Source organism: Ruficoccus amylovorans, assembly GCF_014230085.1.
Classification (GTDB): domain Bacteria; phylum Verrucomicrobiota; class Verrucomicrobiia; order Opitutales; family Cerasicoccaceae; genus Ruficoccus; species Ruficoccus amylovorans.
The window spans coordinates 57,672-112,089 of the sequence record NZ_JACHVB010000063.1 but is presented as its reverse complement, the minus strand read 5'-3'; the positions used below and the strand labels follow the sequence as shown (position 1 = coordinate 112,089).

Sequence of the window (54,418 nt, the reverse complement as noted above, 5' to 3'; positions counted from 1 at the left end):
AAGACACGGGAGGATGCGCTCGACCTCGTGACGCGCCGCTACGACCGTGGCCTGAGCCCGCTGCTTGATGTGCACCGGGCGCAGGCTCAGGTGGATGCCGCGCAGGTTTCGTTGGTGACGTTTGTTCAGTTGATCGCGGTGGATAAAAACGCGCTCAACCTGCTGGCCGGTACGACTGTGCCCGCCGATCTCCTGCCCGGCGACCTCGACTCGATCGAGCCGCCCGCGCCGATCTCCGCCGGGGTTTCCTCGCTCGTGCTGCTCAACCGCCCCGATATCATCGAAGCCGAGCACAAGCTCATGGCCGCCAACGCCAACATCGGCGCGGCCCGTGCCGCCTTTTTTCCGCGCATCTCATTGACCGCTGCCGCCGGTACCGCCAGCAGTGACCTTTCCGGTTTGTTCAAGTCTGGTCAGGGCATGTGGGCCTACGGCGCTCAGATCACGATGCCGATTTTCGATCCGCGCACCTGGGCCGCCGTCCGCGTGAGCGAGGCGGATAAGAAGATAGCCATCGCCCAGTACGAGCAGGTTATTCAGTCAAGCTTCCGCGAGGTAGCCGACGCGCTGGCCGTGCGGGGGACCATCCTCCAGCAGTTGGAGGCACAGCGGGAGTTCGTACAGTCCGAGTCGGAGGTCAACCGCCTCTCGAACGTGCGCTACGTGCGTGGACTCGACAGCTACCTGAGCGTGCTCGACTCCGAGCGTGAGCTCTATGCCGCCCAGCTTGAGCTGGTCTCGCTTGAATTGGTCCGCCTGAGCAACCAGGTAAAGCTCTACGCCGTGCTCGGTGGCGGTTGGCAGCCACTGGATGAGCCCGGCGGCGGCGAATCCGACGCCGTTGTGAACTGATCTGTAGTTATTCTTGAATACATAATTTCTGGCCGCGCAGGGAGCGGGGGTTCGTAAAGGCTGACCCACATACCGCGCTACGCCCGTAGCAACGGGCCCCCGTTCCCTGCGCGGCCAGAAACGTCCTTTTGGGGAGGAGAGTAAACTGACGGCATGGAAACATAGCCGAGGAACCGTCGGATGAGTTAGCCCACCTAACGACCTTGCAGCCCTTCCTGCTAAAACCCTTGTTTGTCAAGCCAGGTGCGGGAAGCTTGTCAGCCCTGGTTGAGTGAGTGGGCCAGCTCGTCGTTTTCGACCAGTTCCTGTCGACCTTCGGCCGTCTTGGCAAAGAGCCGGATGTGCCGGAAGCGGATGCCGACTTCCTGCCCTGCGCTCAGTTGAAGCTCGTCCAGCTCGGCGCGGGAAATTTCGGCCTCGATCAGCTCGCGGTTGGTCAGGCGCTCCAGGGTAAGGCGCCCGGCACTCCCGGCTGAGAAAATGTGCAGCACGCGTGCCGGAAGGGTGCCGTGCTCGCCCTGTGGGCGGATCTCGACATCATGCGGGCGTACGTAGAGCTGGTCATGAGGGCGGCTACCGTTAGCTGCCATCCCGGCTTCCAGCCGGTTGACGTTGCCCATGAACTCGATCACGAACGGCGACTCGGGCCGGTCGAAAACCGCCTGCGGCGGGCCGACCTGGGCGATACGCGCACGGTTCATGACGACGACCTCGTCGGCCAGTTCGAGGGCTTCCTCCTGGTCATGGGTGACAAAGACCGTGGTCAGTTTAATCGACTCATGGAAGTGTCGTAACCAGCGGCGCAGGTCCTTCCGGACCTTGGCGTCGAGCGCACCAAAGGGCTCGTCCAGCAGCAGGATGCGCGGCTCGATGGCGAGGGCGCGGGCCAGGGCGACACGTTGGCGCTGCCCGCCGGAAAGCTGCGAGGGCAGCCGCTTGCCCAGGCCGTCAAGCTGGACGAGGTGGAGCAGCTCATCGACCTTGGCGCGGATGGCCGTGCGGGTGGGGCGCTCGACGCGTTTTTTTACCGTCAGGCCGAAGGCGATGTTTTGCTCAACACTGAGGTGGCGGAAAAGAGCGTAGTGTTGGAAGACCATACCAACCTGGCGCTTTTGTACGGGCAGGCCACTGACATTCTCTCCGTGGAAGCGGATTTCGCCGCTGCCGGGGTCGGGGGTTTCGAGTCCGGCGAGAATGCGCAGGAGCGTGGTTTTGCCCGAGCCGGAGGGGCCGACGAGCGCGACGAGTTGGCCGCTTTCGACTTCGAGCGTCACGTCGTCGAGCGCTGCGGTCGGGCCGAAGTGCTTGGAAATGTTAGTGGCGAGGATGCTCATGAGTGCTGAAGTTTGTGGACGGGCGTATTGTCCGGCAGGCGCTCGCCAGTGCGGGCGCGGTCGGCCCGCTGGACACGCCATTCGATGAAGGACTTGGCGGCGAGCGTGACCAGCGCCAGCAGCGCCAGCAGCGAAGCCATGGCAAAGGCCGCCACGAAGTTGTACTCGTTATAGAGAATCTCTACGTAGAGAGGGACTGTGTTGGTCTCGCCCCGGATGTGGCCGGAGACGACGGAGACCGCGCCGAACTCTCCCATGGCCCGCGCGTTGCACAGAACCACACCGTAAAACAGCGGCCAGCGAATGTTCGGCAAGGTTACGCGTCGGAAGGTCTGCCAGCCGGAGGCGCCGAGGGTGAGCGCGGCCAACTCCTCGTCGTTGCCCTGCGCCTGCATAGCCGGGATCAACTCGCGGGCGACGAAGGGGAAGGTGACGAAGACCGTGGCCAGCACGATGCCCGGTACGGCGAAGATGATCTGAATGTTATGCTCCGCCAGCCACGGGCCGAGCCAGCCCTGCGCCCCGAACAGGAGTACGTAGATCAGGCCCGCAATGACGGGTGAGACCGCGAAGGGCAGGTCGATCAACGTAAGCAGGACGCTCTTGCCGGGGAAGTCATACTTGGCGATGGCCCACGATGCGCACAGGCCGAACAGCGTGTTAAACGGGATCGCGATGCCTGCAACCAACAGGGTTAGCTTGATCGCGTGCTGCGCGTCCTCGTCGGCGAAGCTGTCCATAAACGCTTCCAGCCCGCGCCGAAGCGCTTCGAAGAACACCGCAGCCAGCGGGAGTAGAAGCATCACGGCGAGAAAGAGCAGTGCTCCTCCGATCAAGAGTGCTCGCAGCGGCCAGGAGGGTTCGAGGCCGCCCTGTATCGATTTTTGGATACGCCCGAGCCTGGATTGTGTGGTGCCAGCCATAGTAGTTTAATGGTCGCCGAGCCGCTTGCGGCTCCAGCGGTGCAGGAGGTTTATGCCCAGGAGCAGGGCGAAGGAAATCGCGAGCATGACCACGGCGATGGCGGTGGCTCCGGGCGTGTCGTATTGTTCGAGTTTGGTCACGATGAGCAGCGGAGCGATTTCGGTGCGCAAGGGCATGTTGCCCGAGATGAAGACGACCGAACCGTACTCACCGATGCCACGCGCGAAGGCCAGGGCGAACCCGGTCAGCAGCGGCGGCAGCAGCAGCGGAAATATCACCCGGCGAAAAGTCGTGAAGCGCCCCGCCCCGAGCGTGCTGGAGGCTTCCTCCAGTTCGCGGTCAAGCTCCTCAATGACGGGCTGGAGTGTGCGCACGACGAAGGGCAAACCGATGAAGACAAGGGCGACAGCGATACCCAGCGGGGTGAAGGCGACCTTGATGCCGAGTTCTTCCAACCACAAACCCATCCACCCGTTGCGCGAGTAGATGGCCGTGAGTGAAATCCCCGCTACGGCAGTCGGGAGCGCGAAGGGAAGATCCACCAGAGCGTCAATCAACTTGTGCCCCGGGAAGCGGTAACGCGTGAGCACCCACGCCACAAGCAGTCCGAAGACCGCATTGACTGCTGCCGCCGCGAAGGCTACACCAAAGGTCAACCGGTACGAGGCCATGACGCGGGGGGAGAAGGCAGCCTCCGAAAACCCCGCCCAACTCATGCCCCCGGCCATGACAAAAGCGGCGGCCAGCGGCAGCAGCACGACGAGCGAGAGCGTCGTCACGGTGATACCCATGGTGAGCGCGAAGCCGGGCAAGACCCGGTGCGGTCGCGCCCAAGCGGAGAGCTTGCCTTCCCGCAGTTGCTTACGCCGCCTGCGGTCGAAGAAGAGCGAATTGATGACGAGGCTCATCGCTGTGTGCTTTCTGAAGGCGGTGTTGGCAAGGTTGCCTCAGGCCAACCGTTCGAGTATGGCATGGACGATGGTGGCGGCGGCTTTACCTTGAAGCTGACGGCTGGCGCGTCCGGGCAACTCAAGTAATATCTCGCCGGGTTGCTTCAATATGTTCGCCGGGAGCTTCGGGCTGCCGGGAAAGGCTTCGGACGGGTTAATGGGAGATTGGTGGAATCCGTCGAAAGTTAATCCGGGAGGCAGGGAAAAATCTAGTCGGGCGCTTTCTATCGCCTGTATCAGAAAATCATGACAAAATGCTTTTTCACTTGTGTATGCGTAAAGGCCGTGCGAGGCGACATCCGTAAAGAGTGTAATCAAGGTGTCGAATTGTTCGCGGACGAAATCTTCCTCAAGTGCGCGGGTTTCGGGCTCTTGTGAACCCTGGCCAAAGTCACCGGCCAGGTCGTGCCCGGCTGCATTGCCCCGGTGGCTGAAGAGCAGGCCCCACGGGTTGCTGGCTGGGTAGAGATGGAGCTCAAGTCCGGCGAAGCGGGTGGCATCGCGGAGGAAGTCAGTGTAAAGGCGTCCGCAGGCCAGGGGGCCGCCGGGTTCATTGCCGTGGAACCCCGTGACGAGGGCAATGCGCCGGTGCGGGGCGCCCTCTTTGGACGGGCCGCGGAGGACAGTTTTCTCCAGTGCGAAGGTGAGCCCGTCGGCCTCGACCGTGCCGATCCGGTGGCGGCTAAGGCCGGGGTGTGCGTCCTCGGCCCGCCCGAGCCGGGCGGTGAAGACGCCTTCCTGCATAGTGAAGGTCAGGTTCGGGCCTGCCGCGCCCAGCCTGCCGTCGTCACCGGTGGCGGGCTGGGCATCTGGCAGTGAGGATGATGAGTGCTGGCGGGAGGGGACTGTGGTCGTGCTCGCCGGACGCGGCTTCGTGAGAAGCGGTGCCAGCGGGTCGGCAAGAGACCGGACCTTGCGGTCGGATTTAAACAGCGTGAATGGCATGGCGTTGAAGTGTCTTTAAAAGGGGAATGTGAAAATGCTTTCGCGGGGCAGGTCAGTGCCGGCCCGACGCGCGGCTCTGCTCGGTCAGCGAAAGCTCGCGCCAGCGCCGGAAGAAGCACAGCAGGTACTGGCTGGCGAGGTGGGTGGCCTGGTTGGAGCTCCAGGTCTCCGGGAAGCCGAGGTACAGATGCCACGGGCTGCGGGCGTTGTACGGAAGTTGGGTGGGAGGGATTTCCTCACGCTCAATGCCGCCGAGTTCCGCGCTAAGACGGTTCATGTCGTCGGCGGCGGCGAGCGCGCCGCCGCGCCCGCTCCAGTCGCTGCGCATGCCGATGACGAGGCGTTTGCGCCGGGTGGAGGAGACTTCGATCACACCGTCGGGGCATTCCAGGTTAAGCCGAAGGACTGCCGGTTCATAGGCGGGAGCGAGTGACTCGGGGTCTTCCAGTCCGACCGGATTTATGATCGGCAGCGTGCGCAGCCACAGCCCGGCGGCGAAGCCCGGCTGGAGCAGCAGCCGCTCCATGAGCTGGAGGGTGACCTCGGCGCTGAGCCCGTCACCGGCCCTCCGCCCGGCCATGAGGCCGACGAACCGGGTCTCCACGTCGTTCTCCTGCGGGCCGAAAAAGGTGAAGGCCGGGATGCCGTATTTGACGCCGTCATGGGTAAAGGTCTGCGCGATACTCCCGATGAGGTGGCGGGAGATCTCGCAGTGCTCGACGGCTCCGAGCACAAGGCGGCGCATGGCCGCGCGGTGTTTGGGATCGAGGGTTCTGTTCATGGTAGGTGGCTTTAGTGTAGTTGAAAATGGATACGCTTATCGGATGTAGATCTGATCAAAGATACCGCCGTCGGCGAAGAAGCGCTTTTGCGCGGCCTGCCAGCCGCCGAAGGCCTCGTCCACGGTGACGAGCTTGACCTCGGGGAAGCGGGCCAGGTCGGAGGGGTCGGCGTACTGCGGCTCGCTGGGGCGGTAGAAGTGTTTGGCCGCGAGCTTCTGGCCGGTGGGCGAGTAGAGCTGCTCCAGGTAGGCAGTGGCCAGTTCGAGGTTGCCGTTCTTTTCGGCGTTGCCGTTGACGACGGTCACGGGCGGCTGGGCCAGGATGCTGACCGAGGGCACGACGATGTCGAAGTTGCCGGGACCGAGTTCCTCCAGGGCGAGGAAGGCCTCGTTTTCCCAGGCCAGCAGGACATCGCCGATGCCGCGCTGGACGAAGGTTGTGGTCGCTCCGCGCGCTCCGCTGTCGAGCACGGGCACGTGCCGGATGAGCTGGGTGGCAAATTTCCGAGCCTTGTCCTCGTCGCCGTCGTAGTGATCGAGCGCCCAGGCCCAGGCGGCGAGGAAGTTCCAGCGCGCGCCGCCGGAGGTCTTCGGGTTGGGGGTGATGACCTCGACGCCCTCGCGGGTGAGATCGCCCCAGTCCTTTATCTGCTTCGGGTTGCCCTTGCGGACGAGGAAGACGATAGTCGAGGTGTAGGGCGAGCTGGCGTTGGGCAGGCGGGTCTGCCAGTCGGCCGGGATCTTGCCCGTGCGCTCGGCGATGGCGTCGATGTCGTAGGCCAGCGCGAGGGTTACGACATCGGCGTTGAGCCCGTCGATGACGGAGCGAGCCTGCTTGCCCGCGCCGCCGTGAGACTGGCGGATGGTGACCTTTTCACCGGTCTTGTCCTGCCAGTACTTTTCAAAGTATTTGTTGTAGTCGCTGTAAAACTCACGCGTCGGGTCGTAGGACACGTTGAGGAGTTTTTTGGCGGCCAGGGCGGTGGCCGGGCTGAGGGCAAAGATGCTGGCCAGCATCAGGGCGAGTGCCCGCCTGAGCTGTTTGATGCGGTGCATGGTGGGTTCTTTCCTTTCGGGAACGAAACCTCCGGTTGACCGGTCAGCCGCGTGGATGCGTGGTGTGGTGAAAAGGGTGGCGTCCGCTTGTGCGGATGGCCTTGAGCTATAAATTTACCGGGATACCCGGCGGGTGTCGGCGGAGTCGTCGAAGCGCGTTTTTTCCGTGCATTCGACCTGGGTGACTTTGCCGTTGTGGACGACGATCTGGACGACTCCGAAGCGCAGGCTGGCGACTTTCTCGATCACGAGGTGCTGCCAGGACTGAGTGTCGGAGGGAGAGGTGGCGGTGCGGTTCATGGCTTGCCTCCGTGTTTGCTGGCCAGTTCGGCCATGAGGCCGTCGCGGGGATCGACCGGGTTGAAGTCTTCCGGCAGCTCCACGGCGGGGGCAGTGCCGTCGCCCGGTTCAAAGGGCAGCGCCACGCCGTCGCGGCGGAGTTTGCGCATGGTGACCTCGACGACATCGGCCAGGCTGTAGCGGTCGAGGATGTTGGCGATGGCATTGCGCACGTCGATCATGAGCATGCGCAGGCCACAGTGGGTTTCGTCCGGGCACGAGCATTTCTCGTACGCGGTGAGGCTGGCGCAGGCGATGGGGGCGAGCTTGCCGTCGATCAGGCGGACGATGTCGCCGATGCGGATCTCGTTCATGGGCAGTGCCAGGAAGTAACCGCCGAACTTGCCCCGCTTGGTCTCGATGTAGCCCGCGCCGCGCAGATGGAAGAGCACCTGTTCCAGGAACTTCAGCGGGAGCTTTTCGCTCTGCGCCAGTTCGGAGACAGACAGGTGCGTCTTTCCCATCTCGTGGGCAATGCCGAGCTTGATGAGAGAGCGCAGCGCGTATTCGCCTTTACGGGTTAAGTTCATCAGTGGTTATTTTTCTAATGTTTATAAAAATCGTATAGATTGCAAGTGCGATTTTGCACAACTGCCGAAAAAAGCCAGGGCGGAATTGCCGTCGGATAAGCTGATCGGGATGAGACGATCTCAGGAGAGCGGTGACTCGGCGGAAGGAACCTGCGGACGGGATATCTCGTACAACACATACCCGGCGAAGAGGCCGGGGAGGAATTTGCAGGGCGTGTGCCAATCGCCGCGCAGGTAGGCCCGGCGGGTGATGGTCAGCCCTTCGCGGGCGCAGAAGTCCTCGAAATCGCCGACCGCGATGGGGTTCAGGCGGCGGCTTTCGCCCCAACCCTCGGGGAAGACCTCGTTGATGATGCGGCGGCCGTGCCAGAGCAGGTGCAGACGGTTGCGCCAGTAGCCGTGGTTGGCGAAGCCGACCGCGAAGCGCTTGCCCACGCGCAGGGACGCGTGGATGATGTCCTGCGGGCGGCTCAGCTCTTGAATTGTGCGCGAGCACAGCACCCAGTCGAAGAACCCGTCCGGAAACTGCCGCAGGGCCTGCTCGATGTCGCCCTGATAGACGCTGACTCCGCGCTTGATGCAGCCGTTGACCTTGTCGATCTGGTTGTCGACGCCGACGCCCCAGGTGTGCTTGGTCTGGCGCAGGTATTCGAGGAAGATCCCCCGCCCGCAGCCAAGGTCGAGCACGCGCGCGCCTTCGCTGACCCAGTCGCCGAGGATCTGCAAATCGACTTCGCGCTTGATGGCCGAACGTTTCATTAAAGTTTGAGAGTTTGAGAGTTTGAAGGTTTGAGAGTGGGGGGCGAAGCGATAGGAGTTTAGCGGGCCGACGGTTGAAAACAACTTTCAAACTCTGAAACCTTCAAACTCTCAAACTTATATTTTTAATGGTGGTAGCCGGTGCCGGCGAGAATTGTGAAGGCGCGGTAAATCTGCTCCAGCAGGACAACGCGGGCCATTTCGTGGGTAAAAGTCATGGGGGAAAGCGAGAGGAGGGCATCGGCGCGGGCCTTGACCGCGTCGCTCAGTCCGTAGGCACCCCCGATGATAAAGGTGGCATCCTGCCCGCCGTCGCGAAGTTCCCCGAGGGTCTGGGCGAGGGCGGCGGAGGGGCGGCATTTGCCCTCTTCGGCCAGCGCGAAGACCTGCCCGTGGCCTTTTTCCAGCGCCTTGAGGATGCGCTCGCCCTCGCGCGTGGCGTCGGCGTCGCGAAGCTCGGTGATGTCGAGCGTCACGTAGGGGCGCAGGCGCTTGGCGTACTCTTCGGCTCGTTCCCGCCAGGAGGGTTCCTTGAGCTTGCCGACGACGAGGAGGTTGACGCGCATCGGCCTAGTGGCGGTGAGGGTGGTGGTGGCCCTCGTCGGCGGAAAGGAAGCCGCTGACCAGCTCGTATAGTTCGGGGGCCTTGATGAGAAAGGAGTCGTGCCCGAGGTCCATGTTGACTTCGGCGTAGCTGGCGTTTTTGCCGCAGCGGAGCATGGCGTGGACGATGTCGCGGTTCTGCTCGGGCGGGAAGAGCCAGTCCGAGGTAAACCCGACCACGAGCGCACGGGCCTGCATCTTTTGCAGCACATCCTCCAGCGGGCCGCCCTGGCCCAGATCGAAGCGGTCGAGCGCCTTGGTGAAGTACAGGTAGGTGTTCGCGTCGAAGCGGTTGACGAAGCTCTTGCCCTGATAGCGCAGGTAGCTCTCGACCTCGAACTCCACGTCGAAAAACCCGCCCGTGGCGGGGGCGGCCTCGCGGACGCGCTTGCGCTCGCGCCCGAACTTGCGCTCCAGTCCCTCGTCGGAAAGGTAGGTGATGTGGGCCATCATGCGGGCGACGGCCAGGCCGACATTCGGGCCCTTGCCCGGCTCGTAGTCGCCCTCGTGCCAGCCGGGGTCCTGCACGATGGCGCTGCGGCCCACCTCGTTGAACGCGATGGACTGCGCCCGCTGGCGCGAAGTGGTGGCCATGGCGATGACGGAGTTGACCCGCTCGGGGTACTCGATGGCCCACTGGAGAGCCTGCATGCCGCCCATGGAGCCGCCGATGACGCAGTGGAGCTTCTCGATGCCGAGATGGTCGAGCAGGCGGCGCTGGGCGCGCACCATGTCGCGAATGCTGACTTGGGGGAAGGAGAGGCCGTAGCGTTTGCCCGTCTCGGGGTTGAGCGAGGAGGGGCCGGTCGAGCCTTGGCAGCCGCCGAGGCAGTTGCTGCCCACGACGAAGTACTTGCTGGTGTCGATGGGCTTGCCGGGGCCGATCATGTTGTTCCACCAGCCGGGCTTGGGGTCCTGGAGGGAGTAAACCCCGGCGCAGTGGTGGTCGCCGCTGAGGGCGTGAAAGATGAAAATAGCGTTGTCGCGGGCGGCGTTGAGCTTGCCGTAGGTCTCGTAGCGCAGGGTAAAGCCCGGGAGCTGCCCGCCCTCCTCGAAGGTGAACGGCTCCTGGCACACAAAGTCGTGGTGGTCAACCAGCCCGACTTCGCCCTCGTCAAGCGCGGGCGCTGCTTCGGCATCATTCATGGAGAGCTAGTTAACCACGGATTACGCGGATGGCACGGATATTTTTACTCGGGCGGCGGATACAGCGGGGGCGGAGGGCTTCCCAGCCCGGCGAACAAAGTCCCATCCCACCGGAGCGGTAATGCCTGTGCGACGGCGGGAGGGGGGCGATGCCCTCTGGCCTCAACCCAGCAGAGACTCGTCGATATCGAAGTTGCTGTGGACGGCTTTGACGTCTTCGAGGTCTTCGAGCATGTCCACCAGTCGCAGGATCTGTTTGGCGATGTCCTTGTCGGTGACGGTGACCTCGTTATTGGGCAGGTAGGCGATTTCGGAGGATTCGCAGGCGATGCCCTTTTCCTCCAGTGCCTTGGAAATGGTGTGGTACTCGCCGATCTCACAGGTGACTTCGAAGTGGTCGCCGGCGTTTTCGACATCCTCGGCCCCGGCCTCAAGGACGACTTCCATCAGGGTGTCCTCGTCGGTGGCATCGCCCGCGATGATGAACTGCCCTTTTTTCTGGAAATTGAAGGCGAGCGCCCCGGCCCCGGCGAGGTTGCCGTTGCACTTGGTGAAGGTGCTGCGGACTTCGGAGGCGCTGCGGTTTTTGTTGTCGGTGGTGACTTCGACGATGATGCCGACTCCGCCCGGGGCGTAGCCTTCGTAAACGAGTTCCTCGTAGCTGATGCCGGGCAGTTCGCCGGTGCCCTTTTTGATGGCCTTGTCGATGTTGTCGGCGGGCATGTTGGCCGCCTTGGCCTTGAGCATGCAGGTGCGCAGCCGGGGGTTGAAGTTCGGGTCACCACCGCCTTCGCGGGCGGCGATGGTCAGTTCCTTGGAAAGGACGCTGAAAATTTTGCCGCGCTTGGCGTCAACCGCCGCTTTAGCGCGCTTGATGGTGGCCCATTTGCTGTGTCCGGACATGCGAAAATCTCAATGAAGGGGTTTGCGCGTCGTCAAGTGTGAACAACGCGGGTAAAAGGAGATTTTTGGGCCTCCGGGTCCCATGTCGATAGAAAAACGGGCCGGTTTGGCTCCAAAGCGCCCGCTGGGGGCATTTTTTGCCGCATGGGGCGATAAAAAAAGCCGGGGAGCGTCTGGCACTCCCCGGCTGTGGTGTTAAAGGCTGATTGGGCGCTCGCTTAGCGTTTTTTCTTTTTCTGCTGGGGCAGGCCCTTGCCGGTGAGACGGCGCTTGGCGGCCTGCTGCTCTTCGCGGGCGGCCTTCACCCGGTCGGTGAAGGTCGGCTTTTTCGGGCCGCTGGCGGGCTTGTCGGTACCGGTCTCTTCCTCGTCGTCCTTGCGGCGGTTGGTGATCCACTGCTGGCCGATGGTGAAGAGGTTTTGGCAGGTCCAGTACAGGACGAGGCCGGCCGGGAAGTTATAGCAGAAGAACAGGAAGACCAACGGCATGAACTTGAACAGCGTGCGCTGCATGTTGTCCGTGGTCGGCGTCGGGGTCATCTGCATCTGGAAGAACATCGTGATGCCCATGAGCAGCGGCAGCGGATTGATCGGGAAGCCCGCGATGTAGCCCACCGTGTCCGGGATCGAAAGGTCCGGAATCCACAGGAACGGCGCGAAACGCAGCTCCGAGGCCGTGCGCAGCATGAAGTAGAACGAGAAGAAGATCGGGATCTGAAGCAGCAGCGGCAGGCAGCCGGCGGCCGGATTCACGCGGTGCTCCTTGAACAGCTCCATCGTGCGCTTCTGGAGCTCCTGCGGCTGGTCCTTGTACTTTTCGCGGATCTCCTGCATCAGCGGCTGGATCTTCGACATACGCTTGGCCGAGCGCACCTGCACCTGCGTGAGCGGGTAGAGCAGGGTCTTGATGATGACCGTGACGATGATGATGGTGAAGCCCCAGCCCCAGGTCGGCGCGACGTGCACGATGACGCCGTGGATCCAGATCATGGCGTAGAGCAGGACCTTGCTGATCGCGCCGAAGAAGCCGAACTGCATGACCAGGTCCTGGCGGTCCCCGAGGTCGGCCAGGCGGGTGTACTCCTTGGGGCCGACATAATACTGCATGTGGAAGAGCTGCTGCTCGCCCTGCGGGAGCGCGTCGAGGCGGAAACGGATGGCCCCGGTCATGCCTTCCTCGGCTTCGGGGTCGTCAATGGCCTGGCCCAGCGGAGCGGGCTTGGCGTAGATGCCGATGCCGGGCTCGGTGGGGGTGAGTACGCCGGTGAAGAACTGGTTCTTGATCGCGCCCCACTGCACGTCGGCGACGCTTTCCTCGACGACGGAAACAGGGGACTTCTTGCCGATGCCCAGGAAGCCCTTGCTGCCCTTGAACTTCTTCATCTTGATGAACTCGGCGCTGTCTCCGTTGTAGTAGCCGAAGTTCAGGTATTCGCCCCACACGTCGCCCTCGGTGGGAGGAGCGGTGCCGACGTTGACGAAAATGTCGTTCTGGTTGAAGCTGGAGCCGGACTCGTTGACAAAGGCGATGGTGTGCTGGATGACGTAGGGGTCCTTGTCGGTGCCCGAGCCCTGAAGCTGGTAGCCGCGCTTGATGCGCAGGCCGTAGTCGGTCACCAGCTCGAAGTTGACGCGGCCTTCATCGTTGGAGTGGTAGCTGACCTTGTACTGGGGCGCAAACTCGTCGGGCACGCCGTCGCCGTCCATGTCAAAGCTGATGGCCAGCGCCGGAAGGATGCCTCCGGCATTGAAGACGTAGGGCTGCTCGGAGTCGATGGTGGCCGGGAACTTCAGCTCGCCGTCATGGCCGATGGCCACGAACTCGACGTGCTTGATGGCCCCGCCCCGGGTGGTGAAAGTGACGCGGATGGCCTCGTTCTCCAGCGTGATCAGCTCCTCCGGTGCCTCGGCATGGACCGGTTCGATGTCCTGGGCGTTGTTCTCGGACTGGAGGAAAAAGTCGCGCGTGGTGTCGCCGGGAGCGGGCTTGCCCGCGGGTGTCGCGGGTTTGGCCGCGGTGGCGGGAGCTTCCTCCGTTGCGCCGGCTTCGGCGGTTTGGACCTTCTGGGCGGCGGGCTGGTTAAGCTGCTGCTGGAGGGCGCGTTCCTGGGCTTGGCGCCCCTGCCAGAAGATTGTGAAGAAGGCGCCGCCTAAAAATAGCAGGCCGAGGACGAGGTTCTTTTTATCCATGCTAGCGTTTCATAGCTCCACTGCGCATCAGCAGGGTAGATCGGCCGGTTTTTTCCGGTACCGGGTCGTGGCCGCCTGGGTGAAAGGGATGGCAGCGGAAAATCCGCAGCAGCGCCATCCAGCTTCCGCGCCACAGCCCGAAGCGCAACAGGCTTATACGGGCATACTCCGAGCAGGTCGGGTGAAAACGGCAGCCTGCGTTCGGCCCGAGCAGCATGCGTTTCATGGGAGAAAACACGAGCTGATAGACCACCACGAGGGCGGCCGCCGCGCGGGCGGGCAGGCTGGCTGAAGGGTTCACGAAAGGCGGCATTTTTTCGCCGAACGCAGGTATCGCTCCTGCAATTCGTCGAAAGTCAGTTGGTCAAATTGGGAACGGACAATGATGAGCACGTCGCATTCCGGCGGCAGGCAGTGCTGGTTGAGCCGGAAAATCTCGCGCATCTGGCGTTTGGCCCGGTTGCGCTTGACGGCGTTGCCCACCCGGCGCGAGGCGATCACGCCAAAACGGCGCTGGCCTGGCGGTGTGCCCTCGCGGGGAGGATAGATGCGCATGATAAAAGCGCCGTTGTCGGCCCGGAAGCCTTCGCGGCGCGACCGGTCGAAATCAGCCCGCGTGCGCAGGTGCTGAGCGGCCCGGTAGCGCATCTGCGTGGGCGGCTCAGACCTGAGTCAGGCGCTTGCGGCCCTTGGCGCGACGGGCGGCGAGGACCATGCGGCCCCCACGGGTCTTCATACGGGCGCGAAAGCCGAACTTGCGGACGCGCTTCACGCGGTGCGGACGATAGGTTGGTTGCATGATTGTTACGGGTTAAGGTTGGAAAATTGCGAAACCGCCTGAGAAAAGCGTTTTTTTGACGCGAGTCAAGCTTTGCCGGGCAGGAATCCTCTTCTGTCCGCTCAGAAGCCCGTGCCTGTTCACGGAGAGTGGGGTTTTATGAGTGAAATTTGCCCAAATGCCAATCATGGTTCGGGAAATGCTTAACTTTGGGCTGTCCGTTATGATTCTTGATATTTTTCGAGGCGTCGGTAAAAAAAGGCTGAAGTTTTTTCTAAATAACCGGGAATTTCTGCCGATAGGCCTGTTCACATCATTTGTACTGATATGCATACCATGAAGTTAACTCTCCTTGCGAGCGGCCTCTCTCTGCTTATCGCCGCTCCCTTTGCTTCCGGCGTGACCTACGCCGTGGATGATTTTGAATCCTACTCTCTGGGCTCGATCAACGGTAACAACGGCGGCACCGGTTGGAGTGGCGCCTGGACCGGCAGTGGCGGCCAGAATGTGGTAGATACTTCGGCCAACCCGCTCTCCTACACCGTCAACGGCGGGAACACGGTCACCGGCGGGGGAAAGTCTCTTCAACTTTCCGGTACCTCCGAGTACGCTGCCTATCGGGATCTGTCCAGTGCGCAGACCGGCGCGATTTACATCAGCTACCTGATGCGGGTGGAGGGGACCACGATTGAGAACAACGACTTTGCCAGCATGTGGCTGAACAACCCCGGTACCGCCTCGACCAACCCCGGCCCCTCGACCGGGTTCAAGGCCAACAACGGCGACGGCGCCGGTACGGAAGACTTCTTCATCCGCCCCTACCACGATGGGACCAACGCCGGCTATGCCGGTGACGTCAATCTCGGGGAGACTTATCTGGTCGTGGCCAAGTTCGAGGCCAGCGGTGCTAACGGCGACCTGTACGACACTTTCAGCCTCTGGATCAATCCGGATGCCTGGGATGAGAACAATGCCGATGTTACCTATACCGGGGCCAGCTATATTGACGAGTTGACCCGCCTGGGCTTCCGCTCCGCCAATCTCGACCACGGAACGACCGTGCTGATTGATAACTTTACCACCACGGACAACTTCGGTGAAGCCATCGGTGGCATGAGCCCGGCGGCCGTGCCCTTTGATCCGGGTGCTGGTCTCGGCATGGCCTTTGTCGGGTGGTTCGCCTGGCGCCGCTTCAAGCGCCGCCTGAGCGAAAAGACCGTGGCGTAAGTGTTTCACGGCTCCCTCTAATCTCTCCGCTCGCTTCCGCCTCTCTATGTCATCCAGCTTGCTGTCGCTACCTCCGGACGACCGGACAACTGCGCGCAGTTATCTGCGTATTGTCGGTTGGGCTCTGCTTGTACTGGGGCTGATCGACTATGCCTATATCTTGCTCGGAACGGATTGGATGAATCCGGTTTCCGAAATGCGTACCGCGGGCCGTCTGGCCGAACACGTGCTCCTGCCTCTGCTTGGGGTGTTGCTCCTGCTGATCCCGGCGGGCGACAAATTCACCCCGGCCGAAGCTCGTGCCCGCGCCCGCCTGGGCAAGCTTAGCCTGCTGCTGGCGGTGCTGAACCTGGCGTTGGTCCCCTTTGTGCTGATCAGTGGTATCCGTATCCACCGGGCTCTGGACAAGCAGACGACCGCGTGGGTGGAAAAGCAGGAGCAAATGACCCAGGGGGCCATCGGCAAGCTCAATGACAAGCGGTCCCGCGAGGATGTGGTCGCCTTTGTGCAGCCGCTCCCGCTGGATGAGAACATGTTTTTCGAGCCCGACCTGCAAGTGCTCAAGGGCAATCTGGCTGAGCGTTTCAATGAGATCAATACGGGCAATATCGAGCGAGCCGAGTCTTCGCTCAGTGCCCGGTTGCGCCAGATCTGGACCGATGCGTTCAAGTGGACCGTGACCGCACTGATCGGGGCGGCCGCCTTCTGGCTGATCGGCTGGAAAAGCCGTCGCTACGCCCGTCTGGCCGCCGCCGCCCGCCACAAGAAGTAGGTGCGCGGGAGTGGTTCTGATTCCATGTTGCTTTGAGGAAAGCTTTTTAGACGGAACTTCATTCCTTCGTCCTCTGTGGTTTTAAAAAAACCGCCAGAAACACAAAAGCGTAGAATCGCCGGTCTGCCGGTGTGGCAGCTTTGCTGAAGGTGTTCTATTCCCGCGCTAGAAAGGCGAGGGCGGCGCTGTAGCCGTGCAGGCCGAGGCCGGAGATGACGGCTTCGCAAACGGGTGCGGTCAAGCTCTTGTGGCGAAATTCTTCGCGACGGTAGATGTTTGAGATATGCACCTCGACGCAGCGCAGGCCGGTCCCCGCGATGGCGTCGCGCAGGGCCACGCTGGTATGGGTGAAGGCGCCGGGGTTGATGACCGCGCCGACGAATCCGCCATCGGCCCAGGCGGCGAGCTTGTCGATCAGTTCGCCCTCGTGGTTGGACTGGAAGCAGTCGAGCTCGATCCCGTCGGCCGTCGCCTCCTTACGCAGTTGGGCGTGGAGGTCGTCGAGGGTGGCATGGCCGTAGATGTCGGGCTCGCGTTTGCCTAGCCGGTTCAGGTTGGGGCCGTTGAGGATGCCGATTTGCTTCATGGGGCAAGGCTTCTACAGGAGAAATCCGCGAAAGGGGAGCCAGAAATCACGGCCCGCCGGAGGGCACGGAAGTGCCGTGGCCCCGTTGGCGCTTTTTTTTAAAGCGGGCAGCCGGTGGGGAGAAATTCCCACTCCAGGCCGAATTTTTCGGCGGCCTCAGCGGCGAGCGCCATGACGCCGAAGACTTCGGTCGCGTAGTGGCCGCCGAGATAGAGGTTCAGGCTCTGCTCCTGGGCGATGTTGAAATGCTCCTGCTTGAGCTCGCCGGTGAGGAAGGTGTCGATCCCGGCGGCCCGGAGGTGGGCAATGGCGGACTGGCCGCTGCCGGAGAGCAGGCCCATGCGCCGGGGCTGCTCGGGGCCAGCCTCAATCGCCGTGAAGGTGTGAGGGAAAAGCTCCTGGATGCGCTGGTGCAGGACGGGGCGCAGGGGGACGTTTTCGATGATCGCACCGATGCTGTTGCCCTCGTAGGGCAGGAACCAGTCGGTGATTTCCAGCCCCAGTCGCCGGGCGATGCAGGCGTTGTTGCCGATCTCGCGGTGCAGGTCCAGCGGCAGGTGGCTGCTGTAAACGGCGATGTCGGCGGCGAGCAACTGTTTGACCTTCCGGTAGTTGGGGCCGGTCAGGGGCATGGGCGGGTTCCAGTTCATGCCGTGGTGGACGATGAGGAAGTCCACCCCCGCCGTTGCCGCCATTTCAAAAGGGACCAACCCGGCATCCACGGCGGCGCCGATCTTGGTCACCTTGCCGGAATTGGCGGCTTGGAGGCCGTTCATGGCCGGGGGAAAGTCGGTGATTTGCGAGCGGTTGGTGCGTTCGTCACAAAAGGTTACCAAGTCTTCCAGTCGAGGCATGACCCCGACGCTAGCGGCAAGTCCCCCCATCCGGCCATGAAAAAAAGTCACTAGTGGAATTTCCCGGCCTCATCTCGGGGGCGAAAGGGATTGCGCCGGAGGGGGAATAGGGGGATAATGGCGGCGTTTTTATCATGGCAGATTTCAAGCATATCCGCGGCGTTATCTTTGACATGGACGGGCTCATGCTCGACACGGAACGCCTGTTCCGGCGGGCCTATCAGCAGGCGGCGATGGAAGTCGGGGTGGACTTTCCGGACGAGCTCTACGCCGCCATGATCGGCCATCGCGCCGACTCCAGCCAGCGTATCATGCGTGAGGGGTTGGGGGCGGATGCTCCCTGTGAGGAGATTATCGAGGGGGCGCGGCGGCATTACTATGCTTTGTTGGAAAAAGGTGGCGTGCCCATTCGCCCCGGCCTGTTGGATACGCTGGACTACCTGGACGAGATTTCCCTGCCGCGCGCCGTGGCCACCTCGACTCACGAGGGGCTGAGCCGCAGCAAGCTCACGGCCACCGGGCTGATCAAGCGTCTGCCCGTGATCGTGAGTGGCGACCAGGTGCCCAACGGCAAGCCCGCCCCCGATATTTACCTGCGGGCGGCGGAGTTGCTCGGGCTGGCCCCGGAGGATTGTCTCGTGCTGGAGGATTCACCGACGGGGTTGGAGGGGGCTTACCGGGCGGGAATGATGCCCGTGCTGATTCCCGACCTGCAGACGCCGACAGCGTTGATGCGTGAGCAGGCGGCGTTCATTTTTCCGTCGTTGCGCGAGTTCGCCGCGGCTTTTCGCCAGGGGCGGGAAGCTCAGGTAACGGCTTAAACTCTCTAGCCCAACCCACCCGTGACCGGCATCTCCCTCCGCAGACTCTGGCCCCTGCTGCTGGGGCTGTGTTTGCTGGCCGCTCCGGTGCTGGAGGCGGCTGCGGTGATCGCCAGGCTGGAGGCCGGAGGGAAAATTTATACCAATGTGCGCGTGCAGGAGGTGCTGCCGGACGCAATCATTATCCGGCACCAGCAGGGAATTGCCAAGGTGCCGATGGCGGACCTGCCCGAGAGCTGGCAAGCGCACTTCGGCTACGATCCGGCCAAGGGCGAAGCCTACCGCGAGGAGTTGGCCCGGCAGGAAGAAGCCCGCCGGCGCGAGCAGGCGCAGCAGGACGCTGCCCGAGCTCGCGAAACGGGTACGGCTGGCAAGTCGTTATCACTGGCCGATGAGATGTTGCCACTTTTTGGCACCCGTCCGCAGCTTCAGGAGCGGGTGGACCTGCGCCCGGAATTTCAGGAGATGGGCCTTTACGCCAAGAGTCAGGGGCGCCGTCCGAGTTGCGCGGTTTTTTCCGTGGTCAGCGCGCTGGAGTACCAGCAAGGGCGTAACAGCGGGGAGCCGCGCCGCCTCTCGGAGGAGTACCTGATCTGGGCCACCCGCAAGTCTCTCGGTCTGGCGCAGGCCCGGATCGTGGATGGCGAGGAGATGAGTGGCGACGCCGACCTCGGCTTTAACCTGATGGAGGTGGTACAGGCCTTGCGGGCTTACGGAATCGTCGAGGCGGAAGAGTTGCCGAATACCTTTGGCCAGTCGATGGCGCAGATCGAAGACCCTTCGGCGGAGGTGGTGGAAAAGGCTCGCAACCGCCGCCGGGTGGAGGCGTACTGGGTCAGCGGACGTACGCCGCAGGAGCGGCTGGACGGGATTTTTCACCTGCTCAACCACCAGGTCCCGGTCGTGGTCGGGATGGCCTGGCCGAACTACGCGGCGGTCTCACGTTCACCGTTGATCGACGACCAGAGCCCGCGGGCGGGGGCCGGGCATGCCGTCACCCTCGTCGGGTATAAGTGCGAGTCGGGACGTCCCGAGGACGCGCTTTTCCAGTTCAAGAACTCCTGGGGGCCGCGCTGGGGCAATGGCGGCTACGGCTGGGTTTCGTGGAAGTACCTCCGCGACAACCTGCAAGGCGCGGTCTTCCTCGACTGCGAGTAGGGCAAGATTTCCCGACTCTCAAACTCATAGAGCCCCTTAAATAAAGTTGTAGCCGCCACTGAAAGAGCGAATGGCTTAACGGTTAAATGGCTAATTGTTGTTAACTACATTCAGCATCCAGCAATTAACAATCAGCCATTTAGCCATTCAACTATTGTGGACACAATAGTTGTTAAAACGCTTATCCCTACGCAGGCGGGAGGCGGTCAACGATGTCGTCGCGATTGGCGTGCATGATGGCGTCGGCGCGTGAGATCAGGCCATCCTCGAAGAGGTTGAGCAGGCGCCGTTCCATCGTGACCATGCCGTGTTCGCCGCCGGTTTCGATGGATGAGTAAATCTGGTGAAGCTTGTTCGTGCGCAGGAAATTGCTCATCTGCGCGGTGTTGCGGAAGACTTCCATCGCCACGAGCCGGCCGTTTCCGTCGGCGCGGGGGATGAGCTTCTGGCTCAGCACGTAGCTCAGGCTGAAGGAGAGCTGGGTGCACAGCTCGCGCTCGCGGGCGGTCGGGAACATGTCGATCAGGCGGGTCAGCGCCCCGAGACAGTCGCGGGTATGCAGGGTGGAAAAAACCAGGTGCCCGGTTTCGGCGGCGGTCAGGGCGAGCGAAGCCGTTTCCAGGTCGCGGATTTCGCCCACGAGGATGATGTCAGGGTCTTCGCGCAGGGCGCTGCGCAGGCCCTCGGGGAAAGAGTTGACGTGCCGGCCCAGTTCCCGCTGCGAGATGAGCGAGCGGTTGCTCTTGAACATGTACTCGACCGGGTCTTCCAGGGTGATGATGCGCTGGGAGCGGCTGCGGTTGATGGTCTGGATCAGGCTGGCGATGGTGGTGGACTTACCGCTGCCGGTGACCCCGGAGACGATGACCAACCCTTGCCGCATGCCCACGATCCGCTTCCAGACCAGCTCGCTGGGGAAGCCGCACTCATGCACCTCGGGGATGCGCGGGGGCAGCAGCCGGATGACGGCGGCCAGCCCGTCGTTGTCGCGGAAGGCGTTGATACGAAAACTGTAAATGCCCTGCTCAGTCTCCAGCCCGTAACCGCAGTCGATGTCGGCCATCGGGTTGTCCTGCATGACCTTGCGGTCGTTCTCCGGGAGCAGGGGGTAGATGAGGGCTTCGCTCAGTTCCGGGGTGACGATTTCGCCCTCGTGAATGGCGTGCAAATCCTCGTCCATGCGGAAGCGCACCGGCTCGCCCACCTTGAGGTGGAAGTCCGAGATGCGCGGGATGCCATTGGTCATGTACTCCGGGTCGATGGCGCTGGCCAGCAGGTCGATGATGCTGTAGCGGGTGTCGTTGGCGCGATAGACCTTTTTTTGAGGGTCGTACATGACGGGGGGCGTGGACATGGAGAGGGAAAACAACGCCGGAGCCGTGCTGGTTGCACGACGTGGGCTTTTTAGAGAAGGGTTGGTCGGTAAGGTTTTGTAACTGAAAGTAAATATATCACTTCGCGGGGAAACGCTCTTTTGGGGAGCGCAAGTAGCCCTCTTTGGTCACGGCAGCAGCCCGCGCTTGCGCTTGCGCTGGAGGGCGTTGCTGAGGACCTGGCGGATGTGTTCAATATCCTCCCCGAAGCCGGGCATCTGCACCAGCCAGGCGTAAACGGCCTCGGCCTGATCCGGGGTCATGCGCGAAGGCGTTTCCAGCACGCGGTCGAAGGCGTCCACGACCGCCTGGGCGATGACGCGTACGAGGGTCTTGGCCACGTCGGAGCTGCGGCGCTCGATCAGCATGTCGGCGGCCTCGGTCAGCGGGAACTCCTTGAAAATGTTCTGGTAGATGCTCATGGCGTCGATGATCTCGACCTCGGTGCGCGGGTAGAAGCAGGCCATGAGGTTCCAGGGGTAGTCTTTGGCGTCGCCTACGCCGGTGCGGAAGTCGCTGCGCACGATGACGGTCGGGATGTCGGCGAATTTGGCCATCATGTACTCGACCACGGTGCCCGAGTCCAGGTCGTCCCCGTCGAAGCAGAACAGGGCCAGGTCGCATTCGAGCAGGTTGAGCAGGTTGTAGTCGCGAAGCTGGCGCGGGGTGCTGCCCGGGCGGGCCAGATTCTGGGGCAGGACGCTGCAATAGCGCTGGTCGGACAGGTCGGAAATCGCCTCGGCCAGCAGCGCGTTGCCAGCGAGATCCTTGTGGGTGAAAAGCTCTCCGGCGAAGTAGATATTCAGTGAGGGTGTGTTGGCCATAGGCCCTTACGGATGGCAGGTGCGAGCTCCGGAAACAACAAAAAAACGGCCCGGCCAGAAGGGCGCTACTGGCCGGGAAAAGCTGCCCAGTGCCTATGGGACGGACAGAGACGGTACGGTTGTGAGCGGATTCTATCTCCCAAGGGCGTACCGGCCCCCCGCCGTGAGCTGGGCTTGCTCAGGCGCGAAGGATGCCGTCGTTGTGGAGCGCCTGTACCAGGTCGATGGCGGAGGCCGAACGGTTGAGGATGTAGAGGTGGACGCCGGGTGCGCCCGCTTCCAGCAGTTGCTTGACCTGCTCATGTGCCCACTCCACGCCGACGCGGCGCTCGGCGTCCTCGTCTCCGGCGACGGCTTCGAGGCGGCGGACAAGCCCGGACGGGAGCTTCGCCTGGCAAAAGCCGCAGAACTTCGTCACCTGATCGAGCGAGAGGGCCGGGAGGATGCCGGGGATGATCGGCTTCTCGATGCCGAGGGCACGGCACTTGTCCACGAAGACGAAGTAGTCGGCGTTGTCGAAAAAGAGCTGTGTCGTGATGAAGTCCGCCCCCTGATCGACTTTGTGCTTCAGGTGCGCGAGGTCCGATTCCAGGCTGGGCGCCTCGGGATGCTTTTCGGGATAGCCCGCCACGCCGAGGCAGAAGTGCGGGAAGCGTTCGCGGATGAAGGCCACCAGCTCGGAGGCGTGGGCGAGGCCGTCAGGGTGGGGCTGGAAGTCGGTTTTGCCCTTAGGCGGGTCGCCGCGCAGGGTCATGATGTTGCGGAAGCCTGCCTGCTGGAAACGCTCCAGCATGGCGGCCAGCTCGTCTCGCGAGTGGCCGACGCAGGTCAGGTGCGGCATGACCTCGAAGTGGAACAGGTCGCGCATAAGCTCGCCATACTCGAGCGTGCGTTCGCGGGTCGAGCCCCCGGCCCCGTAGGTGATCGAGACGAAGTCCGGCCGGAAGGCCGACAGGGACTTGGCCGTGCGGAGCATCTGGCGGGCTCCCTCCTCGGTCTTGGGGGGGTAGAATTCGACGGAAAAAACGGGTTCCCCCGCCGTCAGCATGTCGGAAATGGCGCGACCAGGTTTGTTCATAGACGCATCAACGTATCTTGATGTTATGATGTGTAAAGTGATAAATGGCGTTGACCCTGTTTTTCAGTCGTCAGGGGGCAGGCAGGAAGCATAAGCACATCCACATGGACCGGAGCGAGAATCTTTTGCACGATTTACCGCCGGCGTTGCCGGACGAGGTGACGGACGTGCTGCTGCGCGGGGCGGGAAGGTTCCGCCTGGAGCGGATTGTGTCGCATGGACAGGCTTCGCCGCCCGGTTTCTGGTACGACCAGGACGAGCACGAATGGATATTGCTGGCCGAGGGTGGGGCGGGACTGCGCTTCAAGGATGAGCCCGCCGTGCGCGAACTGCACCCTGGCGACCACTTGCTCATCCCCGCGCACCGGCGTCACCGGGTCGAGTGGACGGCTCCTGACAAGGCCACCATCTGGCTGGCGCTATTCTGGCAGTGACGGGGGAGGAGGGCGGTCGGTTATTTGTCTGCCCGATGGGCGGTTGTGCTGCCCGACGTGACAGTCCCGCCCCGCATGAACGCTTACTTTTTGACAACAAAGTGACTTGCCAAGGCCGGACGCTTGCTATGGATTGAAAATCATGAGCGTCGAAGCTTACGTTCCCGTCCTGATCCAGATCATTCTGGGCGTGGTTATCGCGTCCGCAATCATCGTGGCCAGCCATATTTTCGGCCAGCGCTCCCGCGGGAACTACATCAAGGATGCCGCCTACGAGTGCGGCCTGGTGTCCACCGGAAAGTTCCACCCGCGTTTCGGGGTGAAGTTCTACGTGGTGGCGATGCTGTTCATCCTTTTCGATGTGGAGGTCGTCTTCCTCATCCCGTGGGTCCTCGTCTATCGCGAGTTCATCGTGGCGCAGATTCCGATTCTGCTCCCGGTGCTTTTCTTCCTGTTTATCCTCGCGGTCGGGTTCCTCTATGAGATGAAAAAAGGCGGCCTGAAATGGGAGAGATAGCTTAAGGCTGGCGGATGGCAGATACCCGGGGACGAAAAAACGACGGTTTTCGCATGACAGGGCAGGGCCCGGCTCAGCTTTGGTTTGAGCTTCCTTCCGCCCGCATGCGTGTCGGCATCCTGATGCCTGCGTCCGAACTCTCCGTTTTCACTGCCAACCCCTGATTCTCTCTCCATGCGCCTGGATCGTTACATAGCGAAAAACCGGATCATCGACATTGTCAGCCGCGACCTCGAAGGCGCGCTCAAGGAACTGCTGGAGGTCTGTGACCTGCGCGGAGAGAAGTTTGACCGCAAGGAGCTGCTCGAAGAACTGCTGGAGCGTGAGAAGACGATGACGACCTACCTCGGCAGCGGCATCGCCCTGCCGCACGTGCGCATCGAGATGAAGCGCCCATACCTCTTCGCTATCGGGCGCTGCCCGGACGGGTTGGAGTTCGACGGGCACGGCGAGTACAAGGAACTGCGCCTGATCTTTCTCCTCCTGGCCTCCGAGCGCGAAAAGTCTTACCTGAACGTCCTCGCCTCGCTGGCCCGGACCTTTCAGGAGCCCTCCATGGTCGAGCGCCTGACGGCCTCGCCTGACGTGGCCACGCTGCGCAAGAACGTGGCCGACGCCTTTGGCCGTCCCCGCGATCAGAAGCGGACCAAGGACAACAAGTTCAACCGCCTCATCCTGCGCGAGGCCGTCAAGATCGCCACCGGGGCGAAGTGCTCAGCGGTCATGGTTTTCGGAGATACCTTTGCCGGGGGCGTGGACGCGGCGGACGATTTTGGCGACTTCAAGACCCTGCTCGTCACGCAGTCGGCCTCCGAGATGACGCAGGCCAAGCGCGCCTTTAACGCCATCATCCCGGTGCGTGCCTTCGGTTTCAACCGCCTCTCGCAGTTGCGCAGCGCCATGCTTATCGGCCTGACGCGCGGCCTGATCAAAAGCAACGAGCGTCTCTGCTGTGTCGGCGGCATCCCGCAGAGCAACCAGTTCGACACGCTCGTGGTGGTCGATGTGGAGCGGGAATTCCAGTCGGTCTTTACCCGGCAGAGCGACATGCTCCCCAGTTCGGTCAAGCCCGAGGTGCTGGAGCGCGTGCTGGGCATCGCGACGGAGCTTTCGGTCGAGGGCCGCGAGGGCAAGCCCATCGGCACGCTTTTCGTCATCGGCGAGGCAGAGAAGATCAAGCCCTACACCAAGCAGCTTGTGCTGAACCCGTTCCAGGGCTACGAGCGCGAGGAGCGCAACATCCTCAATCCGTTCATGGACGAGACGGTGAAGGAGTTTTCGTTTATCGACGGGGCCTTTCTCATCAACGGCGACGGCGTGCTGGAAGCGGCCGGGAGCATGGTTCACGCCCCCGACTTTCCCAAGGAAATGCCCAGTGGCCTTGGGACCCGTCACGCCGCGGCCAACGCCATTTCTGTGGCCACGGATTGCATCGCGCTGGTCGTCTCGGCCAGCAGCGGGCAGGTCACGCTTTTCCGGCGCGGACAGATGCTTCCGCTCATCGTACGCTCGCACTCGAACAGCCTGTAGCGGGGGCTGTTGTCATGCCGGACGGATACGATTTCTCTTGATTGGTAAGGGGTTAGCTCCTTATCTATAAGCCAGCGCATGAAATGCGATAACCCCATGATGGCGTCTGACTTTGTAATGCCCTGTGTCGGTGCCGTCTCTTGCTCACCCCAACCCCTTAACGACCGATGCCTTCCCCTACCTGTCTTGCTCGCGGGCTGTGTGCATGCCTGCTAGGACTGACCGTCTCGCCCGTTCTTCACGCGGTGGACAACTACAACTCCTCCACCGAAAAAATAAACGAGAACCTGACCCACTTCTCCTCGGAAGCGGAGAAAAACCGCCAACCCGAGGAGGACATGATCGATGAACTTCAGGAGCGTCAGTACCTGCTCGGCGACACCGGGGGCTGGCGCGAAGACCTGGCCGATTACGGGCTGGCGATTGACCTGAGCTTCGCCATGAACCTCGCGGGTAACCCTGTCGGTGGCGACAGCCGGGGCTTTACCCAGCTCAACAGCACGGGGCTCAACTTCGGGGTGGACCTCGAAAAGCTGGCCGGACTGGAGGGGCTGAGCTTTTTCAGCAGCCTGTCGGTGCGCAGTGGCACCAGCCTGACGCTGAGCCACATCCACAACGTGATCAACGTCCAGCAGCTTTACGGCAACGAGAGCTATCGCCTCGTCAACCTCTACCTCGAACAAGTCCTGCTGGACGGGCACTTCTCGATCAAGGCCGGGCGCATCGCGCAGTTTGACGACTTCTCGCATTCGGACGCCTTCGCCTACTATATGAACAACGCCTTCGACGGGCAGCCGGTCGGTTTCTTTTTCATGGGACCGTTCACGGCCTACCCGGTGACGACCTGGGGCGCGCTCATCCGCGGCGGCGTTCCCACCGGGCAGCATGACGGCTTTTACGGCATGGTCGGTGCCTATGGGGCGGACTCGAACCAGGCCAATGTGGACAACCACGGGACGGACTTCACCTTTAACTTCGACCAGGGCGCGAACATCATGGGCGAGCTGGGCTACAAGCTCAACTGGTCAAAATACTCCTCCGGCCTGCCCGGTAAATACGCGCTGGGGGCGTGGATGTTCACCGGACCCTTCACTACGAACAGCGGCGGCACGACCGACAACATCGGGGGGCTTTACTACTTCATCGAGCAGAACCTCTACCGCGAGGGCGTGCCCGAGCAAGTGCCCAACTCCGAGCGCATGCAGGCCCGTCAGGTCTGGGGCCAGTCAGAAGGTTTTATGGAAGAGATCCAGGGGCTCTACTTCTGGACCACGGGCCAGTTCAACCTCAGCGACGACGTGAACCAGGCCGACCTCTTCGCCAGCGCCGGTCTCTACTACCGGGGGCTGCTACCGGGACGCGACCAGGACATCCTCTCTCTCGGCGCGGCCTGGCTGAACTTCAGCAGCAGTTGGGGGAATGCCCAGCGCGCCGCCGGCCAGCCTGTGCAGGACTACGAAGTCGAACTCGAACTGAGCTACCGCTATCAGGTGACGAACTACTTCTACCTCCAGCCGAACATCCAGGGCGTTATCAATCCCGGCGCGGCCAATCAGTTCGACGACGCGCTCGTCATCGGCCTCCAGCTCCAGGTGGATTTTTAGGACGTTCTATTTTTTAGGTCACAGAGCACACAGAGGAGGCACAGGGCGCACTGAGTGGAATCGCTCAGCGTGATGGCCAATCGTTAATGGTTGGATGTGGAATGTAGAAAACAACCATTAGTCATTTTAGCCATTCGGCCTTTTTGTGGCGGCTAAGACTTTATTTAAACCTCTGTAACAGAAGCCACAACGGGCATGACACCAAGAGGGAGAAGGCTTCTCTCAAACTTCTCGCTCTGTGTGCTCTGTGCCTCCTCTGTGTGCTCTGTGGCCTAAAAAAACTCTACTGCTGGAACAGGCTCTCGATCTCGCGTTCGGTCAACGGCTTGACCGCGCCGGGGCTGATGCCCTTCATGCGCAGCTTGCCCATCTGGAAGCGCTTGAGCTTTTTGACGTGGTAGCCGAAGGCTTCAAAGAGGCGGCGGATTTCGCGCTTGCGGCCCTGGTCGAGGTGGACTTCGACGCGGTGGTCGGCCTCCGGCCCGGTGGTGGCGGGGATGATCTTTTTCGCGAACAGGTGTTCCCCCTCGTCGATCACGCCCTTGAGCAGCTTGGGGGTGACGGCCGGGTCGAAGGGCTTGTGTAGCTTGACCCTATAGCGCTTGACGACGCCGCCGGTGGGGTGGGTGATGCGGTTGGCCAGATCGCCGTCGTTGGTCAGGATGAGCATGCCCTCGCTGTCCTTGTCGAGCCGTCCGGCGCAGAACAGACGGTCGAAGCGGTACTCCTTGGGCAGGATGGTGAAGACGGTCAGCACTGCGTTGGGGTCGTGGTTGGTGCAGAGCGTGCCCTTGGGCTTGTTCATCAGGAGGGTGACCTTGCGCTTGGGCAGTTGGGGCACCTTCTTGTTTTTCACCGCGACCTGGTCGGCCTCGGGATTGACTTTCTGGCCCAGCTCGGCGACGACGCCGTTGACCTTGACCCGGCCTTCGCGGATCCACTCCTCAGCCTCCCGCCGGGAGCACATCCCGCGGTCGGCTAAAAATTTTTGTACACGTACGAGTTCGGACATTTTTTGTTGGGAAAGATTTTCTTATAAAGGAGGGAGCGCCGATAGGGGAGACTTTTTCTGTGGCGCACGAGGGGGCACCAGGAACCGGAGTTTTCCTGAACCGGTTTAAAAAGAGAATGGTAAAATAGAAGGAGTTGCCCGCGAAGTCACGCGAAGGAACGCGAAAAGAGCCACGGGAAACTCTCCGCACTCTCTGCGACTTCCTGTTCGATAAATCAACCTAAAACAAAACCGCGCCGTTGCCAGCGCGGTTTTCCAGGGCATGCCCTGGACCCTCGATCCTTCGGATCGGGATGACTCCGCCTGAAGCGGAGTCATGACCCGAAGGCGAAAGTGGATGCTTATAAACTTTTCGCGGCGGCGATGACGTGTGCGGCGTCCATGCCGAACTTCTCCATCACGGTGTCGCCGGGGGCGCTGAGGCCGAAGCTGTCGGTGCCGAGGGCCTTGCCTTCGAGGCCGACGTACTTCGCCCAGGCCAGGGTGATCCCGGCCTCGATGGAGACTCGCTTCTTGCAGGCGGGCGGCAGGACTTCGTCGCGGTAGCTCTGGTCCTGGCGCTCGAAGCGTTCCCAGCAGGGCAGCGAGACGACGCGGCAACCCTCACCCAGCTCCTTGGCGGCGACCAGACAGTGCTGAAGCTCGCTGCCGGTGCCGATGAGGATGATTTCCAGCGCGGCGGTTTCCTTTTTGACAATGTAGCCGCCCTTGAGCGTGCCCTGACGGCGGGTTTCCGCCGGGGTGCACTTGAGGGTGGGGAGGTTCTGGCGCGAGAGGATGAGCGCGGTCGGGCCTTCGGAGCGCTCGACGGCGGCAGCGTAGGCGGCGGCGGTTTCCTCGGGGTCGGCCGGTCGGTAAACGTCGAGGTTCGGGATGCAGCGCAGGGCGGTGACGTGCTCGACCGGCTGGTGCGTGGGGCCGTCCTCACCGACGCCGACGGAGTCGTGCGTCCAGATGTAGAAGACGGGCAGGTGGGCCAGCGCGGCCAGGCGCACGGACGGGCGCATGTAATCCGAGAAGGTCAGGAAGGTCGCCCCGGAGGTCTTGAAGATGCCGTCGTAGGCGATGCCGTTCATGATCGCGCCCATGGCGTGCTCACGGATGCCGTAGTGGAAGTTGCGACCGGCGTAGTCGTCCACGTCGAAGTCGCCCACACCCTTGATGTAGTTCTTGGTCGAGCCGTGGAGGTCGGCGCTGCCGGAGGTCAGCAGCGGGCAGGCCCCGGCGATGGCGTTGAGCACGACTTCACCGGCGGCGCGGGTGGCGAGCTTCTTTTCCGGGTCAAACTCGGGGATGACCTTGAGCAGTTCCTGCTCGGTGGCGTGCTTGTGGGCGACGCCGTCTGCGAGGAGTTGGGCCAGTTCGGGGTTGGAGCCCTGCCAGATTTTGAACTTCTCCTGCCAGGCGTCGTACTTCTTTTTCTGCGCGGCCTTGTGGGCGGCGAAGAAGGCGCGGGTCTCCTCGGAGACGAAGAAACGCTCCTCGGGCAGACCGAGCTTGAGCCGGTCTTCGGGGATAAACTTCACCCCGGCTTCGCCGTGGGCCTTGTTCGTCCCGGCCACTTCGGGGATGCCGCGGCCGATTTCGGTCTTGAGAATGATGAGCTTGGGGTGGCCGTTGTCATCGGCCTTGGCCTTTTCAAAGGCTTCGACGATGGCCTTGAGGTCGTGCCCGTCGGGCAGCACGGTGACGTCCCAACCGTAGGCTTCGTAGCGGTCGGCGGTGTTCTCCGACTGAGTCTTGTCAGCCATGGCGTCGAGGGTGACGTCGTTGCTGTCATAGAACATGATCAGGTTGTCCAATCCGAAGCGGGCCGCGTAGGCGGCGGCTTCGGCGGAGATGCCTTCCTGCAGGCAACCGTCCCCGGCCAGCGCCACACAGTGGTAGTCGAACAGCGGGTCCATCGGGTTGTCGAACTTGGCCTGGAGCATTTTTTGCGAGCAGGCGTAGCCGACGATGTTGCCCGTGCCCTGCCCGAGCGGGCCGGTGGTGGCCTCGACCCCGTCGGTTTCGCCGTATTCGGGGTGGCCGGGGGTCTTCGAGCCGAGTTGGCGGAAGTTTTTCACTTCCTCCAGCGAGAGGTCGAACCCGGCCAGGTGCAGCCAACTGTACAGGAACATGCTGCCGTGCCCGGCGGAGAGGATGAAGCGGTCGCGGTTGAGCCACTTGGGGTCATCCGGGTTAAATTGCAGCGCGTGGCCGAAGAGGGCGGCTCCGCATTCGGCGGCACCCAGCGGCAGGCCGAGGTGACCGGAATTACAGGCGGCGACGGCGTCCATGGCCAGTCCGCGGGCTTCAAGCGCGGCGCGCGCGAGCGCATCGGTATCGAGATTTGCAGTGACAGACATACCCCGCAGGCTAAGGGCTTTCTCGCCGATGGAAAGAAAAACTTCCTCCACTCGACGCTGAGAATCAAATCCCCGCGCTTTTGTTACGCAGCGGTGACGTGCCAGTCCGCCATCACCTGTATGGGGGCATTGTTTGCAGTTATGCCACGGCGCGCCACGGGAATGGCACAACGCGTGCGCGACTGCGCTGTAAAATATCCGTCGGCGGAGTTGCCGCTTTTTACTGAGCCTTCCAGCTGGAAAGGTAGTATTTGCCATCCACGAGGCTGATCGGGAAACGTCCTTGCGAAGCGCTGTCGCTCTTGAAGGTGAGTATCAGCGTGGCCGAGGGCGCGGGGTTGCGGACGTAGGTGGTGTCCTTAATGGTGGCGGAGGCCGGTTCGGACTTGGCCTCTTCTTCGGTCACAGGCTTGATCGCGACGGAGTTGATTCCGTGGGTCAGCAGGTTGTTCCACAGTTCCTTGAAGGTGGGCTCAAGCTCCTTCGGCAACCCTTGGTAATACAGTGGCATGAAGGACTCGGCCTTGCGCGATTCGACGGCCTTCCAGATTTTGTCAATGAAGACGGTCTCAGGCGTGGAGTCGGCGGCCTGGGCGGCAGTCGAGAGAACGAAAAAGGTCAGCAGAGAGAGAAAGGCTTTTTTCATGGGACAAATACGGTCAGGAAGTCATTAAAGTTGCCGATTTCCGGGAGGTTCCCCGTCTCGTCGGTATTTGCCTGCTCTCTTTACGGATAGTTAAACCGGCTGTCGATCCAACTTTTCCGCCCCTCGCCCGGCCGCTGAAACCAATTCCGCCCCCCGCGAGGATTTTCTTGCTGTCCCCCGGCTCTCTCCCCTAATAAAACCCTGTTTCGAGGGCATTGGGGTGAGTCCTTCGAAGTATTCCCGTTCGATCTGATAATCGACCGACCTCTGCTCGTACCACCGGGTAAATGCTTCTTCTGTAAAACCGTAAAACGGGTTTGAGGTATCCATAGACAATAGAAAGGGCGTACCTATCTATATCACTCCATGCTCGCGGCATTCAAGCAACCAATCGCCGGGGGTGCGGATAGCGACGCCGTAAACCTGGCTCCCGAGCAGGCCCATGAAGTCCTGACGGTCGAGGGTCAGCAGGACGTCCACCTTTGCGGCGAGGGCGGAGAGGACGACGGGGCGGTCTTTGGCCTTGGGGAAGATGAGAATCTTATCCGGGGACAGCGCGTCCCCGGTCCACGCGATGCTGTCGCGGACAAGACGCTTGAAGTGCTGAACAGCAGCGGGGCCGAGCTTGGGGAGGTTCTTTTGGGTTTCGGCCAGACAGTAGGCCGAGCTGATGAGCGACCAGCTCAATGATTCCGCGTTCTCAACAATGTAGCGGCTTGCGCCCTTGGCCGAGGCAGAAGCCGAGAGGAGCACGCTCGAATCCAGAAACAGCTTCACTTGCTTTTCTTGAAAGCGGCCATGGCGGCCTCGTCATCGGCGATCCATTCGCGGATTGTCTTGGCGGGGATGTCGCGGACGGGGACAGCGGCGGCGGGTTCGAGCGTAAGCTTGCCGTCCTTCTCCTCGACGATCACGAGGGGATTCGGGAGCTTGTCGAGACCCAGCTTGCGCCGATACTCCGGCGGCAGGGTCACGGTGCCGCGTTTGCTGACTGAGAGAACTGCTGACATGCTGCAATACTGCATTGCAGTAATGGTTTTGTCAAGTTAACGGGTGTGCTACATGCTGGACAGCTTAAATTGCCGTGTATAAACAATAATAAAGAATCGTATTCGCTGTATCTGCAATAACTCGTTTGTTCAAGATATGTCTAATCCGTCTCAACGACTGCTTAATCTGATCTCGCTCCTCAAGCAATGTTCCTCAAAGAAGAGGGAGATTACCTCGGCCGAGGCCTTTGCTGAAATATTTAGTTTCGATCCAAAGGACTTCCCGTCATTTTACGATGCTCTCACCAAGTTTACGAGGCTGCCGGTAACGATTCGGAATGCAATGAAGCTGGCGTCTCATGATCCAGACCTTTATTTGAAATGGATGCCCGAGTGCGAGCGGGCGGTGTTTGCAGTAGGCCATGGCTCGAAGGTCCGCGCCTTCGCGGAAGCGATAAATTCCAAAATTGAATATGGTCTTGAGATTGCATCTGATGTGCTCGAACGCTATTCTCCGGAGGCTGAGATTGATCTTGATGAGCTGGAGACGATACGGACTGATGTTATAGATTTAATAAACAAGATAAAAAAATCATCAGTTCATGATGAACTGCGGGTGTATCTGATGGGGCACTTATTGTCTCTTGATGAAGCAATTCGATTCTATCAAATATTAGGACCCTCAGCTATTCGGCAATCGCTTCAAGCTGTATTCGGGTCGGCGTGCACGGACTCTGAATTGGCAAAGGCATCAGATGCTATTGAGGAAGGGCAACGTTTCTGGGATGTCGTTGGTCGGACGGCTCAGCTGATGCAAATTGGTTGGGTAGGTCTACAGATTGTGGACAAAGTTATTCCTGGTTTTTTATCAGGTAATGCTCCATGATAAGTCCTTTTAAGAAACTTATGTTCTAACGGTGAGGTTACATTCGCTTGGCCATCTCAAAGGAATGGGTGTCGCGGAGGTGTCCGTAGGTTTTGGCGACGAGGACGCCGCCGTCTTTGTGGCCGACCCAGGCGGCGATGGTTTTAAAGTCCACGTTTTTCTCAATGGCGTTGCTGACGAAGAAGTGGCGCAGGCAATGGTGGGTGAAGTGCGGGTAGCCGTTGTGCTGGCAGACGGTTTCAAGGGCTTTTTTTGCGTCTTTGACCGGGACAATGACGGACTCGGGGGCGGGTGGGGTGTCCCCATATTCGGCCCGCTTACGGCGGAGGAAGGCTTCCAGTGCCGGAAAGAGCGGGACGATGCGGGCCTCGTGGTTTTTGGTGCCGCCTTCGCCGCCGGTCACGGTAAAAGCTCCCCGGTTCCAGTCGATGTCTTCCCAGCGTAGGGCGTTGGCTTCGCCTTTACGCATGCCGGAGGTGGCGAGCAACTCGACCAGATCGGCGGCAGTCTAATAACGGTTGTCCATTCCGCGCATGGTTTTGAGGAGGCTCTCGTATTGCTCGCGGGTGGGGATGAGGATGGCGGGCTTGGGCTGCTTGCGGCGGGGGAGGACTTCGGCGGGATTGTCCAGAATGATGCCTTCGCGGCGGGCGTACTCGAAAATCGCGATCAGGGTGTCGCGTTCGTTGTTAAAGGTCGAAGCGGCAATCTGCGGGGAACGTGCTTGTGCCCAGTCTTCGCACATGGCGCGGGTGACGGTGCGGGCTAGCTGCTGGCCGAAGAAACGGTTTAGTTGCACAATGCTGGAATCGCGCCGGAGGGTGGAACTGGGCTTGAGGTGTGGGGCAAGGGTGGCGCGCCATTTTTCCGCCAGTTCGGGGAAAAGTATCTTGGACTTGCCGTCGCTGAGGTCGAGGCGTCCGATTTTTTCCCGAAATTCGCGCAATCTGCGCTTGGCGAGGGCGAAGTCGTTGGTTTTCAGCGAGCGTCGGATTTGCTTGCCGTTAGACTTCACCAACGCATAGTAAGTGCCCGATGTTTCATGGCGATATAGACACTCACCCACTTTCAGGGAGCCCGGTTGCCTGGCTTTCTTGGATGTGCTCATGTGTCAAAGTCTATGTGGTTACACAAATGGGTGACAAGTGTGATTTTTTGGCCATCGAATATTCCTGTAAGTCTTTATCGAATAATATCTTGGGGGCATAGCTCAGTGGATAGAGCAGTGGTTTTCTAAACCATTGGTCGGGGGTTCAAGTCCCTCTGCCCCTGCCAGTTTGTTTTTGGGAGATTGCGCCGTTGCGCTGGGGCGGCGAAAAAGGTCGGTGGGGTGGCGTTGGAGGGGAGCGGGTAAAACCGGAACGAAGATGATTACCGCTTTGACAAGGCGCGGGTGTGCGTATTTATTACCCGGTTCTTATGGGTAAGACCTTGTTTCATAAAGTCTGGGAAGACCACGCCGTGCGTAAACTGCCCAATGGGCAGACGCAATTGTTCATCGGCACGCACCTCATTCACGAGGTGACTTCGCCGCAGGCCTTTGGCATGCTTCGCGACCTCGGACTGACCGTCAAGTACCCGAGCCGCACCTTCGCGACCGTGGACCACATTGTTCCGACCAACGAGTTGGTCGAGCCGTACAGCGACCCGCTGGCCCAGGCCATGATCGAGGCCCTGCGCAAGAACACGAAGGAGTCCGGCATCACCTTTTTCGACACCAACACTGGCAAGCAGGGGGTCGTCCATATCGTCGGCCCGGAGCAGGGGATTACCCAGCCCGGCACGACCATTGCCTGCGGCGACAGCCACACTGCCACCCACGGTGCTTTCGGGGCGATTGCCTTCGGGATTGGCACCAGCCAGGTGCGTGACGTGCTCGCGACCCAGACCATGGCGTTGAGCCCACTCAAGGTTCGCCGCATCAACGTGGACGGCAAGCTCGCCCCCGGCGTTTACGCCAAGGACGTGATCCTGCACATCATCCGCCTGCTCGGCGTCAATGGCGGGATCGGCTTCGCTTACGAATACGGCGGCGAGGTCTTTGACAACTTCTCCATGGAGGAGCGCATGACCGTGTGCAACATGTCCATCGAGGGCGGCGCACGCTGCGGCTATGTCAACCCGGACCAGAAGACTTTCGACTACCTCAAGGGCCGTCCCTACTCGCCCAACGGAGCGAAGTGGGAAGACGCGGTCAAGAAATGGAAATCCTACGCCAGCGACAAGGACGCCATTTACGACGACGTGGTCAACATCAAGGCCGAGGACATCAAGCCGACCGTCACCTGGGGGATCAACCCCGGCCAGGCGGTTTTCATTGATGAAAACCTCCCCCTGCTCGAAGAGTTGGAAGGCTCCGACCGCGCCACCGCCGCCGAAGCCTACGAGCATATGTCGCTCACGCCCGGCGCTCCCATCCGCGGGACGAAGATCGACGTGGCCTTTATCGGCTCCTGTACCAATGGCCGCCTGAGCGACCTGGACGAGGTTGCCAAGTACCTCAAGGGCAAGCACGTCGCCCCCGGCGTCACCGCCATCTGCGTGCCCGGCTCACAGGTCGTGGCCAAGATCGCCGAGGAAAAGGGCCTGGACAAGGTCTTCCGTGAGGCCGGTTTCGAATGGCGTGGCGCGGGCTGCTCCATGTGCCTGGCCATGAACCCGGACAAGCTCAAGGGCAACCAGCTCAGCGCCTCCTCCTCGAACCGTAACTTCAAGGGCCGTCAGGGCAGCCCCACCGGCCGAACCATCCTTATGAGCCCGGTCATGGTCGCCGCCGCCGCCGTCACCGGCGAGGTCAGCGACGCCCGCGAGGTCTTCGGTTTCGCCGAAACGGTCAGCGCCTAACTTCTTAACTTAAGGGATCAAGATTATGTCAGCTTTGGAAAAGATCACCAAGGTCACCGGTCGGGCCGTTCCCGTGCCGGGCGACGATGTGGACACCGACCGGATCATCCCGGCCCGCTTCATGAAGTGCGTCACCTTTGACGGCCTGGGCGAGTTCGCTTTCTACGACGTGCGCTATGACGCCGAGGGGAAAAAGAAGAAGCACCCGCTCAACGAGGACCGTTTCAAGGGTGCCACCATCATGCTGGTGGGCTCGAACTTCGGCTGCGGCAGCTCACGCGAGCACGCCCCGCAGAGCCTGCACAAGTTCGGCGTGCGCGCCCTGATCGGGCTCAGCTACGCAGAAATCTTTTTTGGCAACTCCACCACGCTCGGGATGCCGTGCGTCAGCGTCGATGTCGAAACGCTCCACACCCTGACCCAGATCGTCGAGTCACACCCGGAAAAGCCGCTCACCATCGACCTGGAAAAGATGGTCGTCGCGGCCGGTGGCAATGAGTACCCGATCAAGCTGGCCGAAAGCGCCCGCGAAGGCCTGCTGGCCGGCGAGTGGGACCCGCTTGCCCTCCTGCTCAACAAGCCCGAGGAGATCGAGTCCGTGGCCGACCGCCTGCACTATGTTTAGTGCGGGGGCTTGAGCCTTCCAGTGTTTTTCGCCGGTTGCGCCTGCGATTGCTGAAACTGGTAATCGCGGGGCGACACGGTGGGACCGGACTCCGTATGGATGGGGTTTCAGAGGCAGGGCAGCCCTGCGTTGTGCGGGATTTTGCCGTAGCCTTACCTTTGCGCGGGGGAAGCAGGCGATTTCGGTGTGGCTTGCGTGCAGAAAAGCCTTGCGCGGGGAGGGGTTTTAGCCCGTCTTGAGTGAGATATTCTTTCGTGCTATGCTGAGCTTTCTCACCGATATTGGTCTGACCTTTCTTATCCCGCTGGGCCTGTGCTCGGTGTTGGCGGTATTCATCATTGTCGAGCGCCTGATCGCGCTGCGCAGTTCTCGCATTTTGCCGAAAGACCTGGTGGACAGCTTTGTGACCGGTGATGTGCTGGAATTGGAAGGCGACCCGCATTCGGTCGGGGGACGCATCCTTTTCTTCTATAAGCTCAACGCTCCGGACCCGGAGGCGCTCAAGGCCTTTGCCGCGCTGGAAATCGCCCGGCTGGAGCGGGGGATGTTCATCCTCGACATCGTGGTCGGGGCTGCGCCGCTACTTGGCCTGCTCGGCACCGTGGCCGGCCTGATCAACGTCTTCCAGGGGATCGACCCCAACAGCGGGCTGCCGGACCCCTCGCAGTTTGTGCAGGGGATCGCGCTGGCGCTGGGGACGACCATGCTCGGCCTGTCCATCGCCATTCCCGCGCTGGTCGGCAACAGCTACCTGACGCGCCGGGTGGACATGCTCAGCGCCCAGATCAACGTCGGGGTCGAGCGCATGATCGACATCGCCAAGTCCAAGCTCGCCAAAGCCTGAGGTCACCGGATGAATATCCAGAAGCGCAGGAAAAAGGCCGAGATCAACATCGTCCCGTTGATCGACGTGCTGATTGTGCTCATCTTCTTCTTTTTGATGACGATGCAGTTCAAGAACATGGATGTCTTGAACATCACCCCGCCCAAGATGGAAACCGCAGGCAAGGACGACGAGGTCATCCAGCTCATGGTCGGGATCGACACCGAGGGCAAGTACTTCATCGACAACCAGCCTGTGACTGCCGAGGAGTTGATTGCCGCCTTCGACGAGGCTGCCGGGCAGCAGCAGCCACCGTCCGTCCTGCTCATGGCGGACGAAAACGTGCCCTTCCATTTCGTGACCTTCGTCATGGACCAGTCGCGCAAGGCCAAGCTGACCAAGGTCCGCATGCAGACCCGCTAGCGTACGGGGGCTGGCGGCTTTGGTATCAGTCAACGGGCGGAAACCGATCCGCGGAGCCCCGGAGACAAAGGTTTGGTCAGCCGGTAATTTTTCTGCTTGCATCGGTGGCCAGAGCGGGTAAGTTGGCACGCTTTTCAACACCCAGTAGCCATGCCCAGAGACGTAGTAATCATCGAATGCACTGAAGCCCGCAAGGAAGGCAAGCAAGCCTCCCGCTACATGACCACGCGCAACAAGAAGCTTTCCCAGGAAAAGGTTGAACTGAAGAAGTTTAATCCGCACCTGCGCCGCCACACGGTGCATAAGGAAATCCGTAGCGCGGCTCACTAATCACGCCGGGCTTTTATCCTTTTGTGTACAAACCGGTGCCGCTATGGCGCCGGTTTTTTTGTGTCCGGAACAGAGCGATACTGCGGGATGGGCAGGGGATTGCCCGCGAAGGTACGCGAAGCTTTCACGACTTTTACCTGAACAGGTCCGGGGAGCATCATAGGCCGCCTCTCGCTTGGACTGAGCCTGAAGCAAATCGGTACCCGTAGCCTTCTCTTAATCACGTTGCCGGTGACCTTGAGCTCCAAATTTCCCTTCGCGGCTCTTCGCGTACCTTCGCGGGCAACCTCTTCGCCCGTCCAGCGGCGCGTCCCAATCTTGCGCCCGTTTGTTCTGCTTTTGGGGCTTAACCCAAGACCATCCGCCGCGGGGCCGATGGCATTTCCCGCGGTGTGGTCGGTCGGCGTCCTTTGGACTAATTGCTGGATTGGGTCTGGCGACCTGCGCGCCAGTTGTCCCGATGATTGCGGATCCAGTCCAGAAGCGCTCGTTCGAACCCAATGTCATGTCCGGCCTTTTCGGATTCCAGCCACTTGTGCTTGAGAATCTCCTCCCGCTCAGCCAGGAATTCTTGATAGAGGCTGGAGCGTTGGACGAAATCCTTTCCGCTGGTGGTTGATCTGCGAATGGGGCGTTTCATGTCTGGCCGTATTGACCTGGGGGCGATGGAATATCGCGTAATCAGCATTTAGGTAGGTAAAGTATTAGGCAAAGTTGCGCATTTGTAAAGCCGCTTCGGTAGCAGGCGACTTGCGCGGGAACAGGTATTTATCACCCGGCGGCGGGTTTTTCCTATAGCTTGAGCTTGTGAAGGAGATTTTTCGCCATTGCAGTGAAGCTTTCCCCGGCAGCGCTGTCGGGGTGGCCGATCACGATGGGGATGCCCCGGTCGCTGCCCTGGCCGATGGCCGGGTCGAGCGGCACCTGGCCGAGCAGTTCGGTCTCCAGGTCGCGGGCCGCGATTTCGCCGCCGCCCTGTCCGAAAATGAAGTTCTTCGAGCCGTCCGGGTTTTGCAGGTAGCTCATGTTCTCGGCCACGCCGAGCAGGGGCACGTTGACCTTACCGAACATCATGGCGCCGCGCCGGGTGACGCTGACGGCCACGCTCTGCGGCGTGGTCACGATGACGGCCCCGTCCAGCGGGAGCGTCTGCACGAGCGAGAGCTGCGCGTCGCCGGTGCCGGGGGGGAGGTCCACCACGAGCACGTCCAGCTCGCCCCAGTCCACGTTGGCGGCGAACTGCTGGATCGTCTTCATAATCATCGGTCCGCGCCAGACCACCGGGGTCGTCTCGTCGAGCAAAAAGCCCATCGACATGACCCGGATGCCGAAGTTTTCCAGCGGCGTGAGCATGTTGTCGCGGACTTCGGGGCGGGCGCTGATGCCCATCATGAGGGGCACGGAGGGGCCGTAAATGTCGCAGTCCATCAGGCCGACCTGGCGTGGGCGGCCCTGCTCGGAGAGGAGCTTGTCGATGGCGCAGGCGAGGTTGACGGCGAAGGTGCTTTTACCCACGCCACCCTTGCCACTGGCCACGGCGATGATCTTTTTCACACCTGGGAGCTGCTGCTGGGCCGGGCCGCTCACTTCGCGCTTCTGGCCGGGGGCGGGCGGGGGAGGGGTCTTCGGCTTGGTCACGGAGACGGTGACCTCGGCGGCCTCGATGCCGGGGAGCTGCGCCAGCGCCTGCTCCACGCCCTGCTTGACCTTGAGCGGGATGCTCTCGTCGGCGGTGGTGATGGCCAGGCCGACGACGGCGCGGTTGCCTTCGACGGTCGCGCCGGAGACGAGTCCGAAGGAAACGATGTCCCGGCTGAATCCGGGGTATTTGACCTGCTTGAGGGCTGGGAGGAGCTTGTCGTCGATCATGGGCGTAAAGACTTCTATGCATGCGCAAAAAATCCCGCTTGGCAAGGGCCAGTGAGCGTCCGGCGAAAAAAGTCGTCGGCCTGTGGGCCGCATCGGAAGTAGAAAAAGTTTTTTCTGCCCGATTTTCGTTTCAACGGGCGGGGGAAGTTGTTTGTCTTTAGGAGTTATGACAGTCGCCACCCGTATTTTCTGGTTCCTCTCCCTGTCCGCGCTCATTTTCGCCGCCCGTCCCGCTGTTCATGCCCAGCAGGCTTACGACGGGGGCGTGATCACGACGACCGTTGCCAACACCGGCGAGAAGGCCGTCTCCATCGTCAGCTCCAACGCCGACATCGCGGGCCTGCTGGAAGTCGCCTTTTCGGCGCACGGCGGTTTCCGCGTGGTCAAGCCCGGCGAGGGCGTCTTTACCTTTACCGTCGAACCGGCGGGCTCGAACGCCGTCCGCCTGAAGATCCAGTCGGGCCGCCCTCTGGTCACCCAGTTGGAGGAAACCGTCCGCGGCAACAGCCTGCGTGACGCCGCCCTGCGCGCGGGCGACCTCGCTGTCCTGCGCACCACGGGCAAGCCCGGCTTTTTCGCGGGCAAGCTGGCCTTCGTCGGCTCCGAGGGCAAGAAGCAGGAGGTTTACACCAGCGACCTGTTTTTCCGTAACGTGCGCCGCCTGACCCAGGATAATTCCTACTCGCAGCACCCGCGCTGGTCCCCCGATGGCCGCAAGCTTCTGTACACCGGCTACTACCGCACAGGTTTCCCGGATATTTTCATGATCGACCTCGACACGGGCCGCCGCACGACCGTGGCCGGTTACAAGGGGACGAACACCGGGGCGGTTTTCAGCCCCTCCGGGCAAAACATCGCCATGGTGCTCTCTTCGACCGGCTCACCCGAAGTGTACGTGGCCGGGGCCGACGGGCAGCGTCCGCAACTGGTGACGCAGGGCACCTCGCGCAGCGTCGAGAGCGACCCGGACTGGTCGCCCGACGGCGGACGCCTCGTGCTGACCAGTGACCAGCTCGGCGGGCCGCAGCTCTTTGTCGTCTCCTCGCGCGGGGGGCGTCCCTCACGCCTGCCGACCAACATCAGCGGCTACTGCACCGAACCGGCCTGGAACCCCTCCTCTGGCGCGAATAACATCGCCTTCACCGCCTCCACGCGGGGCGGCTACCAGGTCGCTATCTACGACCTGGCCACACGCAAGAGCCAGTTCCTGACGAGCGGGGCGGGCAGTTTCAGCCAGCCGCGCTGGCTCAACGACGGCCGCCACCTGATCGCGATGAACGCCAACCGGGGCGAGGAAACCCTCTGGCTGATCGACTCCGAGACGGGCAAAAAGACCAAGCTGCCCTCCGGTCGCCTGAACAAGATTTCCCAGCCGGATTTTGTTTACCCGCAGTGAGCCCGCCCCGCTTGACGCGGGGGCAAAACCGTTCTATTTTCCCACCAGCCTGCCTTGTTGGCAGGTGAGATTCCCGGTTTAAACAGATGAAAGGCTTGTGCAGTTTAGTGGTCGCGCTGACCCTGGTTTTCGGCTTCCTGCCGTTGACCTGCACGGCCCATGCCGTGGCGCACGAGGCGGAGTCCTGCGGCTGTTGCGGTAGCGAGCCTGCGCCGGATTCCGGCGCGTCGGACGCCGAACACTGCGCGTGCGTCATCAGCGCCTGCGACAAGCTCAACGCCGAGCCGCTGGAGCTGTATGCGGCCACGGCCCCGCTGCCCCTGCTGGGGAGCGTGCCGGGTGTTTCCGGGCGTGTACCGGCGGTAGTCTGTTCGGGGGAAGTATTTTTCACGGGACGGAGGCCGGAGGCCCCGGTTGGGCCGTCCATGATCGACCAAATCCGCTGTGTACGTCTGTTGCTCTGAGCGTGACGATGGGGCGACTCATCCGTCCCGCCACGCACGCAATGAACAACTCAACAGACACAAAAAAACACATTGGATTATTATGAAAAAGACTCTTCTGAGCGCGGTTACCGCGCTGGTTCTCATCGGTAGCGCCACGGCCTTCGCGGCCGGTTCAACCGTCTCGGCGGCAAGCTGCTGCTGCAAGGACGCCTGCAAGTGCACCAGCGAAAAATCCTGCTGCTGCGACTGCAAGTAACGCTGCCGGTCGCTTGACCGTTGTTTCCTGGGCGGGCCGTGATTGCGGCCCGCCTTTTTTGTTTATACCGATTGTGCCGGGCGTAGCGTGAGTGTTAAATTTCTAGCATAATCGGTCTCCAGCTTTTGATGCTTGGATTCTGCGATAGGCAGCATCAAAAATGTCGAGTGCGGACACGCACCGCGGGTGCGGGCTGCGTAAGCCCGCAATCATCATGCCGGAACTTATTCACTCGCCACCCTACTGCGCTCCCATGTCGGAGCGGTTGAAGGTGCGGGACCACTGCTCGATGCCGTCGGCGTTGTAGAGGGTGGTGGTGAGTTGGCGGGCGTCCTCGGGGCCGTGGAAGCGCAGGGTGGCGAACTGCCGCTCGAAGACCGTGGTGTTGGGGACGCGGAAGTAGTTCAGCTCGCCGGTGTCTTCGGAGGGGCGGCCAGTCATGGGGCCGACCGTGACCTCGTAAACGTCGGGGGCGCTGGCGCGGACGACCTTGGTCAGCTCGCCGAAGTCCTTGCCGCCGCTGACAAAGAACAGGCCGCTGATTTCGGCCCAGGTGATCTGCTGGAGCAGCTTGTCGCGCTCCTGGGTGGCGGCGGTGTAGTGGTCGGGGTGCTCGGCGGGGTTGAGAAAGGGCGAGCCCATGACGATGACCTTGAAGGTTGCGGTGCTCTTGCGCAGGGATTGCAGCAGCCAGCGGGCCTGGGCTTCGCCGAGGATCTGGCGGCGCTCGGCGGTGAGCGGGGTCAGGTCGCGGAAGCTCCGGTCGTCCAGAACGAAGAATTCCGCGTCGCCCCAACGGACCGAACAGGCCAGGCCGAGGTCTTCGTCGAGCCCGTACTGCGGGTTGGGCCAGTAGGTGCGGAAGGCTTCGCGGGCGTGGTTGCGCCCGAGGAAATAGCGGTCCGCCCCCTCGGGGCCGAAATCGTGGGTGCTCCAGGTGGCGACGCTGGGCACGGAGGCGACCAGCGGCTGAAGCTCGGGCAGGGCGCGGTTGTGGTGGTAGCGGGCGAGCATGCCGGACTTCGAGCCCCAGTCGGCCTCGCGCAGGGTGATGTTGTTGCCCAGCCAGAGCATGAAGGCCGGGTTCTTGGCCATGATGGCGAGCATGATGTGGTAGCTGTCGCCGGGGATGCGGTTGGGCGGGTCGAAGGGCTTGTCGTTGACGTAGTTGCCGCCGCCGAGGGCCACGGTGAAGTCCGGCGGCGGGGTGCGGTCCCGGTAGTCCGGCGGGGTGCTGAAGCTCGTGTCGTAGTCGAGGGCGGCTTTTTTGCCGTCGAGCAGAAGCTCGTAAAGATATTTCGTGCCGGGCTGGAGCCCTCCGGCGATGAGGGTGACGGCGTAGTCGTCCTCCTGCCGGGTGAGGGCGGAGGGGGTGGTGGCGCGCTGGTCGGGCTGGCCCTCGGGCCAGTAGGCGAACTGCACCAGCGTGGCGCTGTCGGTCTGCGCCCACAGGGCGGCCTCGCGCATGTCCACGTAGCCGACGAGCGGTCCGGACTGGAGTTGGGCCTGCGCGTGTGTGCCGAGCAGCAGGAGGGGGAGCAAAAGGGCGAGAAAGACGGGTATCGGGCGGTGAGACATGGGGCTGGGTGTGTCCTGAAAAGATTGTCCGGCAGGGCGGTGGGTCAAGGTAAATGGTGATTTTAACTTCCCAGCCCGGCCACTATTGAGCTATCACTTCCGGCTTTCCGGTAAAAAGAAATCAAACCGGCATGAAAAATGCCGATTAATCAATCAGCCTTTCCTTATAGGCGAACTTGTGATAGGTATTAGATATGGGTGAATCGCTAGTATGTGACATCTGCGGCAAGCTTGCCACGGTGCACCTGACGCAGATTATCAATAATCAGATCCAGAAAGTGGACCTGTGCGAGGAGTGTGCCCAGCAAAAGGGCGTCACCGACCCGGAAGGCTTTTCCCTGGCTGACTTTATGGCGAAAAACATCGAGGCCACCGCCGGCCCCGACGCGGTCGCGGGTTCGTCCCTGGTCTGCCCTTCGTGCGGGTGCACGCCGCGCGACTTCAAGCGCACGGGCCGCCTGGGCTGCCCGGAGTGCTACGAAGCCTTTGATTCCCTGATCAAGCCGATGCTCAAGAACATGCACCGGGGCGACCACCACACCGGTAAAGTCCCCCATGAACTGCTGCACCGCGTCGGCCTGCGCAAGGCCATTAACCGCCTGCAGGACCAGCTCGCCCATGCCGTCGAGCAGGAAAAATACGAGGACGCCGCGCGTTACCGCGACGAGCTTGACCAGTTAAAATCCCAATCCCAGCCCGAGCCTCCGGCTCGATGATCTTTGATTCCCATGACGATAAAACCCCTTCTTGACGCCAACGCCGAGCTTACCAGCGGCGGGGCACCGGGGGAACCCATCGTGATGAGTTCCCGCATCCGGCTCGCGCGCAACCTCGACGGACGCGCCTTTCCCGGCTGGGCCAAAAAGGCGCAACGGCGGGAAATTCTGTCCGCCTGCGAGAAGGCCGTGGCACAGCTCCCCCAGATGCAGAACGGCACCGTCCTGCGCCTGGACGATCTTTCCGAGCTGGAGCGGCAGGTGCTCGTCGAGCGTCACCTCATCAGCCGCGAGCTTTCCCAGGGAGAACCTTCCGCCGGGGTCATCATCAGCCGCGACCAGGCCTGCTCGATCATGATTAACGAGGAGGACCATCTGCGCATCCAGGTGCTGCGGACCGGTCACGGCTTTGACGATATCTGGAAGGTGATCGAGGCCATCGACAACCGGCTCGAAACCCTGCTCGACTTTGCCTTTACCGCGCAACTGGGCTACCTCACGGCCTGCCCGACCAACCTGGGCACGGGCATGCGGGCCTCCGTCATGCTGCACCTGCCCGGCCTCGTCATGGCCAACCACATGGAAAAAGTCATCCGGGCCGTCAACCAGATGGGCATGGTCGTGCGCGGGCTTTTCGGCGAAGGCTCGGACGCCACCGGAAGTATTTTCCAGATTTCCAACCAGCAGACCCTCGGCGAGAGCGAGCAGGAAATTATCGCCCGGCTTGAGCACGAGGCCATCGGCTCGATCATCGAGCAGGAAAAGAACGCCCGCGCCCTTCTGCTGGAGAGTAAACCGGAAAAAATCCGGGACAAGATCGGGCGTGCCTACGGAATTTTGCAAAACGGGCATCTTTTAAGCTCTGCTGAAGCCATGAGCCACTTGTCGCTCCTGAGATTGGGCATCGACTGCGGGTTTATCGCCGAGAGCTGGCGGGGCCCGATTGACCGCCTGTTGATTGAAATGCAACCCGGCCACATCCAGTTGGCCGCCCACGAATCCATCGAGAGCGACATGCGCGACACGGCCCGCGCCCGCCTTTTGCGGGAAGAAACCCGCCGCATCCCGCCTCTTGACTTTGAAACGTGACAGCAAGCATGGCACTTTCCCACCCAGTATCAGTCCCATGCTTTTGACAAATAACGCGAATTGATAAACGATCCCCTTACGACACCAAAATAAGACATGCCGGAGCCAATGAACAACTTCACCCCCCGTGCCCAGCAGGTCCTGGCGCTCGCGCGCAAGGAGGCTGACCGTTTTCACCACAACTACGTCGGAACCGAGCACCTGCTGCTCGGCCTGATCAATCTCGGCCAGGGGGTGGCCGTGAACGTCCTGCAGAAGATGGGGCTGGACCTTGAAACCGTCCGCTCAGCCGTCGAAAAGCAGGTCGGTACCGGGCCTGAAACCAAGCCCAGCGGTAACATCCCCTATACCCCGCGCGTCAAAAAGGTCCTCGCCCTCGCGGGCAAGGAAGCCAAGGCGCTCAACCATTCCTACATCGGCACCGAACACATCCTGCTCGGCCTCTTGCGCGAGGGTGAGGGCGTGGCTGCCCGCGTCCTCAAGAGCCTGGACGTGGACATCGAACAGTGCCGCAACGCCATTTTGGCCGAACTCGACCCGAACTTCGCCGGTGAGCCCGGCGAGGAGCCGACCGGCGCGGGCTCCGGCCCGACCCAGGCCAGTGCCGCCGAGGAAAAGAAGGAGGTCAAGACCCCCGCGCTGAAGGCATTTGGCCGCGACCTGACCGAGCTGGCCCGCAACGGCGAGCTGGACCCGGTCATTGGCCGCAAGCAGGAGATCCGCCGGGTCATCCAGATCCTCTGCCGCCGCACCAAGAACAACCCTGTCCTCATCGGGGAAGCCGGGGTCGGCAAGACCGCCATCGTCGAAGGGCTGGCGCAGGAAATTTCTTCCGGTATCGTGCCTGAACTCCTCGCGGACAAGCGTGTTATCACGCTCGACCTCGCCCTCATGGTCGCCGGCACCAAGTACCGCGGCCAGTTTGAGGAGCGGATCAAGGCTGTGATGGACGAAATCCGCCGGGCCAAGAACATCATCATCTTCATCGACGAGCTTCACACGATCGTCGGGGCCGGGGCTGCCGAAGGTGCCATGGACGCCTCGAACATCTTCAAGCCCTCCCTTAGCCGGGGCGAACTCCAGTGCATCGGCGCGACTACGCTGGCCGAGTACCGCAAGTACATCGAAAAGGACAGCGCCCTGGACCGCCGCTTCCAGTCCGTCAAGGTCGAGGCCCCGAACATCGAGGACACGGTCAAGATACTGAAGGGCATCCGCAGCAAGTACGAGGATCACCACAAGGTTATCTACACCGACGAGGCCCTCGAAGCCGCGGCCAAGCTTTCCGACCGCTACATCACCGCCCGGTACCTGCCGGACAAGGCGATTGACGTGCTCGACGAGGCCGGTTCACGCGCCCGCATCGAGTCGCTCAACCGCCCGCCCGAGATCGAGGACATGGCCAAGGAAATCGAGGACGTGTGCTCGCTCAAGGAAGAGGCCATCAGCAAGCAGCATTTCGAGGAAGCGGCCAAGTACCGCGACCGCGAGAAGCAGCTTCGCGCCAAGCGTGAGGAGATGATCGAAGAGTGGAAACAGAACCGCGAGGAGAAGCAGATCACCGTCGATATCGACGACCTGCACCGCGTTGTTTCCGACTGGACGGGCATCCCGCTCACCCGCATGGAGCAGGCCGAGAGCAAGAAGCTCCTCGCCCTCGAAAGTGAACTTCAGAAGGTCATCATCGGGCAGGACCCGGCCACCGAGGTCATTGCCAAGGCCCTGCGCCGCTCACGGGCGGACCTCAAGGACCCGCGCCGCCCGATTGGCTCGTTCATGTTCATGGGGCCGACCGGAGTGGGTAAGACTCACCTGGCCAAGATCCTGGCCGAGCAGATGTTCGGCGACATGGATTCGCTTATCCAGATCGACATGTCCGAGTACATGGAGAAGTTCGCGGTCAGCCGCCTGATCGGCTCACCTCCGGGCTACGTCGGGTACGAGGAAGGGGGCCAGCTCACCGAGGCCGTCCGCCGCAAGCCGTACTCCTGTGTCCTCTTTGACGAGATCGAAAAGGCCCACCCGGACGTTATCCAGCTCCTCCTGCAGGTGCTCGAAGACGGTCGCCTGACCGACAGCCTCGGCCGCACGGTGGACTTCCGCAACACGATCCTCATCATGACTTCGAACGTCGGCGCCGATATTCTCCAGAAGAACAGCGCCATGGGCTTCGACATGGGCATCGACACGATGCGCGATTTCGACAAGGCCAAGGACCGGATCCTCGACGAGACCAAACGCGTCTTCAAGCCCGAGTTCCTCAACCGCCTGACCGAGATCGTGATCTTCCGCCCGCTCTCCAAGGAGCACATGATCAAGATCGTGGACCTCGAACTGGCCAAGGTACAGAAGCGCCTCAAGAACCAGGACATCCACATCCATGTGGATGCTCCGGCCAAGGAGTTTCTCATCGAGAACGGCTACGACGAAAAGTACGGTGCGCGTCCGCTGCGCCGTGCGGTCGAACGCCACCTCGAAGACCCGCTGGCCGAGGCCATCCTGCGCGGAGAGGTCAAGTCTGGCGACCCGATCCAGGTCACGCTCGACGGCGACAAGCTCGTCTTCACCCAGACCACCGCCGTCGGCTAGCTCCGGCTGGAGCAGCAATGATGGGGCTCTGCCCCATCGCCGCCAGAAAGGCGGCTACCCCGGGCAACGGCGAGGGCTGGCAAACAGTCCTGAAAAATCTTCCAAAGCCTCCGGCTTATCGCCGGGGGCTTTTTTTATCGCGAGGAGACGCATTTTGCCTGCGAAGTCGTGCGAAAGTGCACATTTCCAGAGAGCAGGAGATCGCAAGTCGCCCCAAAGGCCTTTACCCAGCGGAACCCCGAAACCCTTCGTGCTCTTCGTGTCCTTTGTGACCGTATTTCATGGATGGCGCGTTGCCTGCGCAATCGGCATTGACGCCGGGGGGCTTGGGCTGGCAAACCTTGCCGCTTATGGATACGCCCGCAACGCCCAAGACGATTATCACCGTCCAGCACCCCGAGTCCGAGCACCACCTCAACGGCATGGTGGGCTCGTGGGGCGACTGGGCCTTGACCGAGCGGGGCCGCGAGCAGGCCGAAAATATCGGGCTCAACCTCGCCCGCGAGTTGAAGGGGCGACGTTGCGCACTCTACGTCTCCACCCTGCGGCGGGCGCGGCAGACGGCGGAAATCATCAGCGGCCATCTCGACGTGATGCCGGTGGCGATGGACCGCCTGCGCGAGCGCAACCTCGGGGCGGCGGTTGGCCAGTCGGTGGCCTGGCTGCGGGAAAACATCGAGCAGCCCGAGCGCACGGTTGAGGACCGCTGTTTCTCCGACGCCGAGTCGCGCCGGGATGTCTGGGACCGGCTTTACCCCTTTTTCGATGAACTGCTCTCAAGCGACGTGGAAACGGCGGTCATCGTTTCGCACGGCGACACGCTGGCGCTTTTCAATGCCATGTGGCTGCGGCAGGACCCGGAGTTTCTCAACGGCTGCGACCTCTTCGGGCTCAGCGGCGGGGTCACGTTCCTGCACCAGACGGTCGAGGGCCGCCGCGTCATCCGCTGCATGAGCGACTTGTCGTTCATGCAAGCGCCGGAGTAAGTCGGGGAGTGGCGGGACCGGGGAATTCCTTGTACCGGGCAGGGCTGCGAACGGTCTCTGGAGAGGCTTAGCCTGCGTTTTGGGGCAAGGTGCCGATCCGTCTGTCAAATCCAACCGCAGGCGGGCTTTGACAACTCACCCGCGTCGGGCAAAAGTAAGCGCATGGACAGGCTGACGCTGGGGATCGTTATTTTTGACGAGGTGGAGGTGCTCGATTATTGCGGGCCGTTCGAGGTGTTCTCGACCGTCCGGCTTGACGAGGCGACCCGTCGCGACTCGCTCTCGCCCTTCGATGTGCGCCTGATCGCGGAAAAGCCCGGTCCCGTCACGACATCAGGCGGTATGCGGGTCTGGCCGGACCATGCGCTGGCGGATTGCCCACGGCTGGACATCGTGCTGGTGCCGGGCGGGTGGGGGACGCGGCGCGAGCTTGAGAACCCCGTCCTGCTGGCGTGGATACGCGAGCGGGCGGCGGAAGTTCGCCTGCTGGCCTCGGTCTGCACGGGCTCTCTCTTGTTGGGGAAGGCCGGGCTGCTGGCCGGTAAGCGCGCCACCACGCACTGGAAGTTGCTGGCCTGGATGGCCGGACTTTTCCCCGAAACCGAAGTCGTGCGTGACCGGCATTTTGTCCGCGACGGCAGCCTCTGGACGTCGGCGGGGATTTCCGCCGGGATCGACATGTCGCTGGCCATCGTAGCCGACCTGCTCGGGGAGCCGCTGGCCCGCGCCACCGCACGGCACATGGAGTACGCCTACCCGGAGAGCGACGCCCGCCGGATCGAGCTGGAATAGGGGAGGGCGGTTTTCTCGGATTTTATTAAAAAAAATCGGCTATCAGGCCCCGATGCCTGGGCCATTAACTTTTGCGGACTCTGTTATCAGGATAAATACTGGATGGGCTCAGGGTTTCGGCACGGTAATGTAGGGGAAATGCTGGTCAACCCGGTCTGCGTAAGGGACTTATTCCCGTTCTTCACAAAACGCTGTGAATAACTTGCGAATCTTTTTCTCGAAGAGAGCATTGCCTGTGAGGCCGCATTGGGTTTGTCTCTTCGCTTACTCAACGCGACAACGGACCGTCCGCCGGAACTGAGGCCGTCCGTCTGGTCGCGTTTTCCTGTCTGCCATGCCCAAAGCCGCCGCTTTCAAGTCCTCCTCCGACGAACCTCGCCGCCGCAAGGAATCGCCCGCCGCCTCCCGTCGCGTGCCCTACAGCATCGACATGGAGCAGGCGCTGCTCGGGGCGATCATCCTGGAGGGCGGAGCCGAGACGATGGCCATCTGCGTGCAGGAGCGCGTGCGCCCGGAGTGCTTTTACAACGTCCGCCACCAGCTTATCTACAAGGCCATGTTCGGCCTCTACGAGAAGCAGGACCCCATCGACGAAATCACGCTCAGCGACCGCCTGCGCAAGGACGGTAACTTCGAGGACGCCGGAGGCGACGCCTATCTGGTCGAGCTTTCCAACCGTATCGACACCCACGCGCACCTGCCGTACTATATTCAGCGCGTGCGCGACACCTACCTGTTGCGCGAGGTCATCCGCCTCTCCAACGAGGCCATCGAGGGCGCTTACGACGAAACCCAGGACGTGGACTCGTTTCTGGAAAAGACCGAGCAGAACATTTTCTCCATCAGCGAGACGCGGATCGTGGACTCGGCCCAGCCGCTGGAAAAGTCCATCGACGACGCCGTCCAGTTGGTCAACAACATGATCCAGAACAAGGGCGAGATCACCGGTGTCACCACCGGTTTCGCCGATCTGGACAAGATGACCACCGGCTGGCACGAGGGCGAAATGATTGTCGTGGCCGCCCGCCCGTCCATGGGTAAGACCTCCATCGCGCTCAACATGATCGAGCCCGCCATCTGCGGCCGACCGGGCCGGGAGCCCGTCGGGGCGCTGATGTTTTCGCTGGAAATGCCCTCTGAGCAGTTGGCCATGCGTCTGCTGTGCTCGCGTGCCCGGGTCAACATGACCAAGCTGCGCGACGGCTTCGTGCCCAAGGAAAAGCAGCAGGACATCGTCCGGGCGGCGCAGGAGTTGAAAAACTCCCCGCTCATGATCGACGACAGCTCCGGCCTGAACATCCTGGAACTGCGCGCCAAGGCCCGCCGTGTGGCCAGCCAGATGAAGGGTAAGCTCGGCCTCATCGCGGTGGACTACATCCAGCTCGTGGCCGGGACCGATTCGCGGATACCGCGCGAACAGCAAATCGCGGAAATTTCCCGCGGCATGAAGGGCATGGCCAAGGAATTACGCGTGCCCGTCATCGTTCTGGCCCAGCTCAACCGAGAGGCCGAAAAAGAAAAACGCCAGCCCCGAATTTCGGACCTGCGCGAGTCCGGCTCTATTGAGCAGGACGCCGACGTGGTCCTGCTCTTATCCAAGCCCCGCGACTACAACGAAGAGGAAGATATGGCCGCCGAAGCGGTAGCGCGGGATTTAATCGTTGCCAAACAGCGAAACGGCCCCATAGGAACTGTTCCTTTATATTTCATCAAGCACCTGACGCGTTTTGAAAATTCACAGAGACACTCTGCTTAGGCTCCGCTACTTTCTCGTTATCTCGCTATTAATTTCCGTTTTCTCGCCCGGCCCGGCTTTCGCCCAGCAGGCCGAGGAGTCGGAAGCAATAGTGGGAGAGATCGAGGTTATTTTCGAGGGCGTTAAAACCGTCAGCGTCGAAAATATCATGGCTCACGTGCGATTGCGCGTCGGCGAGCCTTTTAGCCAGAACCTGGTGGACCAGTCCATTCGGGCGCTCTACCAGACCGGGAATTTCGAGTTCATCGAGGTGCGCCGCCAGGCGCTGCCCGACGGACGGCTCGGGGTGGCCTTCATCGTCGTCCCGAAGTACCGCGTCTCGCAGATCCTCTTCGAGGGCAACAATAACGAGGACGACAGCGACCTGCAGGACGAGATCGAGACCCAGGTCGGCCTGCCGCTGGACGAGGTGCAGGTCAAGCGCGACGCCACCACCCTTTACCACTACCTCCAGAAGCGCGGCTACACCAACGCCAAGGTCTCCTACGAGATCGAGCGCAACGAGCAGCTCGGCACCGGGGTGGTCGTCTTCGAGATCGACGAGGGAGACCGGCTGGAGATCAACAACATCGAGTTTACCGGCAACGAGCACGTCGAATCCAGCGACCTGCGTAGCCAGATGGAGACCACCGAGTACATTTGGCTAGTCTCGTGGATCATGGGCACGGGCCGGCTGCAGGAAGAAATCTTTCAGGACGACCTGGAAAAGCTCCGCACGTATTATAAAGATCTCGGCTACCTCGACGTGGAAATCCCCGAGTCCGAAGTCGTGCTGGAGTACCCAGACAGCGGGGAGTTGAACGTCGTCATCAACGTGCATGAAGGCCGTCGCTACTACATCGGCGACATCAATGTCGAGGGCAACAAGCTCTTCCCGTCCGACGAGTTGCTGCGCGTCATGAACCTGCGCACCGGTGATCCCTTCTCCCCCAGCAGGATCGACCAGAATGTCGAGATCCTCAAGGACTACTACGGCCAGGTCGGCTATCTGGACACCTTTGTCCGGGTCGAGCGCTACCCGAATATCGAGGGCGGCACCATCGACCTGAAGTTCATCGTGACCGAAGGGGAGCGCTTCCGCGTTGAAAGCATCAACCTCCAGGGCAACACCAAAACCCGCAGCCGAGTCATCGTGCGCGAACTGGCCCTGGCCCCCGGCGACACCTTTGACCTTGTGCGCATGAAGAGCAGCCAGGCGCGCCTGGAGAACACCCGCTTCTTCGACGAGGTGCGCCTCTCTCCCGAGGCCACCAACATCCCCGGCCGCCGCAACCTGCGCATCACGGTCAAGGAAGGCCAGACCGGGAACCTGACCTTCGGGGCCGGTTTCAGCTCGGTCGAGTCGATTGTCGGCTTCGTCGAACTTTCGCAGAGCAATTTTGACATCTTCAGCCCGAATAACTGGTTCCAGGGGGGCGGCCAGAAGTTCCGTCTGCGCCTGTCCATCGGTTCGCAGTCCAACCAGATCCTGCTCGCCTTTGAAGAGCCCTGGCTCTGGGAACGCGAACTGGCCGGTGGTTTCGAGCTCTACCGCACGGAGAGCAACTACCTCGCCACCTACTACGACGAGTTGCGCATGGGCGCTCAGTTCTACCTGCGCAAGCGCCTCTTCGAACTGGTCGAGGGTAAGATTTTCTACCAGGTCGAAGAAGTTGACATCAAGAACGTGGACACCACGGCCCCGCTCGTCGTCCAGAACGAAGCCGGTAACCGCAGCGTGTCCAAGGTCGGGATCGAGTTCCTGCGCGACACCCGTAACAACCTCGTCTTCCCCGACCGCGGTTCGCGGCTGGAGAGCTTGACCGAGTTCGCCGGGGGGCCGCTGGGCGGCCAGACCGACTACGTACGCCAGGTCTTCAGCGGCGCGGTCTGGATCAAGACCTTCGACTGGGCCAATCAGGTGATCAGCTTCCGCGGCCGTACGGGTACGGTCATCCCTTACGACAATAACGTCGTGCCGTTCTTTGACCAGTTCTTCCTCGGCGGTCCGTACAGCCTGCGCGGCTTCCAGTACCGCGATGTCGGCCCGAAGCAGAGCGACCCGACCCAGCCCGGCTACGGCGACCCGGTCGGCGGCCAGACTATGGCCTACGCCTCGATTGAGTACACCTTCCAGATCCTTGAGCCGCTGCGTTTCGCGCTGTTCTATGACTGGGGCTATGTCAACTCGGGCGACCTCAACTGGGACCCGAACGCCTACAATGACGACTACGGCTTCGGCATCCGCCTGCTGCTGATGGGCGCTCCGCTGAACATCGACTTCGGTTTCCCGCGCAAGAGCGACCAGTTCAACAACAAGGGCATGCAGTTCAACTTCTCCTTCGGGACGGTTTTCTAGGGCTTCCCGGCGGGAAAATTCGGGGTTGAACCGGTGACGGTTTCCCGGCACTTTGGAACTTTCTCATTCTTTCACGCTCCAAGTTTCTATAACTCTACCACACACGTACATCATGACGAAAAAACTCTTACTCACTCTCGTGGCCGCATTTATGGCCGTTGGTGCCCTCCAGGCACAGAAGACCCCGATGGTCGTCACCGTCAATATGGGTGAACTTTACCAGAACTACTGGAAGGCCCAGGAAGCCGATCAGAAGTTCCAAAGCTCGGTCGAAAACGCCCAGCAGGAAATCCAGGCCATGATCGAAGAAGGCATGGGCCTGGCCAATGAAATGCAGGAGCTTCAGTCCAAGATGAACAACCCGGCCCTGACCGAGACGGCGCGCGAGAAGTTCACCGCCGAGGCCCAGCAGAAGGCCCAGTCCATCCGCGAGAAGGAAGCCGAAGTCAACCGCTACCGCCAGCAGACCGAGCAGACGCTCCAGCAGCGCCGCCAGTCCATCGTGCAGCTTCACATCAGCGAGATTCGCGAAGAAGTGATCAAGATCGCCAAGGAAAAGGGCGCCGACCTCGTGCTCAACAGCGCGGGCATGGCCGTGGTTTACTTTGACGAGTCCTTCGACATCACACAGGAAGTGCTGGCCAAGCTCAACGCGGACAAAGGCTCCGCCTCCGCCACACCTTCTTCGCAAAACTAAATCAGTGATTTGCTTTCCGGAAAACTCCCTTCGTGACGAAGGGAGTTTTCTGGTTTTACAGCCCCCTCACTCATTGCGACAATGGCCGGTATGAAGATTGCCTTCCAGATGGAGGAT

The 54,418-nt window shown here is 61.6% G+C and carries 59 protein-coding genes and 1 tRNA gene (2 of these 60 only partly in view); 28 read left to right on the top strand and 32 right to left on the bottom strand.

Annotation, left to right across the window (positions count from 1 at the left end):
* On the top strand, positions 1 to 852 hold the 3' portion of the coding sequence (locus H5P28_RS18375; RefSeq protein WP_185677152.1) for an efflux transporter outer membrane subunit. It extends 603 nt beyond the left edge of the window; only the last 852 of its 1,455 coding nucleotides appear in the window; the start codon falls outside the window, past its left edge; it ends in the stop codon at positions 850 to 852.
* A gap of 257 nt (positions 853 to 1,109) precedes the next feature.
* On the opposite strand, the gene H5P28_RS18370 is transcribed toward H5P28_RS18375, so the two are convergent.
* From H5P28_RS18370 to rpmH, 16 genes are all read right to left on the bottom strand, one after another.
* Positions 1,110 to 2,186, bottom strand: coding sequence for a sulfate/molybdate ABC transporter ATP-binding protein (locus tag H5P28_RS18370; protein ID WP_185677151.1), 1,077 nt, complete (start codon positions 2,184 to 2,186; stop codon positions 1,110 to 1,112).
* On the bottom strand, positions 2,183 to 3,034 hold the full coding sequence (gene cysW / locus H5P28_RS18365) for a sulfate ABC transporter permease subunit CysW (protein ID WP_343075488.1): 852 nt from the start codon (positions 3,032 to 3,034) through the stop codon (positions 2,183 to 2,185). The genes H5P28_RS18370 and cysW overlap by 4 nt, the downstream gene beginning before the upstream one ends.
* A gap of 81 nt (positions 3,035 to 3,115) precedes the next feature.
* Positions 3,116 to 4,018, bottom strand: a complete 903-nt coding sequence (gene cysT, locus H5P28_RS18360; protein ID WP_185677149.1) for a sulfate ABC transporter permease subunit CysT — start codon at positions 4,016 to 4,018, stop codon at positions 3,116 to 3,118.
* Between the two features lie 39 nt (positions 4,019 to 4,057).
* Positions 4,058 to 5,005, bottom strand: a complete 948-nt coding sequence (locus tag H5P28_RS18355) for a M14 family metallopeptidase (protein WP_185677148.1) — start codon at positions 5,003 to 5,005, stop codon at positions 4,058 to 4,060.
* 52 nt (positions 5,006 to 5,057) lie between these two features.
* On the bottom strand, positions 5,058 to 5,786 hold the full coding sequence (locus H5P28_RS18350; protein WP_185677147.1) for a hypothetical protein: 729 nt from the start codon (positions 5,784 to 5,786) through the stop codon (positions 5,058 to 5,060).
* A 36-nt stretch (positions 5,787 to 5,822) separates the two neighbouring features.
* Positions 5,823 to 6,842 carry a sulfate ABC transporter substrate-binding protein gene (locus tag H5P28_RS18345; protein WP_185677146.1) on the bottom strand — a complete coding sequence of 340 codons (1,020 nt, stop codon included), beginning with the start codon at positions 6,840 to 6,842 and terminating at the stop codon, positions 5,823 to 5,825.
* A 114-nt stretch (positions 6,843 to 6,956) separates the two neighbouring features.
* Complete coding sequence (locus H5P28_RS18340; RefSeq protein WP_185677145.1) at positions 6,957 to 7,142, bottom strand: YezD family protein; 186 nt, start codon at positions 7,140 to 7,142, stop codon at positions 6,957 to 6,959.
* Positions 7,139 to 7,711: an RrF2 family transcriptional regulator gene (locus H5P28_RS18335; RefSeq protein ID WP_185677144.1), complete on the bottom strand. Its 573-nt coding sequence runs from the start codon at positions 7,709 to 7,711 to the stop codon at positions 7,139 to 7,141. Before H5P28_RS18335 ends, H5P28_RS18340 begins: the two co-directional genes overlap by 4 nt.
* A 120-nt stretch (positions 7,712 to 7,831) precedes the next feature.
* Positions 7,832 to 8,470, bottom strand: coding sequence for a methionine biosynthesis protein MetW (locus tag H5P28_RS18330; RefSeq protein WP_185677143.1), 639 nt, complete (start codon positions 8,468 to 8,470; stop codon positions 7,832 to 7,834).
* Positions 8,471 to 8,595: 125 nt separating this feature from the next.
* Positions 8,596 to 9,036, bottom strand: a complete 441-nt coding sequence (locus tag H5P28_RS18325) for a 23S rRNA (pseudouridine(1915)-N(3))-methyltransferase RlmH (protein ID WP_185677142.1) — start codon at positions 9,034 to 9,036, stop codon at positions 8,596 to 8,598.
* A gap of 4 nt (positions 9,037 to 9,040) precedes the next feature.
* A complete protein-coding gene (gene metX / locus H5P28_RS18320) occupies positions 9,041 to 10,219 on the bottom strand; it encodes a homoserine O-acetyltransferase MetX (protein WP_185677141.1) in 1,179 nt (392 codons plus the stop codon).
* Between the two features lie 162 nt (positions 10,220 to 10,381).
* A complete protein-coding gene (locus H5P28_RS18315; RefSeq protein WP_185677140.1) occupies positions 10,382 to 11,122 on the bottom strand; it encodes a YebC/PmpR family DNA-binding transcriptional regulator in 741 nt (246 codons plus the stop codon).
* 218 nt (positions 11,123 to 11,340) lie between these two features.
* Positions 11,341 to 13,311, bottom strand: a complete 1,971-nt coding sequence (yidC, locus tag H5P28_RS18310; protein WP_185677139.1) for a membrane protein insertase YidC — start codon at positions 13,309 to 13,311, stop codon at positions 11,341 to 11,343.
* Position 13,312: 1 nt separating this feature from the next.
* Entirely contained in the window at positions 13,313 to 13,612 is a 300-nt protein-coding gene (yidD, locus tag H5P28_RS18305; RefSeq protein ID WP_343075486.1) for a membrane protein insertion efficiency factor YidD, read from the bottom strand.
* Positions 13,609 to 13,959: a ribonuclease P protein component gene (gene rnpA, locus H5P28_RS18300; protein WP_185677137.1), complete on the bottom strand. Its 351-nt coding sequence runs from the start codon at positions 13,957 to 13,959 to the stop codon at positions 13,609 to 13,611. The genes yidD and rnpA overlap by 4 nt, the downstream gene beginning before the upstream one ends.
* Positions 13,960 to 13,972: 13 nt before the next feature.
* Positions 13,973 to 14,110, bottom strand: a complete 138-nt coding sequence (gene rpmH, locus H5P28_RS18295; protein ID WP_185677136.1) for a 50S ribosomal protein L34 — start codon at positions 14,108 to 14,110, stop codon at positions 13,973 to 13,975.
* A gap of 315 nt (positions 14,111 to 14,425) precedes the next feature.
* On the opposite strand from rpmH, the gene H5P28_RS18290 reads away from it, so the two are divergent.
* Together H5P28_RS18290 and hpsJ-A are read left to right on the top strand one after the other, a co-directional pair.
* A complete protein-coding gene (locus tag H5P28_RS18290; protein WP_185677135.1) occupies positions 14,426 to 15,316 on the top strand; it encodes a hypothetical protein in 891 nt (296 codons plus the stop codon).
* Between the two features lie 46 nt (positions 15,317 to 15,362).
* The gene (gene hpsJ-A / locus H5P28_RS18285) at positions 15,363 to 16,088 is read left to right on the top strand and encodes an HpsJ-like protein, cyanoexosortase A-associated (RefSeq protein ID WP_185677134.1); all 726 of its coding nucleotides are present in this window, start codon (positions 15,363 to 15,365) and stop codon (positions 16,086 to 16,088) included.
* Between the two features lie 154 nt (positions 16,089 to 16,242).
* Here hpsJ-A and aroQ read toward each other — a convergent pair whose 3' ends face one another.
* Both aroQ and H5P28_RS18275 read right to left on the bottom strand, forming a co-directional pair.
* Positions 16,243 to 16,674: a type II 3-dehydroquinate dehydratase gene (gene aroQ / locus H5P28_RS18280; protein ID WP_185677133.1), complete on the bottom strand. Its 432-nt coding sequence runs from the start codon at positions 16,672 to 16,674 to the stop codon at positions 16,243 to 16,245.
* A 98-nt stretch (positions 16,675 to 16,772) separates the two neighbouring features.
* Entirely contained in the window at positions 16,773 to 17,528 is a 756-nt protein-coding gene (locus H5P28_RS18275; RefSeq protein ID WP_185677132.1) for a Nif3-like dinuclear metal center hexameric protein, read from the bottom strand.
* A 134-nt stretch (positions 17,529 to 17,662) separates the two neighbouring features.
* On the opposite strand from H5P28_RS18275, the gene H5P28_RS18270 reads away from it, so the two are divergent.
* Both H5P28_RS18270 and H5P28_RS19835 read left to right on the top strand, forming a co-directional pair.
* The gene (locus H5P28_RS18270; protein ID WP_185677131.1) at positions 17,663 to 18,349 is read left to right on the top strand and encodes an HAD family hydrolase; all 687 of its coding nucleotides are present in this window, start codon (positions 17,663 to 17,665) and stop codon (positions 18,347 to 18,349) included.
* Positions 18,350 to 18,370: 21 nt separating this feature from the next.
* Positions 18,371 to 19,507 (top strand): C1 family peptidase, encoded by a 1,137-nt coding sequence (locus H5P28_RS19835; RefSeq protein ID WP_185677130.1) that lies wholly within the window; start codon positions 18,371 to 18,373, stop codon positions 19,505 to 19,507.
* Positions 19,508 to 19,694: 187 nt separating this feature from the next.
* On the opposite strand, the gene H5P28_RS18260 is transcribed toward H5P28_RS19835, so the two are convergent.
* The 3 genes from H5P28_RS18260 to metF form a co-directional block, all read right to left on the bottom strand.
* On the bottom strand, positions 19,695 to 20,861 hold the full coding sequence (locus H5P28_RS18260; RefSeq protein ID WP_246456592.1) for a type IV pilus twitching motility protein PilT: 1,167 nt from the start codon (positions 20,859 to 20,861) through the stop codon (positions 19,695 to 19,697).
* A 147-nt stretch (positions 20,862 to 21,008) separates the two neighbouring features.
* Positions 21,009 to 21,704 carry a nucleoside 2-deoxyribosyltransferase gene (locus H5P28_RS18255; protein WP_185677129.1) on the bottom strand — a complete coding sequence of 232 codons (696 nt, stop codon included), beginning with the start codon at positions 21,702 to 21,704 and terminating at the stop codon, positions 21,009 to 21,011.
* Between the two features lie 178 nt (positions 21,705 to 21,882).
* The gene (gene metF / locus H5P28_RS18250) at positions 21,883 to 22,782 is read right to left on the bottom strand and encodes a methylenetetrahydrofolate reductase [NAD(P)H] (protein WP_246456591.1); all 900 of its coding nucleotides are present in this window, start codon (positions 22,780 to 22,782) and stop codon (positions 21,883 to 21,885) included.
* Between the two features lie 104 nt (positions 22,783 to 22,886).
* Between metF and H5P28_RS18245 the strand changes: the two genes are divergently transcribed.
* The 4 genes from H5P28_RS18245 to H5P28_RS18230 all read left to right on the top strand — a co-directional run bounded on the left by H5P28_RS18245 (position 22,887) and on the right by H5P28_RS18230 (position 26,867).
* Positions 22,887 to 23,216, top strand: coding sequence for a cupin domain-containing protein (locus H5P28_RS18245; protein ID WP_185677198.1), 330 nt, complete (start codon positions 22,887 to 22,889; stop codon positions 23,214 to 23,216).
* Between the two features lie 142 nt (positions 23,217 to 23,358).
* Entirely contained in the window at positions 23,359 to 23,733 is a 375-nt protein-coding gene (locus H5P28_RS18240; RefSeq protein ID WP_185677128.1) for an NADH-quinone oxidoreductase subunit A, read from the top strand.
* Positions 23,734 to 23,907: 174 nt separating this feature from the next.
* Positions 23,908 to 25,263 carry a diadenylate cyclase gene (locus H5P28_RS18235; protein WP_185677127.1) on the top strand — a complete coding sequence of 452 codons (1,356 nt, stop codon included), beginning with the start codon at positions 23,908 to 23,910 and terminating at the stop codon, positions 25,261 to 25,263.
* A 167-nt stretch (positions 25,264 to 25,430) separates the two neighbouring features.
* Positions 25,431 to 26,867, top strand: a complete 1,437-nt coding sequence (locus H5P28_RS18230; RefSeq protein WP_185677126.1) for a carbohydrate porin — start codon at positions 25,431 to 25,433, stop codon at positions 26,865 to 26,867.
* A gap of 283 nt (positions 26,868 to 27,150) precedes the next feature.
* Here the strand turns inward: H5P28_RS18230 and H5P28_RS18225 are convergent, their stop codons facing one another.
* The 6 genes from H5P28_RS18225 to H5P28_RS18200 form a co-directional block, all read right to left on the bottom strand.
* The gene (locus H5P28_RS18225; protein WP_185677125.1) at positions 27,151 to 27,879 is read right to left on the bottom strand and encodes a pseudouridine synthase; all 729 of its coding nucleotides are present in this window, start codon (positions 27,877 to 27,879) and stop codon (positions 27,151 to 27,153) included.
* 341 nt (positions 27,880 to 28,220) lie between these two features.
* Complete coding sequence (tkt, locus tag H5P28_RS18220) at positions 28,221 to 30,227, bottom strand: transketolase (protein ID WP_185677124.1); 2,007 nt, start codon at positions 30,225 to 30,227, stop codon at positions 28,221 to 28,223.
* Between the two features lie 220 nt (positions 30,228 to 30,447).
* Complete coding sequence (locus H5P28_RS18215; RefSeq protein ID WP_185677123.1) at positions 30,448 to 30,873, bottom strand: hypothetical protein; 426 nt, start codon at positions 30,871 to 30,873, stop codon at positions 30,448 to 30,450.
* Positions 30,874 to 30,963: 90 nt separating this feature from the next.
* The gene (locus tag H5P28_RS18210; protein WP_185677122.1) at positions 30,964 to 31,203 is read right to left on the bottom strand and encodes a hypothetical protein; all 240 of its coding nucleotides are present in this window, start codon (positions 31,201 to 31,203) and stop codon (positions 30,964 to 30,966) included.
* 24 nt (positions 31,204 to 31,227) lie between these two features.
* Entirely contained in the window at positions 31,228 to 31,650 is a 423-nt protein-coding gene (locus tag H5P28_RS18205) for a PIN domain-containing protein (protein WP_185677121.1), read from the bottom strand.
* Entirely contained in the window at positions 31,647 to 31,883 is a 237-nt protein-coding gene (locus H5P28_RS18200; RefSeq protein WP_185677120.1) for an AbrB/MazE/SpoVT family DNA-binding domain-containing protein, read from the bottom strand. The genes H5P28_RS18205 and H5P28_RS18200 overlap by 4 nt, the downstream gene beginning before the upstream one ends.
* A 136-nt stretch (positions 31,884 to 32,019) precedes the next feature.
* Here H5P28_RS18200 and H5P28_RS18195 point away from each other — a divergent pair, with 136 nt between their 5' ends.
* Positions 32,020 to 32,748, top strand: coding sequence for a hypothetical protein (locus tag H5P28_RS18195; protein ID WP_185677119.1), 729 nt, complete (start codon positions 32,020 to 32,022; stop codon positions 32,746 to 32,748).
* A gap of 37 nt (positions 32,749 to 32,785) precedes the next feature.
* Here H5P28_RS18195 and H5P28_RS18190 read toward each other — a convergent pair whose 3' ends face one another.
* Both H5P28_RS18190 and H5P28_RS18185 read right to left on the bottom strand, forming a co-directional pair.
* A complete protein-coding gene (locus tag H5P28_RS18190; protein WP_281398265.1) occupies positions 32,786 to 33,235 on the bottom strand; it encodes a site-specific integrase in 450 nt (149 codons plus the stop codon).
* Between the two features lie 21 nt (positions 33,236 to 33,256).
* On the bottom strand, positions 33,257 to 33,856 hold the full coding sequence (locus H5P28_RS18185; protein ID WP_185677117.1) for a hypothetical protein: 600 nt from the start codon (positions 33,854 to 33,856) through the stop codon (positions 33,257 to 33,259).
* Positions 33,857 to 33,947: 91 nt separating this feature from the next.
* Between H5P28_RS18185 and H5P28_RS18180 the strand changes: the two genes are divergently transcribed.
* The 6 genes from H5P28_RS18180 to rpmG all read left to right on the top strand — a co-directional run bounded on the left by H5P28_RS18180 (position 33,948) and on the right by rpmG (position 37,793).
* Positions 33,948 to 34,023, top strand: a tRNA-Arg gene (locus H5P28_RS18180).
* 144 nt (positions 34,024 to 34,167) lie between these two features.
* Positions 34,168 to 35,592, top strand: coding sequence for a 3-isopropylmalate dehydratase large subunit (leuC, locus tag H5P28_RS18175; RefSeq protein WP_185677116.1), 1,425 nt, complete (start codon positions 34,168 to 34,170; stop codon positions 35,590 to 35,592).
* Between the two features lie 25 nt (positions 35,593 to 35,617).
* The gene (gene leuD, locus H5P28_RS18170; RefSeq protein WP_185677115.1) at positions 35,618 to 36,217 is read left to right on the top strand and encodes a 3-isopropylmalate dehydratase small subunit; all 600 of its coding nucleotides are present in this window, start codon (positions 35,618 to 35,620) and stop codon (positions 36,215 to 36,217) included.
* 259 nt (positions 36,218 to 36,476) lie between these two features.
* On the top strand, positions 36,477 to 37,061 hold the full coding sequence (locus H5P28_RS18165; RefSeq protein ID WP_185677114.1) for a MotA/TolQ/ExbB proton channel family protein: 585 nt from the start codon (positions 36,477 to 36,479) through the stop codon (positions 37,059 to 37,061).
* 9 nt (positions 37,062 to 37,070) lie between these two features.
* Positions 37,071 to 37,463, top strand: coding sequence for an ExbD/TolR family protein (locus H5P28_RS18160; RefSeq protein ID WP_185677113.1), 393 nt, complete (start codon positions 37,071 to 37,073; stop codon positions 37,461 to 37,463).
* A gap of 150 nt (positions 37,464 to 37,613) precedes the next feature.
* Complete coding sequence (rpmG, locus tag H5P28_RS18155) at positions 37,614 to 37,793, top strand: 50S ribosomal protein L33 (RefSeq protein WP_185677112.1); 180 nt, start codon at positions 37,614 to 37,616, stop codon at positions 37,791 to 37,793.
* A 415-nt stretch (positions 37,794 to 38,208) separates the two neighbouring features.
* On the opposite strand, the gene H5P28_RS18150 is transcribed toward rpmG, so the two are convergent.
* Positions 38,209 to 38,433, bottom strand: a complete 225-nt coding sequence (locus H5P28_RS18150) for a DUF4032 domain-containing protein (protein ID WP_185677111.1) — start codon at positions 38,431 to 38,433, stop codon at positions 38,209 to 38,211.
* Positions 38,434 to 38,585: 152 nt separating this feature from the next.
* Positions 38,586 to 39,662, bottom strand: coding sequence for an Mrp/NBP35 family ATP-binding protein (locus H5P28_RS18145; RefSeq protein WP_185677110.1), 1,077 nt, complete (start codon positions 39,660 to 39,662; stop codon positions 38,586 to 38,588).
* Positions 39,663 to 39,828: 166 nt separating this feature from the next.
* Between H5P28_RS18145 and H5P28_RS18140 the strand changes: the two genes are divergently transcribed.
* From H5P28_RS18140 to H5P28_RS18130, 3 genes are all read left to right on the top strand, one after another.
* On the top strand, positions 39,829 to 41,058 hold the full coding sequence (locus H5P28_RS18140; RefSeq protein WP_185677109.1) for a PD40 domain-containing protein: 1,230 nt from the start codon (positions 39,829 to 39,831) through the stop codon (positions 41,056 to 41,058).
* Positions 41,059 to 41,144: 86 nt separating this feature from the next.
* Positions 41,145 to 41,522: a hypothetical protein gene (locus H5P28_RS18135; RefSeq protein ID WP_185677108.1), complete on the top strand. Its 378-nt coding sequence runs from the start codon at positions 41,145 to 41,147 to the stop codon at positions 41,520 to 41,522.
* Between the two features lie 82 nt (positions 41,523 to 41,604).
* Positions 41,605 to 41,760 carry a hypothetical protein gene (locus tag H5P28_RS18130; protein WP_185677107.1) on the top strand — a complete coding sequence of 52 codons (156 nt, stop codon included), beginning with the start codon at positions 41,605 to 41,607 and terminating at the stop codon, positions 41,758 to 41,760.
* 240 nt (positions 41,761 to 42,000) lie between these two features.
* Here the strand turns inward: H5P28_RS18130 and H5P28_RS18125 are convergent, their stop codons facing one another.
* Positions 42,001 to 43,338 (bottom strand): alkaline phosphatase D family protein, encoded by a 1,338-nt coding sequence (locus tag H5P28_RS18125; RefSeq protein ID WP_185677106.1) that lies wholly within the window; start codon positions 43,336 to 43,338, stop codon positions 42,001 to 42,003.
* A gap of 194 nt (positions 43,339 to 43,532) precedes the next feature.
* On the opposite strand from H5P28_RS18125, the gene H5P28_RS18120 reads away from it, so the two are divergent.
* From H5P28_RS18120 to lpxD, 9 genes are all read left to right on the top strand, one after another.
* Positions 43,533 to 44,054, top strand: coding sequence for a UvrB/UvrC motif-containing protein (locus H5P28_RS18120; protein ID WP_185677105.1), 522 nt, complete (start codon positions 43,533 to 43,535; stop codon positions 44,052 to 44,054).
* A 12-nt stretch (positions 44,055 to 44,066) separates the two neighbouring features.
* Positions 44,067 to 45,143 (top strand): protein arginine kinase, encoded by a 1,077-nt coding sequence (locus H5P28_RS18115; RefSeq protein WP_185677104.1) that lies wholly within the window; start codon positions 44,067 to 44,069, stop codon positions 45,141 to 45,143.
* 96 nt (positions 45,144 to 45,239) lie between these two features.
* The gene (locus tag H5P28_RS18110; protein ID WP_221773480.1) at positions 45,240 to 47,732 is read left to right on the top strand and encodes an ATP-dependent Clp protease ATP-binding subunit; all 2,493 of its coding nucleotides are present in this window, start codon (positions 45,240 to 45,242) and stop codon (positions 47,730 to 47,732) included.
* 350 nt (positions 47,733 to 48,082) lie between these two features.
* On the top strand, positions 48,083 to 48,718 hold the full coding sequence (locus tag H5P28_RS18105; protein ID WP_185677103.1) for a histidine phosphatase family protein: 636 nt from the start codon (positions 48,083 to 48,085) through the stop codon (positions 48,716 to 48,718).
* Positions 48,719 to 48,880: 162 nt separating this feature from the next.
* Positions 48,881 to 49,510, top strand: a complete 630-nt coding sequence (locus H5P28_RS18100) for a DJ-1/PfpI family protein (RefSeq protein ID WP_185677102.1) — start codon at positions 48,881 to 48,883, stop codon at positions 49,508 to 49,510.
* Between the two features lie 334 nt (positions 49,511 to 49,844).
* Positions 49,845 to 51,266 carry a replicative DNA helicase gene (gene dnaB / locus H5P28_RS18095; RefSeq protein WP_185677101.1) on the top strand — a complete coding sequence of 474 codons (1,422 nt, stop codon included), beginning with the start codon at positions 49,845 to 49,847 and terminating at the stop codon, positions 51,264 to 51,266.
* A complete protein-coding gene (gene bamA, locus H5P28_RS18090; RefSeq protein ID WP_185677100.1) occupies positions 51,238 to 53,604 on the top strand; it encodes an outer membrane protein assembly factor BamA in 2,367 nt (788 codons plus the stop codon). Before dnaB ends, bamA begins: the two co-directional genes overlap by 29 nt.
* A 112-nt stretch (positions 53,605 to 53,716) precedes the next feature.
* The gene (locus H5P28_RS18085) at positions 53,717 to 54,301 is read left to right on the top strand and encodes an OmpH/Skp family outer membrane protein (RefSeq protein WP_185677099.1); all 585 of its coding nucleotides are present in this window, start codon (positions 53,717 to 53,719) and stop codon (positions 54,299 to 54,301) included.
* Positions 54,302 to 54,391: 90 nt separating this feature from the next.
* A protein-coding gene (gene lpxD / locus H5P28_RS18080; protein ID WP_185677098.1) for a UDP-3-O-(3-hydroxymyristoyl)glucosamine N-acyltransferase crosses the window boundary here: on the top strand, positions 54,392 to 54,418 show its 5' end (the start). Its footprint extends 1,008 nt past the window's final position; only the first 27 of its 1,035 coding nucleotides appear in the window; the start codon lies at positions 54,392 to 54,394; the stop codon falls past the right edge of the window.

Bases quoted from the DNA above. Each gene is read 5' to 3' on its own strand.
- H5P28_RS18370 (WP_185677151.1), bottom strand. From the start codon at position 2,186: ATGAGCATCCTCGCCACTAACATTTCCAAGCACTTCGGCCCGACCGCA.
- cysT (WP_185677149.1), bottom strand. From the start codon at position 4,018: ATGAGCCTCGTCATCAATTCGCTCTTCTTCGACCGCAGGCGGCGTAAG.
- H5P28_RS18355 (WP_185677148.1), bottom strand. From the start codon at position 5,005: ATGCCATTCACGCTGTTTAAATCCGACCGCAAGGTCCGGTCTCTTGCC.
- H5P28_RS18350 (WP_185677147.1), bottom strand. From the start codon at position 5,786: ATGAACAGAACCCTCGATCCCAAACACCGCGCGGCCATGCGCCGCCTT.
- H5P28_RS18345 (WP_185677146.1), bottom strand. From the start codon at position 6,842: ATGCACCGCATCAAACAGCTCAGGCGGGCACTCGCCCTGATGCTGGCC.
- H5P28_RS18340 (WP_185677145.1), bottom strand. From the start codon at position 7,142: ATGAACCGCACCGCCACCTCTCCCTCCGACACTCAGTCCTGGCAGCAC.
- H5P28_RS18335 (WP_185677144.1), bottom strand. From the start codon at position 7,711: ATGAACTTAACCCGTAAAGGCGAATACGCGCTGCGCTCTCTCATCAAG.
- H5P28_RS18330 (WP_185677143.1), bottom strand. From the start codon at position 8,470: ATGAAACGTTCGGCCATCAAGCGCGAAGTCGATTTGCAGATCCTCGGC.
- H5P28_RS18325 (WP_185677142.1), bottom strand. From the start codon at position 9,036: ATGCGCGTCAACCTCCTCGTCGTCGGCAAGCTCAAGGAACCCTCCTGG.
- metX (WP_185677141.1), bottom strand. From the start codon at position 10,219: ATGAATGATGCCGAAGCAGCGCCCGCGCTTGACGAGGGCGAAGTCGGG.
- H5P28_RS18315 (WP_185677140.1), bottom strand. From the start codon at position 11,122: ATGTCCGGACACAGCAAATGGGCCACCATCAAGCGCGCTAAAGCGGCG.
- yidC (WP_185677139.1), bottom strand. From the start codon at position 13,311: ATGGATAAAAAGAACCTCGTCCTCGGCCTGCTATTTTTAGGCGGCGCC.
- rnpA (WP_185677137.1), bottom strand. From the start codon at position 13,959: ATGCGCTACCGGGCCGCTCAGCACCTGCGCACGCGGGCTGATTTCGAC.
- rpmH (WP_185677136.1), bottom strand. From the start codon at position 14,110: ATGCAACCAACCTATCGTCCGCACCGCGTGAAGCGCGTCCGCAAGTTC.
- H5P28_RS18290 (WP_185677135.1), top strand. From the start codon at position 14,426: ATGAAGTTAACTCTCCTTGCGAGCGGCCTCTCTCTGCTTATCGCCGCT.
- hpsJ-A (WP_185677134.1), top strand. From the start codon at position 15,363: ATGTCATCCAGCTTGCTGTCGCTACCTCCGGACGACCGGACAACTGCG.
- aroQ (WP_185677133.1), bottom strand. From the start codon at position 16,674: ATGAAGCAAATCGGCATCCTCAACGGCCCCAACCTGAACCGGCTAGGC.
- H5P28_RS18275 (WP_185677132.1), bottom strand. From the start codon at position 17,528: ATGCCTCGACTGGAAGACTTGGTAACCTTTTGTGACGAACGCACCAAC.
- H5P28_RS18270 (WP_185677131.1), top strand. From the start codon at position 17,663: ATGGCAGATTTCAAGCATATCCGCGGCGTTATCTTTGACATGGACGGG.
- H5P28_RS18260 (WP_246456592.1), bottom strand. From the start codon at position 20,861: ATGTCCACGCCCCCCGTCATGTACGACCCTCAAAAAAAGGTCTATCGC.
- H5P28_RS18255 (WP_185677129.1), bottom strand. From the start codon at position 21,704: ATGGCCAACACACCCTCACTGAATATCTACTTCGCCGGAGAGCTTTTC.
- metF (WP_246456591.1), bottom strand. From the start codon at position 22,782: ATGAACAAACCTGGTCGCGCCATTTCCGACATGCTGACGGCGGGGGAA.
- H5P28_RS18245 (WP_185677198.1), top strand. From the start codon at position 22,887: ATGGACCGGAGCGAGAATCTTTTGCACGATTTACCGCCGGCGTTGCCG.
- H5P28_RS18240 (WP_185677128.1), top strand. From the start codon at position 23,359: ATGAGCGTCGAAGCTTACGTTCCCGTCCTGATCCAGATCATTCTGGGC.
- H5P28_RS18235 (WP_185677127.1), top strand. From the start codon at position 23,908: ATGCGCCTGGATCGTTACATAGCGAAAAACCGGATCATCGACATTGTC.
- H5P28_RS18230 (WP_185677126.1), top strand. From the start codon at position 25,431: ATGCCTTCCCCTACCTGTCTTGCTCGCGGGCTGTGTGCATGCCTGCTA.
- H5P28_RS18225 (WP_185677125.1), bottom strand. From the start codon at position 27,879: ATGTCCGAACTCGTACGTGTACAAAAATTTTTAGCCGACCGCGGGATG.
- tkt (WP_185677124.1), bottom strand. From the start codon at position 30,227: ATGTCTGTCACTGCAAATCTCGATACCGATGCGCTCGCGCGCGCCGCG.
- H5P28_RS18215 (WP_185677123.1), bottom strand. From the start codon at position 30,873: ATGAAAAAAGCCTTTCTCTCTCTGCTGACCTTTTTCGTTCTCTCGACT.
- H5P28_RS18210 (WP_185677122.1), bottom strand. From the start codon at position 31,203: ATGGATACCTCAAACCCGTTTTACGGTTTTACAGAAGAAGCATTTACC.
- H5P28_RS18200 (WP_185677120.1), bottom strand. From the start codon at position 31,883: ATGTCAGCAGTTCTCTCAGTCAGCAAACGCGGCACCGTGACCCTGCCG.
- H5P28_RS18195 (WP_185677119.1), top strand. From the start codon at position 32,020: ATGTCTAATCCGTCTCAACGACTGCTTAATCTGATCTCGCTCCTCAAG.
- H5P28_RS18185 (WP_185677117.1), bottom strand. From the start codon at position 33,856: ATGAGCACATCCAAGAAAGCCAGGCAACCGGGCTCCCTGAAAGTGGGT.
- leuC (WP_185677116.1), top strand. From the start codon at position 34,168: ATGGGTAAGACCTTGTTTCATAAAGTCTGGGAAGACCACGCCGTGCGT.
- leuD (WP_185677115.1), top strand. From the start codon at position 35,618: ATGTCAGCTTTGGAAAAGATCACCAAGGTCACCGGTCGGGCCGTTCCC.
- H5P28_RS18165 (WP_185677114.1), top strand. From the start codon at position 36,477: ATGCTGAGCTTTCTCACCGATATTGGTCTGACCTTTCTTATCCCGCTG.
- H5P28_RS18160 (WP_185677113.1), top strand. From the start codon at position 37,071: ATGAATATCCAGAAGCGCAGGAAAAAGGCCGAGATCAACATCGTCCCG.
- rpmG (WP_185677112.1), top strand. From the start codon at position 37,614: ATGCCCAGAGACGTAGTAATCATCGAATGCACTGAAGCCCGCAAGGAA.
- H5P28_RS18150 (WP_185677111.1), bottom strand. From the start codon at position 38,433: ATGAAACGCCCCATTCGCAGATCAACCACCAGCGGAAAGGATTTCGTC.
- H5P28_RS18145 (WP_185677110.1), bottom strand. From the start codon at position 39,662: ATGATCGACGACAAGCTCCTCCCAGCCCTCAAGCAGGTCAAATACCCC.
- H5P28_RS18140 (WP_185677109.1), top strand. From the start codon at position 39,829: ATGACAGTCGCCACCCGTATTTTCTGGTTCCTCTCCCTGTCCGCGCTC.
- H5P28_RS18135 (WP_185677108.1), top strand. From the start codon at position 41,145: ATGAAAGGCTTGTGCAGTTTAGTGGTCGCGCTGACCCTGGTTTTCGGC.
- H5P28_RS18130 (WP_185677107.1), top strand. From the start codon at position 41,605: ATGAAAAAGACTCTTCTGAGCGCGGTTACCGCGCTGGTTCTCATCGGT.
- H5P28_RS18125 (WP_185677106.1), bottom strand. From the start codon at position 43,338: ATGTCTCACCGCCCGATACCCGTCTTTCTCGCCCTTTTGCTCCCCCTC.
- H5P28_RS18120 (WP_185677105.1), top strand. From the start codon at position 43,533: ATGGGTGAATCGCTAGTATGTGACATCTGCGGCAAGCTTGCCACGGTG.
- H5P28_RS18115 (WP_185677104.1), top strand. From the start codon at position 44,067: ATGACGATAAAACCCCTTCTTGACGCCAACGCCGAGCTTACCAGCGGC.
- H5P28_RS18110 (WP_221773480.1), top strand. From the start codon at position 45,240: ATGCCGGAGCCAATGAACAACTTCACCCCCCGTGCCCAGCAGGTCCTG.
- H5P28_RS18105 (WP_185677103.1), top strand. From the start codon at position 48,083: ATGGATACGCCCGCAACGCCCAAGACGATTATCACCGTCCAGCACCCC.
- H5P28_RS18100 (WP_185677102.1), top strand. From the start codon at position 48,881: ATGGACAGGCTGACGCTGGGGATCGTTATTTTTGACGAGGTGGAGGTG.
- dnaB (WP_185677101.1), top strand. From the start codon at position 49,845: ATGCCCAAAGCCGCCGCTTTCAAGTCCTCCTCCGACGAACCTCGCCGC.
- H5P28_RS18085 (WP_185677099.1), top strand. From the start codon at position 53,717: ATGACGAAAAAACTCTTACTCACTCTCGTGGCCGCATTTATGGCCGTT.